This is a genomic window from Niabella sp. ZPM-14 (assembly GCF_055693045.2).
Window position 1 is genome coordinate 1,494,234 of the sequence record NZ_CM181148.1, and the last position, 57,671, is coordinate 1,551,904.

Genomic DNA, 57,671 nt, shown 5'->3' on the forward strand with positions numbered 1-57,671 from the left:
TTTGCCCGTGGGCCGTATAAAATGAAAAAGAACCAAAGACGCTAACAGCTGTTAGGGCCAGTTTAAAGTTTAATTTCTTAAAAAGAAAATTCATAAAACAAAATTTACCCGATCCAATCGGCTACACCAACCTGTTAATCAGTTTGATCCAGTCAAAACAACCGATTGGCAAGGTTTGTTCAAACACAAATCAAATCTGTTAAAAATTTTTTCTCAGGGCAAGCGATGTTTTAAAAAGTAAAAACACTTTGACGTCATTTTTGCTTGTATATTGCGGATGCTTTAATTTATTTTTACAGAACCGGACTGTGCAGTTATTTTATATATGGCTTTGTATGAAAGCTAACTGCTTCTTTAAATGGACATAAAAGCCACTATATTCAAACTACCCCATCGTTATTGCTACTTTATTTTTTTACCTCCTCTAAAATTGATCTGTTACGTTAAAGCATGCAGAAAAAACGCTATTTAAAAAAATACGCGGCGCTCATGCGCTGGGTGAATCGCTTTATCAATATGGGCGTCACGATCGAAACCAGCTTCGAAGACACGCGTCGCATCCGGATCGCTAACATCATAGGCTTTACCGGCTTTTTTTCCTCTTGTATATTTTTTGTCACCAACCTGGCAAACGACCGCAATATACTGGCTTCCCTGAATGGCATCACGATGGTATCAATGGCTTCCCTGGTTTGGGTCAATTACAGGCGCTGGTATGTCACGGGACACGTCGTGATCGCTGCCATCATGAGTGGTGTTTTTGCTGTTACCGGGTTCCTGTATCACAATGGGATGGAGTTTTACCTGCTGATCGTTGCCGCGATTGTGATGACCATTACGAAGAAGCATTCGAAGGTCCAGATCCTGTACGTTATTAATTGCCTGGTGTTTATCGGGCTGCTCTGGACAAGCAGTCTCCTGCCCCCGGGTCAGAAAGTGCCTCCGTCGATCTATGCGATAAATCTCACCGTTTGGGTACTTTTCTATGTTCTTTTCTTCTGGTATTTCAGAAAACTGGGCAGGAACAATCAGGCAGAGATCGAGCACCGCAACCGGCAGCTGCAACACCAGCAATTGAAACTGATCGAACAGACAGAGCAGCTGGAACTCAGCAACCGGCAACTAAAGGTGCTAAACAGCACTAAGGAAAAGCTTTTTTCTATCGTGGCGCATGATGTGCGCAGCCCGATATCGGGGTTGAAAGCGACACTGAACCTGTTTAACCAGAATATAGTGACGAAGGAGGAATTCATGGAACTGTCGCGTGAACTGTCCGTTCAGCTCGATCAATTGTACCAAAGCCTGGAAAACCTGCTCAAATGGAGCAACCGGCAAATGCAGGGCATCGATACGAAAAAGCAACGGGTCTACCTTGAGCCCCTGCTGACAGACACTTTAGCGCTGCTTCAATATAACCTGGTCAATAAGAATATCCAGGCGAATGTGATCAGTGAAGGCAATCACCTGATTGAAGCGGATCCGGATCATATCAAACTCGTGATCCGCAACCTGCTTTCGAACGCGATCAAGTATAGCTATGCCGGGGACAAGATCGACCTGGTTGTAGAACGCGTGGGTGCTTTTATCCATCTCTCTGTGATCGATAGCGGCCTGGGCATGAAAGAAGAAGCGGTTGAGGCGCTTTTCCTGGAGACATCCATCCGCTCGTCGCGCGGCACTTCTAATGAAAAAGGCACCGGCATGGGGCTGAAGCTGAGCAAAGAATTTGCGGAACGAAACGGCGGCAGCATTACCGTTGAATGTGAGCCCGGCCTCGGCTGCGCCTTTACACTGAGCATCCCCGCTGCTGCGGAGCCTGACGCCGTCTGATTCCTACGGCGCTAACTGATCTACCCCAGCTGTGTTCTTTGGGGGGATCCGTAAAAAAATGATACGACCTAAAGCGCTGCCTTTTGCAAATCTGTATTTTCACGGACAAGAACTAATTCGAGAAATAAAATCGCCTTTGAATGCATAGTGTATTACCCTTTTTGCTCGCAATGGTGGCGGCTGTTGTGTTGTTGGAAATGTTGGCTACCAAACTGAAGATCGCTTATCCTGTTTTGCTGGTGGTCGCCGGGTTGCTAATCAGCTTTATACCCAAATTGCCGCTGGTAAAAATCAATCCTGACCTGATCTTTTTTATTTTCCTGCCGCCTTTGTTATTTGACGCAGCCTGGTCTATCTCTTTTAAAGAGATGAAAAAGTGGTGGCGGATCATTGGCAGTTTCGCTTTCCTGGTCGTTTTCTTCACTGCCTTTTCGGTGGCGGTTGTCACTAATTATTTTATCCCTGGCTTTACCATCGCGTTGGGTTTCCTGCTGGGCGGCATCGTTTCGCCTCCGGATGCCGTGAGCACAGGCGCCATTATGAAATTTGTAAAGATCCCGAGGTCTACCACCGCGATCCTGGAGGGAGAAAGCTTACTGAATGACGCTTCGTCGCTGATCATCTTTCGCTTTGCCCTGGTAGCGGTCGGAACCGGACAATTTATCTGGCAGGAAGCGGCCCTGAGCTTTTTGTGGATGGTGATCGGCGGCGCGGGAATCGGGCTATTACTGGGCTGGCTCTTTGTACAGGCCCATAAACGTTTGCCCACTGATGCGCCATCAGACACCGCATTGACATTGATCGAACCCTATTTTATGTATTGGATCGCGGAGCAATTTCACAGCTCCGGCGTCCTGGCCGTGGTGAGCGGCGGACTGTACATGGCGAACAAGCGACTGCTTTTCCTGAACAGCACCAGCCGTGTCAGGGGGTACAGCGTCTGGGAAAGCTTTGTATACATTTTAAATGGTATCGTCTTCCTGCTGATCGGACTGGAACTTCCGGAAATCGTGCAGGGCCTGCGATCGAAAGGACTTCCTTTAAGCACCGCCATTGGATATGGCTTGCTGGTTACCGGCATCCTGATTGCCGCAAGGATCATCAGCTCTTATGCAGCGCTCCTGGCTACCATGATCTTCAGGCCCAGCGTGGCTCGTCGTATGAACAACGGAAGAAGCCGTAAACGCCGGTGGCTGATGCCGCTGATCCTGGGCTGGACGGGCATGCGCGGTGTGGTGTCGCTGGCGGCCGCATTGGCGATACCGGTCACACTGGACGACGGCACCGCATTTCCTTACAGGAATCTCATTCTGTTTATCACGTTTGTGGTCATCCTGCTTACGCTATTGGTACAGGGATTGACGCTCCCCTACCTTATCAAACGCACCCGATTGCTGGATATATTTGATGAGGACAAAGAGGATAAGGCGATGCTGCAGGAGCTCAGGACCCGTCTCCGGGAAAACAGTTATCATTTCCTGAAAAACAAATATGAGCACGAACTGCAGGATTATGCCGGCATGGAAAAGTTCATGCATCACCTGGAAGAAAAAAGAAAAGCCGCTAATGATGACTGGATGAATGAAAAGACAAAACTGATTTTCTTTGAAATGCTGGAACATCAAAGGCAGTTTCTTGCTGAGATCAACAAAAGCACAGATATCCATGAGGAATATATCCGCCGGCAACTTTACCAAATCGACCTGGAAGAAGAACGACTGAAAACGGTGTAACACTTGCCGCAGGCGATCTTAGCGACTTTAATGATGCCAGACAGCACCTCTTTCGAGGCTTTGCGTGAAAAGACACGCCTATTGAGGTTTCTCGCAAAGGCACTAAGACACAAAGATCGATTAAAAAATGACGCTTCCTTTGTGGCCTTGCGCGAAAAGATACGACCCTTGAGGGTTCTCGCAAAGGCGCTGAGGCACAAAGATCGATTAAAAAAGGCTCTTCGTATTCATGGTGGCCACAGACTATTTTGAAGAGTTGCTCGCAAAGGCGCTAAGACATGAAGATCGATTAAAAAATGACGCTTCCTTTATGGCCTTGCGCGAAAAGATACGACCCTTGAGGGTTCTCGCAAAGGCGCTGAGGCACAAAGATCGATTAAAAAAGGCTCTTCGTATTCATGGTGGCCACAGACTATTTTGAATAGTTGCTCGCAAAGGCGCCAAGACACGAAGATCGATTAAAAACGACACTCCCTTTGCGGCTTTGCGTGAAAAGACACGCCTCTTGAGGGTTCTCGAAGAGACGCTGAAACACGAAGATCGATTTAAGGCTCTTCATATTTGCTGCACCCTTCGTGCGAAAGTCCTCGGCTTTAGGCCTGATCAATATTGAAGGGTATTAATTATCTGCCTTCTCTTCTATTTCCTTCAGGATGTCGTCTAAGAATTCATCGACACTTTTAACGCCGGCATCTCCTTTGCCCTGTCTGCGGATGGCAACTTTATTATCGGCCATTTCTTTTTCACCGACCACCAGCATGTAAGGAATTTTGTGCAGTTCTGTATCCCTGATCTTTTTACCGATCTTTTCGTTGCGGTCGTCCACTTCTGCGCGAACGCCTGCCCGTTTCAGTTTCTTCTCTACTTCTTTGGCGTAAGGAAGATATTTATCACTGATGGGCAACACCTTCACCTGCACAGGCGACAACCAAACCGGGAATTTGCCGGCATAATGTTCCAGCAGGAACCCAATGAAGCGCTCATGAGTACCCAAAGGCGCCCGGTGAATGATCAGCGGCACTTCCGGCTCATTGTTCTGATTGGTGAAGCTGAGGTTGAAACGACGGCCCTGCGCAAAGTCTACCTGGTTGGTCGCCAGCGTAAACTCCCGCCCAATGGCGCTCCAGATCTGAACATCGATCTTCGGTCCATAGAAAGCACCTTCGCCTTTTACTTCTACGTAAGGAATGTTACTTTCTATCAGCACATTTCTCACCAGCTCTTCTGTTTCAAGCCACAGTTCAGGCTCGTTGATATATTTCTGGCCCAGCTTTTCAGGGTCATGTAAACTTAAACGCATGATGTATTTATCGATCCCGAATATCTTGAAATACTTCAGGTACATGTCATTCACCGCACGGAACTCAGCAGCAAATTGCTCTTTGGTACAATAGATATGCGCATCGTTCATATGCAGGCAGCGCACACGCATCAGTCCAAACAGTTCACCACTCTGCTCATATCGGTAACAGGTACCATATTCTGCAATCCGGTAAGGAAGATCGCGGTAGCTTTTTGGCTCTGCATCAAATATTTTATGGTGATGCGGGCAGTTCATCGATTTCAGGTAATACTTTTCTCCATCGAGCTCCATCGGCGGGTACATGCTGTCTGCATAGTAAGGCAGGTGACCGCTGGTGAGGTACATGCTTTCTTTTGCAATATGCGGTGTTACCACTCTTTTATACCCGGCATCCTGTTCCGTTTCTTTGGCCAGTTGTTCCAACTCCTCGATGATCACGGTTCCATTGGGCAACCAGAGGGGTAATCCTTGTCCTACCATGTCGTCCATAGTAAAGATGCCGAGTTCTTTACCCAGCTTGCGGTGGTCGCGCTTTTTGGCTTCTTCCAGCATAGCCAGGTGCTCGTCCAGCTCTTTTTGATTGGGGAAACTGATACCATATACGCGCGTCAGCATTTTGTTTTTTTCATCCCCTTTCCAGTAAGCGCCGGCAACACTGGTGAGCTTCACCGCTTTGATGATCCCTGTGCTGGGAATATGCGGCCCGCGACAGAGGTCCGTAAAGTTACCTTGTGAGTAAAAAGTGATCTCTCCGTCGGTAAGATTGTTGAGCAGATCGAGCTTGTACTCGTCACCTTTATCTGAAAAATATTGAATCGCTTCTGCCTTTGGCATTTCCTTCCTGATGTAAGGGCTATTGGTTTTAGCCAGCTCGTTCATTTTCTTTTCCAGCGCGGCCAGGTCATCTTCCGAGAGCTTCCTGTCGCCCAGGTCCATATCATAATAGAATCCGCCGGAATCCAATGCCGGGCCTACCCAGAACTTTACCCCGGGATATGCCGCCTCCACTGCTTCTGCCATCAGGTGGGCAGAGGAATGCCAGAAAGCCTTCTTTCCGTCGAGGTCATTCCACGTCAGCAATACCAGATCCGTATCCTGGTTGATCGCACGGGTAGCATCCCATACTTCTCCGTTTACTCTAGCCGCAATGACCTTGCGGGCCAGTCCTTCAGATATAGACTTGGCTATATCCATTGCAGTCACGCCTGCCTCATATTCTCTTTTAGCCCCATCAGGGAAAGTAATTGTAATCATATTTCTGGTCTCTGTAGAAATTTTATAAGTGCGCTAAATTAACAAACTATTGCGAGAGCGCGAGATAAGAGTATCGAATTCTCCTTTCACCAACGACTGCTCCATATCCACAACGATCTCGTTTTGGAAAGGCAAGCATTATTTATGAACAGCCGACAGAACTTTAAAAAAAAATTTTTGTTTATCTGTTACGTTGGCGATCAACGCGTCGTCTACGAACAAAGGCCGCCTGGACAGGCAGCCTTTTCTTGGATTCTGCGGACCGTCACTATCCTACCTCTTCTCAGGTTAGGTAGTAAACAGAACACAATCTTCAGACCCCCCAAACAAGGGGGGCTCTTTTTTTATAGCATTGACTACCGTTGATAACCGGTCGCCGTTATTATATAGAGTGTATGACTATCAGCCCTTCGGAAAAAAGATCCCATCCACGGCTGTTATGCCTAAATAGTTAGCAGCTTTCTATAAGATGGTGCAATATACTACATATACACTTTTTTTAGCATCTTTTTTACTTGTTTCGTATTATAAATACTCTTTCATGACAAACGTGACCGTTGATGTATTCCTCAACATCATCAATAACGTCAGGTAGGCGACTAACTCAACCGGGGAAAAGGATCTTTGAATGGTATCTTTTCGTCGAACAGGTATTGCTCCTCTTCTCTCAGGAGACACTGTTCTAATTCGCCCTTCACTTTTTGCGGATCGATATGCTGACCGATAAACACAAGCTCGTTCATCCGGTCTCCCCATCGTGCGCTCCAACGGGCTTCAATGATATCCCTGTTCTGCACATAAGCCGGATGCTTTAACCGTTCCGCGGCCGGCAAGCCACACCACCAAATGCCCGCCGGTTCTAACCGCGAGGAGCCACCCGCCTGCGAGAAGCCAATGGCCTGATCGGGACGGGAGGCCAGCCAAAACAATCCCTTGGCCCGGATAATGTTTTCGGGGTATTGATGATTGAGATACTCCCAAAAGCGCCAGGGATGAAAGGGTTTCTGGTTGCGGAAGACAAAGGAGCTGATACCGTAGGCTTCGGTTTCTGGCGTATGTGATGCTGCCTCCAGCTCCCGCTCCCAGCCTGCGGTCTGCTCAGCTTCATGGATATCGAATAATTCAGTATTAATAATCAATGCCGGATCAATTTTGCCAAATGACATCCGCTCAATACGCGCCCTCGGGTTCATCTTGTGGATAGCGGCTTGTAGTAAACCAACGGTAGCTTCACTTACCAGGTCAGTTTTATTGAGCAAGATGACATCGGCAAATTCTACCTGGTCCGTCAATAAGTTGACCACCGTGCGGTCGTCGCCTTCAAGATCGCTTAGCGCCCGGTCTTTTAACAACTCGTGGGTGCCAAAGTCGCGGAAAAAGTTGAAGCAGTCCACCACCGTTACCATGGTGTTGATGTAGCTGAACTGTGAAAGATCGATGCCTTGTTGCTCATCGATATAAGAAAAAGTTTGTGCGACCGGAACCGGCTCACTGATGCCGGAGCTTTCGATCAGCAGGTAATCGAACCGGCCTTCCCTGGCAAGCTGCTCAACCGCCCTAACCAGATCTTCCCTTAGCGTGCAGCAGATGCAGCCGTTGCTCATCTCCACCAGCTTCTCTTCGGTTCTTGAAAGAACATTTTCATTTTCGATCAGCCGGGCATCGATATTGACTTCGCTCATATCATTCACAATGACTGCGACCTTCAGACCGTGCTTGTGATGAAGGATATGATTAAGCAATGTAGTTTTTCCTGCACCTAAAAAACCACTGAGCACAGTGACCGGAAGTTTACGGTCACAACGGCCCTTTGGATCATTAGTATGATTCATCTTGATAGTTTTCGTTGTGATTAATGATTATAGAGTACCAGCCGCCCGCTTGTACCAACCGATCACCTGTTGAAGGTGCTCCGCGCCGTAGCATTCAGCAAACCTTTTGGTTTCGGGATGGGCCATGTCATTATAAACCGCGAGACGACCGGCAATAAAGTCCTGGGTTAACGCCACACCGCATTCGTAGACGATGCAGTGAAGCCACTGTTCAAATGTCTGTGGTATCATGTATACTGATTTTAATCCCGGATGCCGGCGGCATCCAACAGGAGCTGATGTAGTTCATAATTTTTTACAAAGGGCCTGAGCCGTTCGCTTCCGGGCCCCATCATAGCCAGCTCGACATAGTCGGCCGAATGATCCATAGAGCCCCAACCTACGGAAGTATGTTTTTGCTGTATCTCTGCCAGGTACCGGAAAGGAAGTTTTCGCGGGTTGTACAAACCAACCTCATCGGATTGCTGGTAATGCCGCAGCAACGACCGGGCCTCTTCGGCTGTAGCCACCCATCCCTGTGCATATTCGATCCGCCCGATCACTTGCTGGTAAGTGGAACCGGGGTGAAAGTTGTTTAACAGCCAGTCATTGGTATGCCGGAAGCCGCTGATCTTATCGAATTGATCGTTACTTTCTTTACCATAAAACAATCCGGGATTGGCATTGCCATGATCGGTAGTGATGACGACCAGGGTGTTGCCGTCCTTCTCTGCAAACGCAACGGCCGCAGCCACTGCTTCATCAAACGCCACCTGCTCATGAATAAGCGCAGCTATATCGTTGGCATGGGCCGCCCAATCTACCTTACCGGCCTCTACCTGCAACACAAAGCCATTGGCATTCCTGTTTAATCTGGAGATAGCCGCTTCCGTCATCTCTTTTAAAGTAGGAACCTGGTTGATCAGCGCTTGATCATTTTCGCGGTCAAGCGCGTAAGGCAGTCCTCCGTTATAAAATACGCCCAGGACAGGCCGGTCACTTTTATTCATCTGCAATAAAGCAGGCCGGTTGGTAATCACATCAAATTGCTGACGGCGAAAATCTGTCAACAGGTCATGCCGGTCTTTGCGGTCGCCGGCTGTAAAATTGTCTTTACCACCACCCATCATGACGTCGAAGCGCAGGCCGAGATACTGAGAGGCGATGCTATCCATGTCACCCCGGCTTCTACTGGCAACGCAAAATCCGGCGGGGGTTGCATGAGCAACCGGCACGGTGGTAACACAGCCAACGGACTTGCCGGCGGCTTTACATTTCTGAAGGATCGGCTTATTGACACTGCCATCCGCATTCGTATTGAGCGAGCCATTGGGCACCCGAACGCCCCCGCCCCACGCTGAGCTGGCAGCGGCCGAATCTGTCACCAGCGAATCGGCCGAAGCGGTATCCATCAGCGCCCGCTTAACCTTGTCTTCGCGATACAGTTGCAGCCAGGTACCTGGCGTTCCGTTTTTACGTTGCAGGTAGATATCGGTCATATTTAGTGTGCCGATACTCATACCATCACTTACCATGAATATGATATTGCGGGCAGTCTTGTCTTGCTGCTTGCCGCTATTGACTGAAGCGCCGGCATCCTTGCCCAATAACGTTGTACCGAGAAAGGCCAGCGAGCCATTGCGAAAAAAGGTTCTCCGTTTCATATTTATATATTTAGTTTGTCCCCTCCTATTCGTATACTGATCTTAGTAGCTACTGCTATTGTTTTTTATAACTGCCGAAGTAGTACAGGCCCTGGAGCCGGAACACCGTTAATGAGTCTCCGTTGACAAACCCCATCTCCACCGTACTCCCGTTCTTGTATTTAAAGGCGCTGTTATTGATGATAACAGGTTTCTTATCAAATGCGATCGTGGTGGCATTATCGCCCGAACCATAGGCCGCGCCTGTTTCATCAAATTGATATATCCAGTTCGTTTGATAGCTGGAAGGGCCCATTTTAAATTCTTCGCCTTTAAACGTTTGTCCGGCGAACTGGTTGGAAGAGGCAATCTTTATCAAAGACCCGGTGGCCTGGTATTCCAATGTCAGAGCCTTGTATTTTGCAGAAGTGAGCTCGTGCTTCCCGTTGATAGCATACCGGGCTTCGCGGTAATTATTCGGATCGCGGACAATAACAATAAGCGAGTCTTTAGTTAGCATGTAATCCGCTTGCAATTCACTGTTGCTGCTTATAAACACCGCTTTATTGTCTTTTAACAACTGTATGAGGTAGACACTTTTATAGGATTGACTGGAAGGCGCTATCGTACCGGCTATATAGTGATCGGTGATCTCAAAAGGTTCATCACGGTTAGCCGGCTGGTCGTTCTTTTTACTACAACTGATAATGATAAGGCTACCTATCCATCCGAAGACAAATAATTTTATTTTGTTCATGATTTTTATTGATTTGAAAATATGGGATCAGGCCGCCGGCTTTTAAAAGAGCCGGCTTCCGCGAACCGAATGAAAGCGATGCCCGCATAAGCATCGCGGTGATCCATTGGAACAGGGTGAATAGCGCATGACGACTTTAGCCAGCGCCAATAATAAATTGATTGATGAAGTGTATTAACAATGGTTTGCGGGAGGGCCACGATTGATCGGGAAGCGTAAGCCGGTTTCAGGAGTTCCGGCATCGTACAAATGCTGACCCACCGGGCAAAACAACGGCGCTTTTAACTCCGGGAAAGGTAAGGGCAAAGTGCTGCCGTTCAGCTGATGAACGATCTGGTCACAGGCATAACAATGGCTTGCAAGCCCCGACACTATTTGCCCGTGTATGCTGTCAGGGCAAGGCTTCAAATGATGATGATGAAAAACAGGCACAGCAGCGACTACCATGATTGATAGCAAGAACAAAGCAAAAAGCTTGTTTTTAAAACGTCCGCTGTGGATATCCTTTTTCAAAATCGCAACAAAGTTGCATTTTTTATTTTACACGGCCAAACGGTTTCCTGGAAATGGTCGCATGTAAGAACGCCATCACTTTAGAAGCTGCATCACACTTTTATTATCAACCTCCTTATTAAGCATCGCAACATTTTGGGGGCATCTGAAGGCTGCGCATAAAAAAGCGCGGGAGCTATTACTATCCCCCGCGCCCTTATGGATGCACTCTTTTATTATTTATTGATGGCCTTTACTGTTTCGGAGTAGATAAACTCATTGTTAGTATCCACCTGTTTGATGCGCACGTACAGCTTCTCATAGCCTGCAACGTCAATAGCATCTTTTTTGGAACAGCCATACAACAGGCTGCTTAATCCGAGAACCACTAAGGTTACCCCCATCCATCTGTTGCGGCGCGAGACCCCACCGAGGCCTAACAGGGCGAGCGACAGACCCATTACTGCCATGCCTTTCAAGGGAATCGATTGCTGGTAAGTAAAGCCCTGCCCCGCGCCTTCAGCCGATTTCGCTTTGACTGCACTACCGGCCTTGTTCCAGGTTTTCCCATCCCGGGAGATTTCGATTTCAAAATGACTATTACTTGCCTCACTTGCCGTCTTCCAGTCAACCTGCAACATACCATCGCGGATGAGCGCACTAACATCTACGAAGATCACCGGTAAAGAAGTTCCGCAGGAAGCGGCAGAAGTAGTCCAGCTATTATCAGACGGCCTTGCACAAGGCGCATCGGTCAGTCCGTCTTCAGTTTTATTATCGACCTGATAAGAGCTTGTGTTCACGTCATACGAGCTTGTTTTGGCTTCGGCAGCGTCCGAACAGCCGTCACCATCGCTGTCCAGATCCAGATAGTTGGGAACCCCGTCATCGTCTGAGCTCTGAACTGTGGTCACCTGGTAATCGGTGCTTCCATCTTCACATCCGTTCACCATGTTGTTACCATCCGGATAGCGGCAGTTAGCTCCGAGATTGGCGGTATTAGACGAGTTGGCTTCGACCGCATCAGGAATGCCATCGTTATCGCTATCCAGATCGTGATGATTAGGTATCCCGTCTTTATCCGTATCATCGCTTGCCCCGATACCTCTCATAGCTACTCTGTCTATCAAAAAATCATCTTCTGCATTTCCAGACCCCAATGTTCTAAATACCAAATAGTAATTGGCGGGGCCGTCGACAGTGAATGTACTGTTTACTGTTTGGTAAGCCATGGGATTGGCATTACCGCTTCCTCCAAAATAGTTGAGCGAGCTGAGTGAGCGTTGTACTAATGTATCAACCGGTTTATCGGTATCGCCGTTATATAAAAAAACGAGCCAGTCCTGGTTAGGTGTTACAGATGATCCCCTTAGAACGATGTCAAAAGCGAGCTGATAGGTTACATTAGGCTGTAATGCAGTTCCGAACTTATACACGATCGGCGTGTAAGGATCTTCTGAAAGTGCGTTTAATATGCCGGAAGCGCTGTTATTACCGCCCACTTCATGAAACAGCCCACCTGTTAGGCCGGAGTTTAGCTGACCGTGAACAGGACCATAGGTATATAGGTCGCTCCCGTATACGTCATACTTCTTATTGGTGAAGATCTCATTCCTGTTGGGGATAAACCAATAGGCATTATTCGGAGGATTGTCAGTGAAGCCCCCGCTATTGATCAGATTGGTGGTATATCCGGGACTCTCGATCCTATCGGGAATCCCGTCATTATCGTCGTCTACATCCGCGCTGTTGGCCACGCCATCGCCATCAGTATCGGGATCCGAGCTGGTAATAGCCGGACATTGGCCGTAGGTGTTTAAACACATAAATAATAATATAAATAGAGGCGCTCTATTCAAGCGGTACTTAAAGAGAACAGCGTAGTAGTTTTTTAATTTTGCCATGTTAGTGAAATGAACTTTTAAGTGATTAAGTTTTATTAATAGCGGGATTGTGGCGTTTTAATAACTCTACAGACTCATAGAGTGAGCCCGTATTTATCCCATGTACAATGCTTTATTTATTCACCGCTTTTACTGTTTCGGAGTAGATAAACTCATTGTTAGTATCCACCTGTTTGATGCGCACGTACAGCTTATCATAGCCTGCAACGTCAATAGCATCTTTTTTGGAACAGCCATACAACAGGCTGCTTAATCCGAGAACCACTAAGGTTACCCCCATCCATCTGTTGCGGCGGGAGACCCCACCGAGGCCTAACAGGGCGAGCGACAGACCCATTACCGCCATGCTTTTCAAGGGAATCGATTGCTGGTAAGTAAAACCCTGCCCGGCGCCTTCAGCCGATTTCGCTTTGACTGCACTACCGGCCTTGTTCCAGGTTTTCCCATCCCGGGAGATTTCGATTTCAAAATGACTATTACTTGCCTCACTTGCCGTCTTCCAGTCGACCTGCAACATCCCATCACGGATGAGCGCACTAACATCTACGAAGACCACCGGTAAAGAAGTGCCGCAGGAAGCGGCAGAAGTAGTCCAGCTATCATCAGACGGCCTTGCACAAGGCGCATCAGTCAGTCCGTCTTCAGTTTTATTATCGACCTGATAAGAGCTTGTGTTCACGTCATACGAGTTTGTTTTGGCTTCGGCAGCGTCCGAACAGCCGTCACCATCGCTGTCCAGATCCAGATAGTTGGGAACCCCGTCATCGTCTGAGCTCTGAACTGTGGTCACCTGGTAATCGGTGCTTCCATCTTCACATCCGTTGACCATGTTGTTACCATCCGGATAGCGGCAGTTAGCTCCGAGATTGGCGGTATTGGACGAGTTGGCTTCGACCGCATCGGGGATACCATCGTTATCGCTATCCAGATCGTGATGATTAGGTACGCCATCGCCATCCGTGTCCACATCGTTACATTCTACTATTGTTTCTCCGTTCACCTGAAATTCGCGGAATTGCGCATCACTGCCCATTGAGCTGTTTACAGCCGTTGTCCATGAAATTTTTACGGTTGCGGTATTACCCGAAGGCGTAAACGATACGGTTTTATACCCATGGTCCGTTGATGTAGGGCTTGGTCGGTTATAAACAGTGGTAAAGCTATGCAGCACTGTATTGTTCACAGACAGTTGAACGCTATTGGACTTGGGGTTTTGCGTATTGAGCGAATAATACCGGTACTTCAACGTGTTTACTATCCCTGGTTTCAAGTTAGTGAGTGTAAAGCTGAAGGTTTCAACGCCGCTGTCTTTATAACCCTGCACGTAGGTTCCAATTGAAGCGAGGTAATTGACTCCACTTAGTGCGTCCTTGCCGGTCCACACACCAGGACGATAGTCTTTATACAAGGGCTTGCCGGTATCGGTGCAGCTTCGTTCAATGCTGTCCGGTACTCCATCATTATCATCGTCCACGTCCACGCTGTTGGCCACGCCATCGCCATCAGTATCGGGATCCGAGCTGGTAATAGCCGGACATTGGCCGTAGCTGTTTAAACTAAAAAATATCGATACAATAGTAGTTAAGAGGCCCGATTGCCACTTGTAGAGATCAGTGCAGCAGTTCAGCTTTTTCATTGTGGGTTAAATAATTTTTTGTCATTTAAGTTGCAATATCCAGGGTAAGGACATTTGATTTCGTGCAAAAATGAATCAGGAGGGACTTATTTTATCAGTAAATTCGATAAAACGGCCCGTTTTTTCGATAAAATCGTATTTTTTGTCGATTAACTAACCCTGACCATCCGGTAGGAATAGGACAAAGGATCGAACGCCACTATGTTGTGTATCTGACATTACAGCAGTAACCTGAAGGACGCATTTTACAGGAAATGAAGCCTCCCCGCATCATGGTATTGCAGCGTTATAAGAGCCAGCAGGGCTTTGTTGTATGCAAGAGAAAATACAACCGGGACTGTTTTGGTGTTGGTTTTCAAAAATGAATGTAGCTGGACAAAGAGCGCTAAAAAAAACAGGGCATCTGAATGATGCCCTGCACTTATTGCTTTTAAGCAAATCTATTTATTTCACAACAGCTTTAATCACCGAAGAATAGCTCGACGCACCGTCTTTATCCACCTGCTTGATGCGTACATACATGTCTTCCTCTTGTAAGGACATGCGCTCATCACTTTTGGAGCAGCTATATAACAAAGCACTTACGCTCACCAGGATCAACAGGCTTCCCAGCCATTTGTTTTTGCGGAACATCATGCCCATGCTTAATAAGAACAAAGAGGCGCCCATCATCGCCATACCGCTCAAGGGCATGGTTTCCTGGTACTGGATCATTACATCCGAGTTACCGCCTGGCGCTTTACTGCTGATAGAAGCTCCGGCCTTGCTCCATTGCTTTCCATCTTTGGATACCTCTATTTCGAAATGATCACAAGCTTCCTCTTTCGCGGTAGGCCAGTTAACGATCAAACTACCTCCCTGCACTCTCGCTGCTACATGATCAAATACCGCCGACAATGAGGTGTTACAGGAAGAAGCGTTTTCCTCGTCGCCGTTGATAGTCCAGCCGTTATCATTATCAAGCGCTGCACGCGCGGCGACCACCTGTGGTTCGGGCGAGTACTTACGACCTACGGCACCCAATGTAACGTTTTGAGGAACAGCTGCACCACTGTTGCCATTTTCCCAGCCCATCAGCGTTCTGCTGTAATTGGTACAGCTCAGTCCGCTGTTGTCCAGCATATTTGCCATGCTTGCGGTTGCCGTACTGTTAACCGATGAAATATTCCAGTTGCCCAGGTTCTGATCAAATGCAGAGGCACTGCTGAACATAAGGCTCATATCTGTCACCGCCCCTGTATTCCAACTACCAATATCCTGGTTAAAGGAGGTCGCCTGGCCAAACATAGCCCGCATGTTGGTAACCGCTCCTGTATTCCATCCACCGATATTCTGATTGAAGGATGAAGCCTGGTAAAAGGTGGCTCGCATTGTGGTTACTTTCGCTGTGTTCCACCCGCCGATATTCTGGTTAAAAGACGTGGCACCGTTAAAAGTACCTAGCATATTGGTTACGTTACCGGTATTCCAACCACTGATATCCTGGTTAAAAGCAGCAGCGTGATAAAACATATTCTCCATCCTGGTAACATTAGCTGTGTTCCAGTTGCTGATATTCTGGTTAAAGACGGTCGCGCCAGAGAAGGCGCCATACATGTCATATACAGTACTTACATCCCAGGAGTTGATATTAGCCGGGCCATTCAGCTTTGAACAACCGTTGAACATCAGGACCATCTGTCCCACGCCACTCAAATTGGGGACATCAGTCGCCGTTATATTGGTCAGATTAACCGCGTTATAACACAAGGCACTCATGCTTGACCAGGGAACAGCGCCCCACTGGCTGATATCTATCAGCTTGTTGTTGTCACTGGAGTTAGTCGAAAAACGCCTCAGGTTGGCAGGACTCATCTCCACGGTCAATACATCACCAGGATTTAGGGTAACAGGAATTGATTGAACCGTCAGGCCAGTGGGACTGGAAAGTGTACCTGAACCGCTTCCGGGGGTGCCGGTTCTCGACCAGGTATAACTGACTGTGCCGGAAGTCTGAATCTCGAAACTAAGTGCGTTATCGGCCGTGGTAGTTCCCGCAGGAAGTGCCCATTTGGTGATAAAATTTTGCCCCTGAGCAGTTAGCCCAAAAAGTAAAAGAATAAAAGGTACGATTAGTGTGTTTTTACTGAACATATTTTTGGATTTTAGACGGTATTACGCAGACAGAATTTTCGCTGTTTTTGTTTCAATTCACCAAAAAATGGTTTGCTTCTCATATTATGATTTAAAGGGAAATTGAAATGAAACTTGCGTAATTTATCTGATTATGAAAGAAAGATAAAAAATTATAAAACACATTTTTATTTGTTTCGATGAGTTCTTCCAACGATTCGGTGAAGCTTGTTTTTTATACGATGGAAATGCCTGCTACCGAAACGAAGAGATCCTTGAGAATTTAGTTGAACAAACATCAATGCTGCATTTATGAAGATATAATAAAAATGATCCGGGCGCTAGACCTCTCAGGAGGCGGTAAGAAACTGCTCGATAGTCCGCGTTGTTTAATCGAATAGCGCCCATAGCTTTTAATTGACAACGACCGTTACTACTTTGGAATAATTGACTGCGCCGTCTTTGTCCACCTGCTTCACTCTCACATACACTTTTCCGGATGCCGAAGAAAGTTCACTGTCTTCTTTGCTACAAGCTACGAAGACCACACTCATTCCAATGACCAGCAACAACGTGCCTAACCATTTGTTTCTGCGGAACATCATGCCGAAGCTGAGGAAAAATAAAGACGCGCCCATGATCGCCATACCGCTCAAAGAGATCGAATGAGTATATTGAAGGGCCGTGTCTGAGTCACCACCTTTAGCTTTTGTTCCAACCTGGTCAATAGTTCTGAACTGTTTGCCGTCGGCAGAAGCTTCTATTTCAAATCGGTCACTGGCCCTCTCGGTGGCAGTAGTCCAGCTTACCTTCAGCATCCCGTTTTGGGTCAAAGCATTAACATCTTTAAAGACCACGGGCAGGGCGGTACTCTGTGCACACCCGCCTCTGAACAAAAGAAAGCCGGAAGCGTCTTCACCTGAAACGGTATTGCGGGCAGTGATGGTGATCCTGGAAATATAAGATTCGAAGTAGAAGGTCACCCTGGCGGTTCCTGAATTGCCCGTACCGTTGCCCGTTCCATCGATCTTGGTAGTGGCGTTATTGGTACCCGAGTTCGTCACCCGTGTAGCGGTGGCGTAGGTGCCCGCATCGGGCGTAAAGCTTGTGTATCTTACCGGAACGTTGTTGGAGTCGTACGCTGTAATTACGACTTCTTCGCTTTCAGCGGCGCTGCCTCCGGGAGAATAAAGAAGATTTCCGAGATATAAATAGAATTTCCCCAGAGGTTTGTTAAAAGTGATCGTACCTCCGGTAGCATTACTGCCACTGCTGTAAATGGTCAGGCTACCGGAAGTAGGCCAATAAATGCCCCCGGTGCTGTTGCCTACTTTTGCGGTGGTGAAATTAAGTCCTTGAATGGGGGTGCTGATAGGATCTGCTACGGTGTGCAGGTAAGTACTGCTTGAAAAGCTCATCGTGCTTTGGCTGATAATCTCGGTGTTGTCACTGGCCGCACACTGCAGGTTGCCGTCATACCCCTTTAATTGATCAACAGATATAAAATCACCGACTTCCAGATCCCAATCACCGTCTTTCCCGGTAATGTCATCAGAAGCAGCGATGGTAAGCCCCGTGGCCATTTGAAAGATAGCTCACGGCTTTCCTTCCTTCCGGGCCTTTGGCAAACTCACATCCATAAATATTAAGACGGCTGAAGGGATAAGCGGGATTCTTAAGATCAGTATTGATAAAGCTGGCAATCTGGCCGGCATTCTTCCATTCCCCGTCAATCAGTAATTCACCCGGCCGGCCGTGCGTGATCAAATGGAAGCCGGGCACACCGGAAAGGACATCAAACGAGCCCTTAACGGACGCATCGACGTGTCGGTATGAGCCCGGGCTTGCCGCGAGAGCGCTGTAAGACAGCAGTGAAAATATTGCCGAAAATATCGTGGTAGTGAGAGATCGCTTCATAGTTTTCGTATTATAACAGATGGTCCGAACCCATCTAAACGGTATTCCTAGCGACGTTGACGCTCGGGAGGGTTCCGCAAGGCACTGGGTCTGCCAGTTTTACGCAAAAAAACAAAAATATCCTGCTCATTATCAGAAAAATCGATAAATACCTATATTTTTTAGATAAAATGCCACTTCTGTTAGATAAACGACAGCCGTATGTTTAAAAAAAGCGCGGGTTACCTGTTCGATAACCCGCGCTAACTAAATGATACAACTCTTGTTTTATCTGATCACGGCCGTAACAATTTTGGAATAACTGACTGAGCCATCTTTATCGACCTGCTTCACTCTTACATACACTTTTTCCGATCCGGAGGAAAAGGCGCTGTCCTTTTTATTACAAGCCACCATCGCCACACTAATGCCCACGAGCAGCAACACTGTGCCCATCCATCTGTTCCGGCGGAACATCATACCAAAGCTTAAGAAGAACAAAGAGACGCCCATCACGGCCATACCGCTTAAAGAGATCGACTGACTGTATTGAACGGGCGTGTCGGAATTACCTTCACTCGCTTTTGTAAGTACCTGCCCGACTGTTTTGAAATGCTTACCGTCTGCAGAAACTTCTATCTCAAAATGGGACACGTTGGTTTCCTTTAAAGTCTCCCAGTTTACGGTCAAAATGCCGTTGGAAATACCGGCGGAGATATTGCCAAAATTGACGGGCAGCGCTGTGCTGAAGGATTCATAAGCACCCAGGTTTACAACACCATTCTGAACACGCTGGTTACGGTCCAGGTCCAGTGCGCCGTAATTGTTGGCATAGGTACCCGATCCGGCGTCATTAGCCGGGCTGGCAGCATTCTGCAACCTGTAGTTGCCTCCTGTAGTTGGGCTGCCTGCGCCTGCAGGCTGGGAATTGGCGAACATCGGATCTGCGTCCAGGTTGTTGCCGCCGTTGGTACCATATGCCGTGTTCCAGTTAGCACTGCCTCCGCTACCGCGTACGATAGAATAGGTGATCGCGGGTGTACTGCCGGAATTAGTGATGGAAGAAGGGCCTGAAGCCGTAGCATTTCCATAAATAATACTGTTCCGGATCTGCGTCGGCCGCAGATTACTGAGGTTATAGATGCCACCGCCGGATGTTGCCGCGTAATTTCCGGCGACGGTGATATTCGTAAACGTTGGACTGTTTGTGTTAGCGGTAGTAGTAAAGATACCGCCCCCGTTCGTAGCACTGTAATTTCCGCTGATCAGCACATTGTTTAAAGTAGGACTGGCATTATCTCTGTTGGAAATTCCACCGCCGACTGATCCGGTGGCACTGTTCCCGCTGATCAGCACCCGGTTGAACACAGGGTTCGAAGAGTGGATCATTGCTCCTCCTCCTCCATATCCGAAAGTGGTACCATTGGCTGTATTGCCCACAAACTTCACGTCGTTCAAAGTAGCCGCCGGAGTCTGATAGCTGTATAAGCCACCACCCCGCCGGGCCGTGTTTCCTTCGAAGGTTACCGTGTTAAAAATGGCATCAGCTCTGCTATTGTAAACACCACCTCCCTCATTAGCAGTATTGTTCCTAAAAATAACATTGGTCAACACCGGCGTAGAGGATTGATTATACATACCTCCACCCAGTTGTGTAGAGGAATTATTTTCAAAAATAACATTAGTTAAAACAGCATTGGAACTGTTCAGATTATACATCCCGCCGCCATCGCCGGTAGCGGCATTTTTTCTGAAGATAACGTTACTTAAAACGGGACTACTTCCGCCATTATTATACATACCGGAGCCATGCCCTCCCCCGCCATTTGCTATAATAAGGTTAGCAAAGACCGCATCAACGTTATCGAAGTTATCAATATTATTATCCGTGCCATTATTGGTCACATAAAAGCCGTCTAATACGGATGCAGCGCTTAAAACGGGGTTATCGACCGTTACGCGGCCATTACCATTGATCACGCTGCTGTCTGCAGCCGTAGTACCGATCACCCGCTGACTCAGGGAACTTTCAGTACCCTGGAAGCTACCGTATATCTTAACTCCATCTTTCATGGCGATAAAGGAATTGGTGGTCGTATTCGTATAGGTTCCTTTCATTACAAATACGGAATCGCCGGAAGCAGAAGCGTTGATCATGGCCTGTATGCTGCCGGAAGCATTAGCCCAGGAGGAGCCATTGCCGGATCCGGAAGCCGTGGGCTTCACATAACGCTTCGTCTGTGCACTGGCTAATAAGCTATTGATTACAAGTGCGACTAATAGTAAATACTGGAATTTTGATCTCATGTAAAGTACGTTTCGAATGGATTAAAGGATTATTTCTATGGTGGGCGCGAAAGTATAATAGAAATTTTGTAATTATTATATATATTCGATGAATATGGTATATATATCGATGAACAGTCATATTTTTTAGATGAGCGGAAAAATCGAAGGGTAGGAAACTTTTCCGGCTATTTTGGAGAAGCGATATTTTGGTTCCCGATGCAGGTAATGCGCCGTTGAATCATCATGAAAGGAAGTTCAGCATACATAAAAAGGCGCAAAGCAGCAGTGGCTTTGCACCTTAATCATTTGAAAAATGAATCCAGATGAGTGTGTTCGACTTAGACAGGATGGGCCTCTGCCGCAAGTCTGCTTTGTTGTATCATTGTGTCAGTGTCTGACCTACGGTCTAATAGAGTCATTCAGATTATTTTGCCCCCTGCCTGGCGTTGTTAGAACCGTTTTACCACTGTGATTACTTTAGAATAGCTGGCCTTGTTATCCGTATCCACCTGTTTGATCCGTATGTATAATTTCCAGTCTTCTGCCTGTAAAGATGCCCGATCCGGTGAACAGCTGCTATACAGCACAAAGACAGACCCGCATAGTAACAGCATTGCTGCAAGGCATTTCCGGCGGCTACGCATGAACCCGATGCTTATCAACAACAACGACACACCCATGAAATGCCAATCGCTTAAAGCAATCATTTCTGTATAATGTATGGGTATCTCCGAATCTCCGTCTTTCGCTTTCGTTTTCGTGGTAGCCACACGATGAAAGTTTCGCCCGTCGCGGGATGCCTGAATTTCAAAATAAGCAACGTTTTTTTCTTTCAGGCTTTGCCAGTGCATGTGCAACTTATTGTGCTTGATGTGCCCATGCAACTCACCAAATGCAATTGGCAGAGAGGCTCCACATTTATCTGAGCTGCTTCTCCAGAGATCGTCCGGGGGAACATGACAGCCCGTCGCCGTTAGGCCGGTTCCGGTACCATCGTCGTCAACCGTGAACTCAGTGGTATTGACCCCTGAGTTGACCCCCGCTTCCTGCCCATCGGGACAAGGATCGTTATCACTGTTCAGGTCCCGGTAATCCGGCGCGTCGGTGCCATCTGTGTTGATTGGGGCCAACGCACAGCTTTGAACTACTCGTCCATCCAGGCATCCATCTCCATCCTCATCCCTATCACTACCTGCGGTGTAGGTAACACGGCAATTCGTTAAGGATATCGAAGTGTTGCCGCAAGCCTCGATCGCGTCCGGAATACCATCGTTGTCGCTGTCGAGATCTAAGTAATCTGCAACGCCGTCGCCATCTGTGTCGGTGGGGGTACATACCGATCCCGATGCATCACCTCTTACCCACAATGCCAGGTAATCCTCATTGGGTATCTCCCCGCTTCGCCACTGTATTCTTTGATGATCACGAGCAGGAGCCCAGGTGAAAGAACCGGTATTACCTGAAATATGTATAACGACCGCATCCAGCGTTGTCCCGAAAGTGGAAGTAAAGCGGGAATTCGCCTGCAAAAAAATGGCCCCTTGCCCGACCCAGTCATCATTGAACGCATCGTCGGCAGTTGCCCTGCGTAATGGTATATTGTCTTTTAATTTTGAAATAAGCGTCGCGTTGACGGAAGTGGCGTCAACGCCACCGGCGCTGGCAGAGTTGGAAGATATTCTTATCTGCTCAATGTTGCCCAGGCTGGCCAGCGTTTCAGCATTCAATTTACCCCTTTGGCCACCCAGACTTAATAAGGCGGAGGCGGGCAGATTACCGGAGCCGTTTCCGAAATCGAAAAGCACCAGCACATATCCGTTTTCATCTACATAGCTTCTGAATTCGTTTCCAGACAAGTTAAAGTAATACACGCCCGGCTGCTTAACGGTCGCACGTGCCTGTTCGAGGCTGGTAAAGGCTGTGCCCGGCGCAGCACCACAGCCTCCTTCCTGCGCATCTGAAATGCCATCATTATCATCGTCTACATCCCTGCTGTCCGGTACATTGTCTCCATCTGTATCGGGGTCGGAAGCAGAAGGCACCGGGCACTGCAAATTATAGGCGTAGGCTTCCATGCCTTCTACGGTGACCGGCGTTCCGACTTCCAGATCCCAATCTCCGTCTTTACCCGTGATGTCGTCTGACGCAGCAATCGTTATCCTTAATACTTTCTTTAAATAGGCAACCGCATTTTTTCCCACTTCACCTTTCGCGAACGCGCATCCATAAATATTCAGGTGGCGGAGTGCAGAGATCTGCTGTTGAGCGCTACGGTTCAAAAAAGCGGCAATCTTTGCCGCATCTTTCCATTCGCCTTCGATCCATAACTCCCCGGGACGACCGTGGGTAATCAGCTGAAACCCCTGATGACGGCAGGCGTTTTTGAATTCACCCTTCACAGATGGATCTATGTAAGCGTTACTACCATGCTGCTGCGCAGCCAGTGACTGCATAGTAATAAGACAAAGGACAAGAAAGATTATTTTACTAATGCTGGAAGGCTTCATATTTTCATTTTTGGTTAGAAGATCGGATCCTGGATGTACTCTTGCAGCATATCATTCCGCCTATCCCTGCGACAGGAGGCGGCAGCGTGACACAAATACGCTGCAAAAACAGAAGGATGTTGTCGGATGCAAAAAATGCAGGTTATTACAACGGTCCATATTGTAACTGATACCGTAGTACCCTCATTTTTGATTCAGCATTAAATCGGTGTTTGTTTTCATTGGGTTCATAGTGCTACGTATCGGTTAGAGAGCCACAAATATAAGATTTTTTTTAATATGACAGATACGTTTCCCTTACTTTTCTGATAAGATCCGCGCCGGAATGGGAGCCGCAGCAGATCCCCTTTGACAGGTTTCCGCTTGCTTCTTTTGTCACCCCTTCCTCAAAGTATTGTCTAGACAACGCCTCATTGTGCTCCGCTATTGCCCTATTTAGAAGACAGACGCTTTCACTACTGACGAATACGACTCATGTCCATGTTGGTCGACTTCCTTGATGCGCAGGTACATCTTTGTATGCTTATCTAACGAGGTTCGTTCGTAGCGGACGCAGCCATATAAAACGCCTGCAATGCTTAACACGCCCAACGTCACTGCCACCCATTTTCTTCTGCGGCACATTCCACCGATGCCGAACAACAGCGCGGAGATCCCCATGATAGAAAGCCCGCTTAACGGAGTTATAAATTCGTAGGCAATGCCGTCATGTGAGTGCCCTTTAAACGCTTTGGACTTAAGGCTGCCGATCTGCTGAAAGGCCCTTCCATCGCGGGACACTTCCACATCAAAATGCGACACCATTTCCTCTTTTAAGGTGATCCAGCGGACATGAAGCTGATTATTTTTTATCCGGGCTGAAAGACTGGTAAAACTTGCAGAGAGGACGGTACGTTTAGGGTATACCATCACGTACAACGTAGCTTCATCGCAGGCTTGCGGCGTTGCATCGTCGCAAACGTTGTAAGGAAAACTGGCAGGGCCCGACACGTCTTTTTCCGGCATAAAATTATAGTTGCCGGTCTCAGTCTCATAAGTAAGAGTTCCGGCGGAGGCCGTCACCGTATGGCCCGCCGTACTGTTGAGAAAACTAACCGTTTGGCTGTGACCCTCCGCATCAACGTCGTTCATCAACACGTGTCCCCGTAATTCTGTGTTCAGATTTGTATGTCCATAATCATCGGTCGCGGAAGTGGTATTGTCAGCTGTGGAGGGGATGACCGTGATGATCTGGTAGGCTTCTGCACATGCTGCCGGAGATGCTGTATTACATACGCTATATCTTAAGGTATCTATCCCGGAAAATCCGGCTTCAGGCGTATAGCGGATATCACCGTTTTCTTCTGTCACGGTGCTGCCATGGGCGGGCGGGTTGACAATAGTGACAGAAGATGCATCCAACATCGGCGCGCCCGCGCCCTGGGTGTCATTGCTCAGGGAGGCCAATGTTACGGTGTTGCCGGCTTTTATCGTGGCTATATCTGTATTGGCAACCGGGTCATTGACTGATGCCGAGGGATCGTTAGAGTTGACAGCTTCAACTGTTATGATCAGTAAAGAAGCCGGGCAGTCGGTCGTTACGCCATCAGGACAAACGGGTACTAAAAAGTGATATACCCCTGCGGCGGAAGGCGTAAAGGAGTAAGTGCCGTCAGCATTCATTTCGGGCAGGTCCGAAGAAGGATTTGTGAATCCGGGCGCAGCCTCGGGTGTGCCATAAGAAGCGGCTGCGGCGAGGTCATCATTGAACGCAACATTTCCGCTTACGGCCGTATTTACGCGGGTGACATTCATATCCGGATCCAGCGACATTTTGCACTCGAGGTAATCTGAAAGACCGTCCCCATCTCGATCTGAAGATCTGTCAGGACAAGGGTTGACAGCTGCCAGGAACATTCCTAAATCATCGCTGACATGATTTACGTGCATCCGCACGCGGCTGATCAATACGTCGGAGGTGCCCATAATCGCGACGTACTTATCGGCGGCGCCATTTCCGGAAACAGGCACGTGTCCCCAGTTCACCGCGCCATTGGAGTTGTTATAAGATCTGGCCTGTTTCTGCTGGATGCTAGTGATGGCAACCATTTCAAGCTCTGTGGTGGCCAGATCGCCGTTCTCATCCCAGGCCCTGACAGATCCGGTAACGCGTTTGGTATTGTCGGGGCGGTTGTCGAGGTCGGTGATCGCCATGAATATTTCATTGGCGGGAACAGCTGGACTGAAAGTGACATTCACCAGGCCGCTGGTACTTCCTCTTTTTAACCACCTCCGGTCTCTCTGAATGATGACCTCCCCTGCATAGCTTCCCGAAACGGTAAAGGTGCCCGCGGTAATTGCTTCTGCGCTGGTATTGCTCAAATTGTCGACGGTGAAGGTTGCAGAAGTGGGGCCCGGCCACGACGCTGAAACCCCTTCATTTCTGGCTTCAGATCCTGTGCCTTCCGGCTGCCCGCAGCATTTTTCGATGCGTTGTAAATTGTAAGCATAAGTTTCCAATCCTTTAATGGACAGAGGCGTTCCGATCTCCAGCTCCCAGTCACCGTCTTTACCGGTGATATCGTCTGATGCAGCTATGGAAACGTCCAATACATGACCGAGATAAGCAACTGCTTTTTGTCCGGCTTCGCCTTTGGCAAACTCACAACCGTAGATATTAAGCTGCCCGTATTCAGCAAGACATAGTTGAAGATCCTGTTTGAGAAACGCAGCGATCTGTGCCGCATTTTTCCATTCGCCCTGAATCCATAATTCGCCGGGGCGACCATGAGAAATGAATTGAAAACCCTGGTTGTCTGATGCGGTTTGGGGCACCGCTTTTACCGAAGGATCTATGTAGACAGCACTGTCATAGTCCTGAGCAGATAGTACCTGTGTCCACATTAAAAAAAAAGAAAACAGAAATAAGTTGACAGTAGTTAGGGGCTTCATAACTTGATTTTTGGGGGTTAGAAGATGGATAAAGAGAGGCGGCCGTGCAGGCACCTTTGGCTATCCGTATGACCGATTGGATCCGCATGAAAAGCGTGCGCTGATTGAAACGGGAGATATCGTCTGATGAAAAGTGATCAATAACAATTTGCCTGTAAACCTGATGCGGAATAATTTTGATTTTATAAGGTAAGCATCAGATTGGTGGCTGTTTCGTTCGGTTTATTGCGCCGTAAATCGGTTAGAAATGCAAATATACAAGTTTTTTATTATTCGATCGCGCGAACCGAATTTCAACTTTTAAAAGGTAGAGGTTTCATCGGGATCTTGCAGAGCAATGGGATGCCTTTTGCCAACCGATTTAGAGGGCTTCATTGACTGCAACTAAATGATAAAGCCAGGTCTTAATGAAAAGCAGCAAACGTGATATCCGTTATTCATGTACTTTTTTATAGCCCGCCACAATAAAAAATGAAGAAGAAAACCGTGGGCTTTGGCACGGTTTTGCTTGTTTGTTCACAAACCCCTTAAACCTTATTGTATGAAAAAAGTTTTCAATTTAACAGCACTGTTACTAGGCATCACGCTGGCCGGCCAGGCGCAGGGATGGGCGATCAGCGACAAAGTAATGATCGGGCATAGCTGGACGGTGGGCAACCGCAATGATGAAATGAAATATGCTTTCCACCCGACTGTGGCCGTTGGCCGTACTGCGATGTATAATTTTAGTGATAATGTTGGTATCGGATTGGGAACATTTTTCAGTTCCGAAGGTGTGAGATTTAAAGCGGCCAACGAAGAGGAATCCGGAGATGCAAAACTGGAACAACGCATGAACTACATCCGTGTTCCGCTGGGAGCGATGTTCACTTTCGGAGACCCGTCGAATAAAGTGCGGCCGCGTCTGGGCATCGGAGGCTCTGTTGGTTTCCTCGTAGGTGGTAAAACTTATATCATCGACGAAGAAAATTATTTTTCAGGCGCAAAAACTACCCGCGCCATGAGCACTAAAGTAGACGCCGGGGCAAACGCTTCCATTGGCTTCAGCGTGCGCGTAGCGGATGGGTTCACGATCAATCACGATATCAACTATTATCACGGTTTGGTGGAAAATGAATACTCGGGTATAGAAATGTCAAGCTTCACTAACAGGAATATCGGCTTGAGCATGGGCTTTACGATCACCGGCGATGCGATGAAAAGATGGAAAGGAAAAATGAAAGGTATGCACAACGATTAATCAAACATATTTATCCCTTGAAAACCCGAAAGGCTGTCTTCTGTTCACACGGAAGACAGCCTTTCCTTTTATAAACAAGTCAGTAAATATTATTTTTTATCCTGTTGCGTTTCTTTCCGACAGCCCGTCTCATATTACAAACACCGGATATGAACACCCCATTCCTGCAATGTGATACACTGATAGCTACAAAAATCCGGAGGCCGTGAAGAGGCAACCGGACGCTATGAATTTGATGGATCTACTTACTCAAACGGAGCGGCATATTCAGCTCCTTCTTAAAAGAGGACATGTTGCAAGCGCAATAATGATCCTCCACGCAACCAAACAAAAGCCGCAACGTATTTACGTGCGGCTCTTTCACTTTCTTATTGTTTACTACTTTATCCGGCAGCGGCCAGGCTACGGAAGTCTACGCTTACCAGTTTACTCACTCCCGGTTCCTGCATGGTCACACCGTAGATCACGTCCACCGTGCTCATCGTGGTTTTATTGTGCGTAACGATAATGAACTGCGAGTTATTACTGAATTCGCGGATCATGTTGGTAAATTTACCCACATTGGCATCATCCAGTGGCGCATCTACCTCATCGAGGATACAGAACGGCGCCGGTTTGATCAGGTAGATGGCGAACAGCAACGCGGTTGCGGTTAAGGTTCTTTCTCCACCGCTTAGCTGCGTCAAAGAAGTAGGCCTTTTCCCTTTAGGCCTTGCCATAACATCGATGCCTGTTTCTGCCAGGTTTTCGGGATTTTCCAGTACCAGGTCGCACTGGTCATCTTCTGTGAACAAGGACTTAAATACTTTCTGGAAGTTCTCACGCACCTGGTTGAAGGTATCTAAGAACTTCTGGTTCGCGGTAGATTCCACCTCTTCGATCGTTTTCAACAGGCTTTCTTTCGCGTTCACGAGGTCGTTCTTTTGCTCCACGATAAATTCATATCGCTTCTTCATTTCGGTAAATGCTTCAATAGCGGTGGGGTTCACCTCGCCCAGGTTTTCCAGGCGCTTCTTAAGGCGGTCTGCCTTTTCCTGTAGCTCTTCCACTGCCGTTTCTGAAGTGCGTTCTTCGTCGAGGATATCTTCCAGCTGAATTTTAAACTCTACGTTCAGGCGTTCTTTGGTACCTGCCAGTTGCAATTTTAATTCATTGAGCTTGTCTTTTATGGCAGCCAGCAAATGATCGGCCTGTTCTTTCTCTTTCACTTTGTGGCGTATCACGCTTTCTTTCTCGCTCAACTGATTGCGGAGATTATAATAGGCCTGATCCGCTTCGTCCAGCACCTTCTTATCTTCCTCCTGCGCATGCATTAAGTTGTGCAATTCTTCTTCTACAGTCACCAACGCCTTCTGGTTCTGATCGATATCCTCGCTGGTGCTGGATAACTGCTCAGTGCTTTGCTCGACCTGCTTCTGCAAAGTTTCCAGTTGGTTGTGCTTGAAGGTAAGCTCTTGCTTCAAGGCATTCACCTTGCTTTGCTGGCGGGTCACATTCAGATTGAATTCATTGAAGAAGCCCAAGGACTCTTCATGCGCGCTTTGTGCGGCGCGGAACATTTCATCTGCTTCGTTCAGCCTGTTCGCATTCTGTTGCAACACCTCGTTGAACTGTTGCAGCTCCTGGCGAACGCCTGCTACGGAAGATTGTGTTTGTTGCAACTGCTCGTTCAGGTCTTCCATCCGGTTACGGGCGGTACTTTGTTGCCCCTGGATGTTTTCTAATTTATTCTGTAAAGAAAATACCTGGTTGGATAATTCCTGTATTTCCTTTTCCGTCTGCTTGATCGCATTTTCCCTCAGGTCTTCATTGAAGGCGATCACCTCGTTGTGCCTTGCCTGGATCTGCGCGCGAAGTCCCTGTACCACTGCATCCTGGGCGGCAATATCTTTCTGTAATTTCTCCAGGTTCTTGGCCCGGCCTATTTTTTTCCCTTCGATCAGCCCCACACTTCCCCCGGTCAGCGTATGTTTGCCTTTTACATAGCGCCCGGTCTTTTCAATCACCGTAAAGCCATTGGCATTGTTTAACGCTTCTTCACCTTCAGCGATGAAAACGTTGCCCAGCAAGTGTTTGGCAAGGTTGCTGTATTTTTCATCTACTTCCACCACGCTTAAGGCCGGTGTCGCGTTTTCCAACGTATGATCAGACACCGCCGCCACTGCATCGCCTACTTTATCTAATAAAAAGAAATTAGCCTTTCCTTTTTTATGTTCGCTCAGCAGGTGAACCGCCTCCAGCCCTTGTTGCAGGCTATTGATGACGTAGTAATTCAGATACGGTTCCAGCACATTTTCCAAAGCGGTGCGATACTCTTCTTTTACATAGATGATGTCCGAAAGGATGGGCGCACTGTAGTCCCAGTTTTTATTATTGTGCAGGAATTTAACGCTGTCCGGGTATCCTTCCATCGAATCAATCATGCTCTTCAAAAGATCATGCTCATTCTTTTTAGCATCCAGCTTGCGGCTTTCTTCCGCCATTTTGTTTCGCAGACCATCCAGGATCTCTTGTGTCTGGAAGATCTGTTCCTTCGTGTGTTCGTTGTGCGCCAGCAATTGCTCCAGTGACTGCTTGTGCTCTGCCAGCACCTGTTCCTTTTCTTGTCTTTCCTTATCCAGATTTTCAAAGGTGGCTGCGCGCTGCTCCGATTCCTGCTCGATCTGTTGAATGGTTCGCTGAAGGTTCTGGATCGATGTATCGGCTACCGCTACTTTCTTCTCTGCCTCAAACTGGCTGCGCTGCACCTGCTGTGCTTCAGCGCGCATCTCTTCCAGCGCGTTGCGCCTGGAATCCAGGATACCGCGCTTTTCATCCGCTTCTACCTTCAGGTTTTCCAGCTGCTCGGTAAGACCTTCAAAAGCCTTTTCCTCCTCTTCCACCTGCAGTTGCGTAAAGGCGATGCTTTCTTCAATGCCTTTGAGTTGCGCACCGGATTTGTCCAGGAACTCCTGCAAACCTGTTCCTTTTTCCTTCAAATATTGTAATCGCTGCACCGCCAGGTTTTTATCCCCTTCTTTGGTGCGCACTTTCTGCTGTAATTCGTTGAAGGCGTGCTGCATACTTTGCAACGCCCGCTCCTTCTCAACAAACACTACTTTTTCTTCTTCCAATGCTGCTTCGCCGGTGGCTACTTCGGCCTCCAGTTGAGCAACCTTGTCCGTTTCCGCTTCCTGCTTTTCCGTCAGATCCTTGTAGGTCAGGTTGAATCCTTCCAATGCGGCCTTGGCCAGTTCGATACTGATCTCGCGGTAGTCTCGCTTGATCTCATGATATTTCTCTGCTTTTTTTGCCTGATTTTCCAGGGCTTTGAGCTGGTTGTTGATCTCGAACAACAGATCCTCGATCCGGTTCAGATCCAGCTCCGTCGCATCCAGCTTTTGCTTGGCTTCTTTTTTTCTCGTTTTATAAATAGAGATACCGGCCGCCTGTTCCAGCATTTTGCGACGGCTGTTGTCCTTGTCGCGGATCAGGTCGTCCACCATATCCAGCGCGATAATCGCGTAGGAATCTGTGCTGATACCTGTGTCCATGAACAGGTTTTGAATGTCCCGTAAGCGGCACTGCACATCGTTCAGGCGATACTCGCTCTCCCCGCTCTTATAGAATTTCCGCGTAATGCGGACGGTATTAAATTCTGTAGGTAAGAGGTTCTTCGTGTTTTCAAACGTAAGGCTCACTTCCGCAAGGCCGCTGGCAGAGCGGGTCTTGGACCCGTTGAATACCAGGCTATCGAGATTTTCGCTTCGTAACGCACTGATCTTCTGCTCCCCGATTACCCAACGGATACTGTCCACAATATTGGACTTTCCACAGCCGTTAGGCCCGACAATACCCGTTACATTGTCGTCAAAATTCACCACGGTTTTATCAGCGAAGCTTTTAAAACCTTTTATTTCTAAACTTTTTAATCTCACACTAAAAAACTTTTATTGCAACGGCGAATATAGACCATGAAACGGTTGCGGACACCGCCTTTTATGCACAGATTTTGACAAAATGGTGTGGAAAAATTCGTCGGGATGGATGCGAAAAATCAAATGATGCGCTATTTTTCAGAGCGCCTGATCCGTTTTACCGCCGACCCAATGGCCAGAAAGAATAGAAATATTATTTATAAGATGCGGAGTGTCAGGCATCAAAGCAAGAAAGTGCCTTATTTCACCTCATCGAGCGGCTTTCGTTTATCCTCCCTGATTTGTTTGAAATGACTGGGCGTTAAGCCTGTCACTTTCTTAAACTGATTGCTCAAGTAAGCGACGCTGGAATAATTCAGGCGAAAGGCGATTTCACTTAACGATAATTCATCATATACCAGCAATTCCTTCACCTTTTCGATCTTCTGGGCGATAAAATATTTTTCGATCGTAATGCCCTCTACTTCGGAAAAGAGACTGGATAAGTAATTGTAGTCATGATGTAACTGATGGCTCAGCACTTCAGAAAGATTGGCCTGTGTATCGGCATCCTGGTAATGCACAAGATCGATAATGACGTTCTTTATCTTTTCGATCATCCGGCTTTTCTTGTCATCGATCAGTTCAAACCCGAGCTGCTTCAGGGCGCTATCTAAAGCTTTTCTTTCCTCAGGAATCAGCTCATGATCGACGATGGCTTCGCCCAGCTTGATCTGCTGCACGTGGTAGCCCAGCTTCTCCAGCTCATTCCGAACTACCATGATACAGCGGTTACACACCATATTCTTAATAAACAAGGTATTCATACTTTATCACCTTTAAACGCTTGTGCGATCGTTGGATCTTATCTTCAACCATCGTTATAACACGAAGATCGTTCGTAAAGTTATTCAATCTGTGATGAAATATGCGTCGGACTGGGACGGCCAGACGCGGCAACGGAGCCAAACGGCTTTCAAATGTTTTAACGACATTTGATCAATGATCACCACTAACATATCAATGATGAAGAAAACGATGCTTTTATTGACAACAGTATGTTGTTTGAGTCTTTTCACCGGAAATGCGCATTCTCAGAATGACACCGTCCAAAAGCCGCAACCGGTGCACTACAGCCCCGGGGGCACCTACTCCGATTGGTATTTTCCTGCGGATAAAGAATACACCAGCCTGGAATGGACATTTGTGCCTGTCGCAGATCCCCCCGCTTCACTGGCGAAAGAAGGATTGCTTCATTACTATGCTTACAATTTTTCACTCCTGAACGCTTCGCCTCAAGTCGGCGGAGGGTATGCGGGCTTTCAATCTAATGGCATATTTAAAAATAATTTTGTAGGCAAAGTGATCAATTTTTCCATTTGGGGCTCCAACGCAGGAAAAACAGATGGCCTGTTAAACTCAGGCAATGAAGAGAGCGGGGGTTTCCAGATCATGTATCGTTATGACTGGGCTACCGGCCACCCTTATCACTTTGAATTGAAGCAAGGGCCCAGTGGCAGCGACTCTTCGGGCAAATGGTGGGGGTTGTGGGTAACCGATCAAAAGACAGGAGTTAAAAAATTTGTCGGAGAGCAGCGAGTACCGTCCGTTATTAATAGCAAACCGGCGGTAACATGGGGGCCACACACTTCCATGTTTGGCGAAGACCTGCACTGGTGGCGCTCTTTAAATGGTCATAAAAAATATACCGACCCCGCCGAATTTCAGCACTCGGCCATGGCTGCAACGAATATCACTGCAAATGGTGGAAAGGTGCATCCCACCAGATTTACCAGCTGGCATAACTCAGGGAAGCCTGTAACCGGCAGCAATGGATTTAAATCCGTCAACAGTGACGTGTCTGTTTACAGCGAAGCGTCCAGCTTCAGCGTACAGCATAATCTGGGGCACTGGGCGTCACCGGCGCCTAACCATCTCAGCAATAAAAGTAAATAGCTATTCTTCTGTAGCCCTAAAAGATCAGGCTTGTACTTTCTTTTTCCGCATGGCAATATAATAGATGGGAATGCCGATCAATACAATGGCCAGCCCCGCCAGCGAAGTGGTAGGTTTGGCATACAACAGACCTACAGCCATCGTACCGGCCATCAGAATATATAGAACCGGAACCAGCGGATAGCCGAAGGCTTTATAAGGCCTTTCAGCGTCGGGGCGGCTTTTGCGCAACCTGAATACGCCGACGATGGTCAGGATATAAAACACCAACGTAATAAAGACGACGTAATCGAGCAGCACGCCATATTTGCCGCTCAGGCACAAACCGCTGGCCCAGATACATTGCGCCCACAAAGCCCATTGCGGTACCGAGTTTTTGTTAAGCGAAGCCGCCTGGGGAAGGAATAATTTGTCCTGCGCCATGGTGTAGAAAACACGCGCACCCGTAAGCACCAATCCGTTGTTACAACCAAAGGTGGACACCATGATCATTACCGCAATGATGGCGGTGCCATAGCCGCCGAAAATATTAGACGCTGCAGCAGTAGCCACGCGGTCTTCCAGCGGAAACGCAATATTGGGAGACCCCTGTGCGGCGAAAGCTACCGAGCCTGCCGACTCGGGCGGAAACAGCGGCAACACGGCCACATACATGACATTGGTCAGTACATACACAGTAGTAACGATCAACGTTCCCAGAAACAAACTAAGCCCAACATTCCTTTTGGGATTCTTGATCTCACCCGCAATAAAGGTTACGTTTTCCCAGGCCACGCTGCTGAATACCGAACCTACCATGGCCGAACTGATCAGTCCGATGGCCACCATCATCGTACCCGCGCCCGTGAAGGCAGACCACCCGGAATTACCCGCTTCATCAGTGACAGGCGTGGTGAACTTAAGATCAAAACCTGTGGCCCAGTTGCCGTCCCAGATATCTGCCTTGGCAGCCAGCAATAATCCAAATACGATCAGCGCAAACAAAGAAAACAATTTCGCTACCGTGAAGATGGACTGTATCAATTTTCCTTCTTTAACGCCACGGGTATTCACATAGGTAAGAAAGATGATCAATGCAATAGAAAGAAGCTGTGCGGGATAGAGCTTGAACCAATCGCCCAGCTGAAAAATAATGTTCTCTTCGGCCATCGTCAGCGCCGGTATAAAGTAACCGGCAAACTTACTGAAAGCCACGCCCACAGCGGCTATCGTTCCTGTTTGAATAACAGAGAAAAAACTCCAGCCATATAAAAAGCCGGTAAACGGATTATAAGCTTCTTTCAGGTAAACGTACTGCCCACCGGCCTTGGGAAACATAGCCGACAATTCGCCATAAGTAACGGCTGCAAAGACCGTCATCAGACCCGTAATGATCCACAAAGCAATCAGCCAGCCGGCGCTCCCGACATTCCGGGTCATATCTGCACTAACAATAAAAATACCCGACCCGATCATGGAGCCGGCAACGATCATGGTACCATCGAAAAGACTGAGGGATTGTTTAAATTTTTCGGCAGACATAGTATTGTTTTAATGAAGACGACAAGATAGGTATTAATTGCGAAATGTCCATCGCGTCAGGGCGAACGCATAAATTATGGCATCAAGCTGCCAATCCACCACGGCACAATAAATGCACGCAGCATCTTTCTTTGATTCATTTAAGAATGCACCGTATTTGTTCAAACAGTGACGGTCAGACCCCATACAGGATGCAATCAATCCAGTGACTGCGCAAATGATGCTTAGTAGCAATTAGTGTATCTGTGGCATTAAAAATTTCATCACTGGCCATTGATCCAACGGTCGGCGGCGCCCTATTTTTCTGCGTTCCCAAGCATCGTCGTGACAACGTGTTTAAAAACAAATTTCGTCACATCGCCTAAAATAGCGATGGGGTAAAAGTTCGCGCAGTTATACAGGATTGTACTTTTACTTTCTAGAGCTACATCGAAAGACATATTTCCACTTCTTTAAACTCAACACTATGCCATACAAACACAACTCGCCTTTCGCAACAACATCTCCCGGATCTGTGTGCAAATCAACAACGCCCTATTACAATCCTGCGATCTGCAATCATTCTTAAAGTTCTACAAACCTGACTTTCTTATGGCACTCCAAAAAATCATCTGCGGTCCAATCGTCCGGAGGCTGGAAACCAATAAGGTTTCCATCTGGCTGGCGTTTACCGAGAATCATCATGTCATCTTAAAGGTCTGGGAAGGCAGTGGCATCAAGCATTCCGGCTCCGGGCGATTGTTCAATACCAGCCTCACTCCGGTGGCAACAGGCGAGACGCATTGTCTGCAGTTTGGAAACAATTTGTGGATCACGGTCGTCACAGCCGAAATACCAAGTCCGGGATTTGATCCGACCAAGGTGTACAGCTACAATATCATCTTCAATAACGCCGATCATCCGCAGGACGAAGACCTGTTGTCTGATCAATTCCTGAAAGATGGCGATACTGCTGAAGGCAGGAAACAACTGGCCCTTGGCTACGCCACAGACACTTTGCCCTCGTTTGCATTGCCGGGAAACACACCCGATCAACTGAACATTGTACATGGATCCTGTCGCAAAATGCATGGCTATGGACCCGACGCTCTGGCTTTGCTGGACGAACAGTTGAAGAAAGACGACAATTGGAAAACCGCCGCAAAACGGCCACAGGCGCTGTTTCTGACGGGCGACCAGATCTATGCAGATGAAGTGCCCGCTATGTTGCTCCGCTATATGTGTAGCCTGGACGGCGTCGGTATCTGGTCTGCAACGGCCAATGAAAAAATGAAGATCAGGGGAACGGGAAACGAGGAAGATCTGGAAGCAGATATCACCGCCTATCCCCCTACTTTCCGGCAGCGGCTGGTCAACCAGTATGCAGGCTTCACCAGCTCGGCCGCGGCCAATCACCTTTTGACATTCGAAGAATTTTCTGCGACCTACCTAACGTACTGGAACATCAGGTCCTGGAACCGCGAATTGCACAGCCTCATTAAATCTATACCGGAGGCTTCCAAACCAGAGTTCAACACGAAGATCCAGGAAGCCATTACCCGGTTTGTTGACAGCGCCGCTGTGGATGCCGATGTCAACCTCGTGAACCTGATCAGGGACCTGCAAAATATCAGGACAACGGATGCTTATATTTTTAGTGACAAAACGATCACTAAAGCACAGTTTCGCGACAACAACGATGACAAATTCAAATCATGGCTCAGCGACACCAAAGCCGGCCTGGTGGATGAGATCATTAATATGTCGGCCTTCATGAACAAGCTGCCCAACGTGAGCCGGATACTGGCCAATGTGGCAACCTACATGATCATGGACGATCACGAAGTAACAGACGACTGGCTGATCACGAAACGCTGGAACAACCAGGTATTCTCCAAACCTTTTGGAAGAGATATCATTCGAAACGCCATGATGGCCTATAGCGTATTCCAGGATTGGGGCAACACGCCCGACGACTACAAACAGGCCACCAGCCTGAGTTTCAGCCAGATCTCCAGTGCTGGTAAAAAGGCTCAATTATTAATGTACACCAATGAATTCGCTTATCGCCATGCGGAAAACCGGAACCTGGCAACGGTCCGGGCCGACGTGACCGACAAGGTCGAAACGATGCTGGGCATGAGCGGCGCACCCACTACCGTCAACTGGCATTATAAAGTAAAGCTCGGTGCCGTAGAAGCGTTGGTGCTGGACACGCGCACCCAGCGGGCTTATGACAGCTTGAATAGTGTACCGGAACTCATCTCAGAAGAAAGCCTGCCAGTACAAACGCCGCAAACGCTTACCGATAATCCTGACTTCATTTTCGTTGTTTCGCCCTGTCCCGTGCTGGGCTTCCCCAATTTTGAAGAACTGATACAGCCATCCGCCACGGCAGTGATAGCGCTAACGGAACATGATGAAAACAATCCGGGCATCATCGGCGGCCGCCTCGGCTTTGATTATGAAGCCTGGGGCTTCAACACAGAAAGCTTTGAAAGATTGATCGCTAAATTAAATACGTATAAAAAAGTGATCCTCCTGTCGGGCGATGTGCACTATGGTGCCACGCTTGTTATGGATTACTGGAAGGAAGACGCCAGCGTGCCCACCAGCCGCCTGATACAGCTAACGGCCAGTTCCCTGAAGAATGAGTGGATGTCTAACGTCACGATCCTGAAGAGCGCGATGATCCAACGCATTTTTACGAACATCGGCGAGAGCATTTCCAAGTTCGGATGGGAGCTGAAAACGGTAACCCACAACGGCAGCGTTACATCGAGGAACAGGCATCGCCTGTATGGCGCTTTCGGCGGCATTGGCACTATTCCGCTCGAAGGCTGGACGCCCGGCGCCACCGTCAGCCCCGATCCGGAATGGCGCTGGCGGCTGAAAGTGCTGAAAGATGAACGCCCCATCGAGAACGACCCGGTGACCGCAGAGATCAACATTGCAGATGCCAACGCCACCAAGGAAGGGTACTTCCAGGTAGTCCAGCGGCATCAGAAAATGTTCAAAGAAGGCAAAACACGACGCATTGGCTGGGGCGCCAATATCGGCATGATCACTTTTACCGCAGATGGCAGCAGCTGGAAACTAAAGCACGAACTGAAAGGCCCCAACATGGTGTACGAAGTGCCACTCACAACACCTCCCGCCGAATCGGGAAGACCCGTGCTGCCTTAGCCGGAAACCAACTATTCATCTAAAAAATTAACAGCATGGCTGATCAAAACAGTGAAGATTTTTTTCAGAAGATACTGAAGGTCTTTTACGATATCCTTAAGCCTGCACTCAATATGTTCAGCGACGACCAGGCGCGTACCGAACTGTTGGGAACACTGGGGATCAGTGGTAGCAGCCCCGGTGCAGCGGCTCCTGCGACAGGAGGACTGCAGGCTTATATTGACAAGGAAAATGACGAAGTGGATCCGTTCCGGCTTGCCGGAGCCATTGCCGATCTTACTTCGCTCGTAATGGGGATTGAAGGCATCATCAGCGCTGCTGTGAGTGCCGGTGATGAAGAGGAAGAAAGAACCGTTGGCGAGATCGTAACGGCGTTGCTCAACTTGCTGACGCTCGACTATATCCGCCGCAGAGAACCCGCCTTTCATGCCGTCCTGGAATTGCTCAATACATTAGACAGTAATGCTGTAGCCGCGGGCGGATCCGTCAGTTTTCTGAAGGACTATGTAGGCGGCTTCTTCGATAAGCTGGGTAACGGACTGGACACAACAGAAGGCGCAACCGCGGTGTCAGATTCGTTATTTCTTCTTATTGCCGGTGGTCTTTTTTACCTCGATCATTTTTTAAGAACAAAAGGGGTGCGCGGTTTAGTGATCAGCTCCAATTACGGTTTTGAAGGCGTCAGTTCTTCTGATAAACCTATTGCAGATGCTATTACTAACCGGGCCCTCACCTTTGGCGTTACGGTAAAACCAATCAGCGGCGCGACCGGATCGGACGACATGGCGACCGCGGGAGGAACCGCCTACGGCACCATGGTATTTGCACCCAAAGACCAGGGCGGCGTTGCATTTGTATCCGAGTTGGCAGCCAATGTAAACGGCAGCTTTAATTTTGACGATAACAAGCATACCATTGCTTACCAGCTATCCGGCGATGGATTGTTCAGGATCGGAACTTTAGCGGAGGCCCGGGGCGGCGCCAACAATAAATTCCTGATCAGCTATGCCTACAATGCAGAGAAACCTAAAATGATCGCCTTGCTGGACAAGCCGGCTATCAAATTTGCCTTCGGCACGGTCAAACTTGGACTGGAAGTGACACCCGAGGATGTGCAGGTAAAAAGCGTGCTGAATATTCACTACGAATTCAGTAAAGGAGATCTGAGCGGTTTTCCGTTTGACCTGTTGCCCGCGGATATCAAAGACAAATTCCCGCTCGGTATCGGCTTCTCGCAGAAGAAAGGATTCTTTGTCGACGGCGATGGCAATATAGGCACTGGTGAAAAACCGGCTGCGAAAAGCAACGCACCTGAGTCCCGCGGACTTGTGCAGGAAGTCGTCGCCAAACTGTTGAATGCCTTTAATAAACAGATGCCTGTCCATCTCAACCTTGGCAATGTGGTAGGCATCGAAATGCTGACCATCGCCGCCAAGTCAGATCCGGCATTGAATAACTTCCAGCTGGAAGTGTCTATCGATTTTTGGCTGAAGCTCGGTTCGGTAATTACGATTACGATCAGCCGGTTGGGCATGACGCTCAATGCGGTCAAGCTCGATAACAACGGGGGCATCTTAGGTTATGATCTCAAGCCCGGCATTAAATGGCCCACTGGCGCCGGCGTCCGCGTCAATGCAGGCGTCGTTACCGGGGGCGGCTTTTTATACCTCGATCCGGACAAGGGTGAATACTTTGGTGCGCTCGAACTATCTTTCAAAAACCTGTTTGACCTGAAGGCGGTGGGTATTCTCAATACCATTATGCCCGATGGCTCCAAAGGCTTCTCCTTACTGATCATTATCACTGCCGAGTTCTCTGCGGTCCAGCTCGGTTTTGGTTTTACCCTGTTGGGTGTGGGCGGCCTGCTGGGTGTGAACCGGCGCGCCGAAGTAGAAGCGTTACGCGTGGGTCTTAAGACCAATGCCATCAAAAGTATTTTGTTTCCCGAAGATGTAGTGGGCAATATCAACCGCATCATCAGTGATATCAAACAGATCTTCCCGATCCAGCAGGATTCTTTCCTGATCGGTCTTATGGGCAAGATCGGTTGGGGTACGCCAACGCTGATCTCCATTGAACTAGGGATTATCCTCCAACTCCCTGATCCGAAAATACTGATCTTAGGTGTCGTGAAGCTGGCATTACCTACTGAGGAAACCGCATTAGTGAAAATACAGGTTAACTTCCTGGGAGTGATTGATTTTCAAAACCAGTTCTTATACTTCGAGGCGGTTCTCTTCGACTCGCAGCTGGTAGGCTTCCCGCTAACCGGCAGCATGGCGCTGGTAGTGGCCTGGGGCGATGCCAGTACCTTTGGCCTGAGCATCGGCGGCTTCCATCCTGATTTCAAAGACTATCCCACTGTACCTACTCTACCCGGCGCCTTCCGCGAAATGGACCGGATCAGCCTGCAATTGCTGAGCGGCGACAATCCAAGGCTGGGCATTGAATGTTACTTTGCTGTCACGTCCAATTCAGTACAGTTTGGAGCCAAGGCAGAACTACTGGCGGAAGGCCCGATGAGCTTCAATCTATATGGGATGCTGAGCCTGGACGTGCTGTTCATTTTCGATCCGTTTAGTTTCAGCGTCCGGCTGGAAGCCACGCTGGCTATCAGGCGCAAGAAAAGTGTGCTGTTTGGAATTCATTTCCTCGGCCTGCTCTCCGGCCCCACTCCCTGGCATATTGAAGGTGAAGTATCCTTCGGAATCTTGTTCGCCACCATCACCATTGGCTTCGAAACCACCTGGGGTGAACGTCAACCGCAGATCACCACCGAGACAGAGGACCTGCTATCGCTGATCACTGCAGAGCTGGGTAAGGCGGCCAACTGGAAACCCGTTATACCGGATTTCAATAATGTCCATGTCACACTCCGGACCCTACTGGAAGATGAGCAGGTAGATCTGCTGATACATCCATTCGGAGCCATTAGCTTTAGCCAAAGGGCGCTGCCACTGAATTTCAGCATCAAAAAATATGGCAACAAAAAGCCGTTGCGTGAAAATGAATCCAACTTCAGGATCACACAGGTCAGGATCGGCGGCACCGCGCTCCCGGCGGCTAAAAACCAGGAACTGTTTGCCGTAGGCAATTACCAGCCGCTGTCAGAAGCAGAAAAGCTTTCCAGGAAATCATTTGAAAGACTTGAAAGCGGCGTCATCGTCAATGACACGGGCAATCTCGCGCTGGCGACGACCACGCTCGATCCTTCAGAGCTCAGCTATGAACTTGATTACACCTACGACGACAATCCGCTGCGCCCCAAATGGATCTTCAAACTTCCGGCGGGCAACTTCAGCAGGATGAAAAGAAGTGCCGGTGTAGCAAACTCCGTTTTATCATGGAAGCATTCTAAAAAGAATCAGTTAAATAGCCCGGTGCCGACCAAAGTCACCGACGGCACTTATACACTGGCTTCTAATGACAATCTCAGGGAATGGGATCAGAACCTGAGAGCGGGCAGCTATGCAGAAGTGCTGCAATCCTTCGAGTCCATCAAAAAACAACGACCCGAAATGGCTGAACAACTACAGGTAGTAAGCCTCCACGAATTAGTTTAAACACAAAATCATTTCTTATGAGCTTTGCAGAATACCGTTTTTTTTCCTGGGCGCGAAAGGGCATTGCCGCAAGCATCTCAGAGCCGGACACCCTGGGCGCTGCAGAGGGCGCCCAACCCGAACGGGCGCGGGTCGCCGTTGACATTACACTCAATGATACGATCCCGGTGCCCACTCAACACTTCACGCTCGTGGGTCCCGGCGATGTGATCGGTATTCACGCGGACATGATCATCCGCAATGAGCCCAGGACCGGCGTATCAAATTTTGAGCCCAACTATCTGCCCTACGTCGAATTTTATGATGAAGATTTCCCGTGGAGGTATACACCCGCCGGAGCTACAGGCCCCGACAACATTCATCTACGGCCCTGGCTGAGCCTGATCGTGTTAAAAGAATCAGAGTTCGAAGACACGACGCTGCAAACACCGCTTAAATCGATAGTGGTGAAAAATGCAGCGGCCCTGCAACCCGCGACCGAGCTACATCTCTGGGCACATATGCATACCAATCTGCAGAACGAAGAATCAGCTATCGAAGCATATATAGAAAGCTTGCAAAAGCAGGTAAAAACGGATCCGGATGGCGTGTACAGCCGCGTCCTCTGTCCGCGCAAGCTGGAGCCTAACATTATGTATCATGCTTTTCTTGTCCCCACCTTTGAAACTGGCCGATTAGCAGGTCTCGGCCAACCGATTGCAGGTGTCCCCGCACAAAAAGCCGCATGGGGCGCTGGCGCCGAAATCGAGTTGCCGGTGTACCATCGATGGCATTTCAGAACCGGCGCTAATTTCGACTTCGAAAGCCTCGTTAAATTGATCGAGCCCAGGGTGATGGACAAACGGGTAGGCGTTCGTCCCATGGATTGCTCGAGGCCCGGCTACTTTAAGCTTAACAGTACGGAGGAGATCCCCGCAACCAATCCTGTTTCTGTATTGCTGGAAGGAGCCGTGAAAGCCCCTACCGCCGAATCCACCGAGATCGCCCTGAATGCATTTCATACAGAAATATCGAAACTGGTTAATCTCAACAAGATCCAGCTGGAAGATCCGGACCAGGACCCTTATGTCACCATTCCTTTTTATGGAATGTATCATGCCATGCGCAAAAACCTGGCGAAGCCTGGTGAGAAAACAGTACCTGATTTTAATGAACAATCAGACACCTGGTACAACGACCTGAACCGGGATCCACGTCATCGCGTGCCGGCGGGCTTCGGCGTTAAAGCCGTACAGGATGACCAGGAAAAATTTATGGACCAGGCCTGGGAACAATTGGCTGATGTATTGGAAGCCAATCGCAAAGCGCGGCTGGCACAACTGATGGGTCAGATCATGGACCGTTCGCTGGATAAGCATGTGGTGCCATTAGACCGGGAGAAAGTACTGGCGTTCACGCGACTCATCTCTTCCAAAATACTAACGGCGGGGCTCACGATCAAAAAACAGATTGCGCAAAGCAAAGTGCCCGACGCATTGTTCATGCCCGCGATCCAGAAAGTAATGCGGGCCAACACTTCTGTTACCCGCGGATTAAAGAAGTCCGGCGACAGCAACCTGAACATCAGTATGCTGGTAAACGATACAAACAAGGTCAAAGGTATCACGGCGGCATCGATCGACACCTTTCAAAGCATCAATATTGTAAGAGACTGGGGTACGATTGCAGCGCCTTCCAAAATAGCGGATCTGAAAATATGGAGCCTGCAATCGAACCTGGAAGCAGCCTCGCTCTTCAACCAGGAACAGTATAGCGGCGGCTTTCCCAAGATCTCTTCCTGGAACACCGTGTTCAATAAAGACATTTTGGTGAAACGACAAGTGAGTCCGGGCATACTCCATCCCGGTATCCTGCGCGGAGAAACGGAATTATCACCGCTGAAGCCTGCGCCCGTAAAGCCCATCAAACCTAATATCCTGACCGGCAACAATAAGATCCGCACCGACATTGTGATCAAACGGGACATCGTGATACAACCCGGCGCCAGGCGCGTTTCAGACTTTATCAACGTAGCCAACCAGGACTACAAAAAAGCTTATACAGATTACAATGTCCGATTCAATTACCGCGACACTCCAGAAGTGAAACCAGTAGCGGACATCCCCGCGCTCGCCGGCAAGACACTGGAAACGATACGCCCTTCAGCGGCTTATAAAAAGATGCTGGGAAGCATCATCACCTGGGGCCCCGGTGTATTCAAGCCGCCGGTAGATGACCTGCTCCCCGCTATGGCCTATCCCGACTTTCCGGCGCCGGCTTATAAATTACTGATCGACCGGGATAAAGAGTTGCTGTTGCCCAACCTGCATCTCATTCAACCTAATACTTTTTCGTTATTGCGCACCAATCAGAAATTCATCGAGTCTTATATGACCGGGCTCAACTTTGAAATGGGACGCGAATTGCTGTGGCGCGAATACCCGACCGATATGCGTGGCAGCTATTTCCGACAGTTCTGGGATGTGAAGGGTTTTATTTCGCCGGAAACGACATCGCAGGATGCTGAAGCATTGAAAGATATTGCTCCCATTCATAAGTGGCCGGCCAGCAATCAACTCGGGAAAAACAATGCGCGTGATAAAGAGGGTGACTCAGAACAGCTCGTGTTTGTCATCCGCGGGGAACTGCTGAAAAAATTTCCCAACACAGTTATCTATGCGCAAAAGGCATTTAAGAAAGACGGCAAGTGGCAGATCCATACGGAGCTGGACGACGCCGGATTGGCAAAGGAGGTGCGGTTCCCGTTGTACCAGGCAGAACTGCCGCCGGATATTAAACTCCTGGGATTTGATTTGACCATTGACGAAGCCGCAGGTGTGAAAGAAGTTACAGACTTCCCCGGCAACAAAGAAGGTTGGTTCTTTATTGTAGCGGAAGTGCCCGGCGAGCCCCGGTTTGGTATGGATATCGACTTTGACCCCAACAAGCCTGGAACACGCACCTGGAATGATCTGTCCTGGAAAAACTTCAATGGGGAAAGCATTCCGTTTGTCTCGGCGGCAAAAGCACCCGAAGGATTCAACTTCTCAGAAGACGAGAAAAAGAAAAAAGGCGCCTGGGGGAAAAGTTCGGCCGATATGGCCACCATCCTGCTGCAAAGGCCCGTCATGGTTGCGATACACGCCACGGAGATGCTGGACCGTCAGATCACTGAAAAGAACAACGGCGTGCCCTTCCACACCAACCTGATGAAAGAATACATCCATTATAAAACAAACATACTGCACCGTTGACATTCACTTTTTGAAAAAATAAACACTGAACTTATGGCCAGTTTCCAGGAGCAGATTGCTCTGATCAATCGATTAAGATCCGATTACCACACATCTGACAAAAGCACTTACGCTAAAAAATTGGAGATCCAGAAGGCGGTGGCGAAAGCAGATGAACAAACCATCATTGGCCGCCTGAAAGAATCCGAATCTGTTTTAAAGCAAAGCAGCCGGCAACTAAACGAAGCCATCAAAGGATTGCATGCAGTCAATGTGCGGATGCTCACCAAAGAACTAGACGGAAAGATTCCGGTTGTGTTATTGCCGGTGCGACTAGAAACCCGCTTTGTCAATCCGCCGGTCAGCGCTGCACCAGAATTATGGGTGCGCATTTTTCCCGACGACATTCACGCTAATACCCACGAGCCTGCCATGACTAAAGGAGAGATCGACGCGGGAGAGCTTTACTGGACGGGTATTGCGACTATCGCAGCAAACACAACCGCAGACCAAGAGGAGGCACGAAGAAACGTGTGGCTGAAATTTAAGGAAACAGTGACGGGGGCACAAAGAGCCATCTGGGTAGCGAAGAGCACCAAGCCCGTCAACTGGACGGACATCTACACCCCTGCGCCCGCGGCATTGGAATTCCCCTCCTATCCGGAAATCAAGGAGCATGCCTGGACACGCGCACCGCGTACACAGGCTTTACCCGACCGGTTTGTAGTAACGCTTTTTAAAAACAAGGCGCCGGTGTATGAACAAGTGGGCAACATCATTCCCGATACGGTATTTCTAGGCCCTGACCCCATGGCGGCAGAAGAAGCCATCAGGAAGCTGGGCACTGAACTGCAATTCAATGAAGACATTGATTGGTTGCAGGATTTTAACAAAGCCATTGCTTACGGGCTGGGCATGAAGATCCCATTACAGCCCGGCATGTTGGGAGCAGGCAATGCCATTGAACGGATCACCGTCTTGGGAGTGTCTCACTCGACAGATGCAGACAATGGCAAAAGGATCCTCGAACAGGTATTCGAAAATCATCACTACTCTTCTAAAGGATTTTCATTTTTGAAGCAGGGAACTCCTACCAACAACACGGAGAAAGATGGTTCCGGCTATACTAAAAACGAGAATTCTTTAGAAAGAGGTTATTATGCAGGAGCGATGCCGGTTAAGGCTTCTGGCTCTGACCTCGACCTGTTTTCAAAAATAACAGGCATTGATCTTTACCAGCTTCCGGAGCTTACGAACAGTGACCTGAATGAACACGCCAACGCGCTGAAGATGAATACCGCTCTATATGCGGCTACATTGTCTTATTATTTTAATGAGCTGATGGATCCGGTAATCAAAGAAGGAGATGCCAACCAGATCCGCGACTACTTCACCCGTTATGTAACGGCGCGTGGTCCGCTCGCCCCCATCAGGATCGGCGACCAGCCTTACGGCGTGTTAATCAGCAGCGATTTATCGAGATGGACTGAAGCAGGATCTAAATTTTATATCGGGCTGGCTGATGTGCTTAAAAGACTACAGTTGATCTGGGACGGAATGGTGAGCACTAAAGTACCGGCAATCGGCAAGGGTGGCAATTCCGAAACCCTGCTTAAAATATTGGGCCTTCATCCAGGCTCGGTGGCCTTCAGGCAACGCCTGGGCAACCTTCCCGACTTCAGCTATTCTGTAGGGCACATCGATATAGAAGGTCTTAAAAACGAGGTACAATCTCTCAACCACCGCATCGTTGAGTTTTTAAAATCACTGGGATTCAATTATGGCGCCGACAGCTTTTATCCTTTGATCAGCAATTTGATCTTCTATAACTGGACCACGCATATCTCTGATAAAAAGCTGGTATTACCGAATGTCACTTCTTCTGAATCAGCGTTCCTGCCAGAACTTCCCCAATCGGGTTTGAATTATATCGCCTGGATGGCGGAAAGAGCCACTATTGCTGCGCTTGAATCGGTAAACTTCGATGGTGATAAACCGCCAAGAACCTTGCTGGCCCTGCTTTTGAGGCACTCCATGCTCACCGAGCTTAGACAAGCGGGCACCAGGTTTTATACCAAAAACAAATTTCCAATCAGTCTGCATAGTTTTGAGAAAAGCCTGTACAACTTTGATAAGGCCGCGCCTGATCTCACATCTTACGAACTGTTGAGAGGCACACCGCAAAAAGTGGATCCCGCGAAATTCGGGAACATCTCTGTCAATATCGGCGATTACCTGCTCAATCAATATGTAGGTGTTGAAAACAGGAAACTTGCAGAGATGAAAAAAGCCATGAACGATTTGTCGCAGCTATCCACCCAAACACTTGAAAAGAACCTGAGCGACTTTATCGATCTGTGCTCATACCGTCTCGATGCCTGGCAAACAGGCCTGTTTACGAGAAGAGCTTTAGGCAACCGGTCCGCAGCCCCTACGGGCGCTTATATCGGCGCTTATGGATGGGTGGAGCACCTGCGACCTGAAATCCAGATCCCGCTGTCAGCCGATGCGGTACCCGAGCCACTCCGGCCGGCCAATGGCATGGCGCCTTTCAAGCTGAAAGAAAATGCGGGCTTCACCCATGTACCGTCTTTGAACCACGCTACCGCTATGGGCCTGCTCCTGGCGGGCTATAAGAATCATGCATCGCGTACCAACAGCAAGGCCTTTGCCGTGAACCTGTCGAGCGAACGAACCAGGAATGCCATGAGCATCCTCGAAGGTGTTGGCAACGGACAAGCCATAGAAGCCTTGCTGGGCTACCAGTTTGAGCGGGCGGTCCACGACGCTACCACTAAAGGCGTGGCCAATCTCAACCGCTACATCTACGAATTCCGTAACCGGTATGAAATACAAAATATTTCGATCCCCCAACAAGGTGCGGCGGAAGCGCAGGAAACCATTGACGCGTATCCCGTAGTCAACGGGCTGAAGATCATCAAAGCGACGGCACAGGAAATCAGCACGCTGGTGACCGACAGTTCCGACCGGGCTCATATCCTTAAGATCAAAGATCAGCTGGCCGACAGCCTGGACGCCTGTAATGACCTGCTATTAGCGGAAAGCGCCTACCAGCTTACTCAGGGCAACCAGGACCGTACTGCCGGTGTATTGAACGCAACCTTACTGGCTGATACGCCGCCGGAAATACAGGTAACAGAAACACCCCGGTCGAGCTTACTAACCTACACGCACCGTATCGCTATTCACTTTAAAACCGGCGCCGGCCTGAAACTCGCCGTGGGTTGGCCTGAAAAGCCCTCACCCAGATCCCTGTTTGAACCGGGGATTAATCTATGGCTGTCCGAGCTTATCGGCGATCCGCAGCATATCCTTTGCACCGCCGCCGCTATGGACGAGGCGGGCAACGAGAACGGGGCCATAACGATCAGCCTGGCCGACCTCAACCTGCACCCGATCGACCTCGTCTACCTTATACCTGAAGACCTGGCGGGCGGTGCTACAGAATTAGAAAGCCGGATCGCCTTCTACTACCGGAGTGCCGCCGGCATTGCGGACCTCATCCCGGTGAAGATCCGCTTCAACCCGGACCATATCACCGCTCCGGGCATAGCCTTGTCGCGCGTGTATCCGCTGTTAAGAAAACTGAAAGCATTGATCGGTAACGTACGCGCCGCGTCGGCCAAAGACTTTGCTTCCAAACAAAAAAGCGTTTCCACCGCTGCAGATGATACGGGGATCGACTTTAAAGAATGGCACGAAAGGATCAGCCGGCAGCTGAAAAATCTCATCACACTGTATCAGCAATTCAGCAACCTGGAGCCGGGAACCGTGACACCTAAAGATGAGTGGAATCCCGCAACGATAGCGGAGTTCTTTAACACGATCACTTCTCATTCCAATGAGCAGGAGCGATATGAACGGCTTGACCTGTCTGAAGCGGCCGTGAAAGAAATGATCCGGTTCCAGATTGAAGCGGTTCTCTACGGCATCCAGTTAGCCTACCCCGGAAACCTGACGTTGATCACCCGTCAAAATAAAAGAGGGCTGCTTGAGAAAACAGGCAACATCTGGAAAGTACTGGCCGAAAAGATCAGGAAAACGGAAGCGAAGCTGGTTCTTGCAGAACCCGAAACCAACATCCCCAATAAGATCAAATTATATACGGAAGCCTCGAAACTCTTGCTGGGCGAAGACTTCATGCCACTACCCCAATTTAAATATAGCAATGCTGATCACCTGGAAAAGACCTTCGCTGATGAGCAGCAGCTCCTGGCCTATCATCAAAAGCTGAATGACATGGATGCCGGAACGGTGAAAGAATCCTGGTTGCAATCGATCGCACGCGTTCGCGTGGGTGTAGCCCGACTGGAAACGGTTCGCATCATGTCCGAAGCCATCAGTCGCTCCGATCTTTCCCTGCAATGCGCACAAATCCCGTTCAGACCGGATGACAGCTGGCTGGGTGTAGAATTTCCATCGGAATACCAGGGAGCCCCTTTTACCATCATGGAAGACACGGTATCGCTCGCGCTTATCGGGGACAGCGCTTTACAGGCCCGGCAAAGCCAATCCGCCATCATCATCGACGAATGGACGGAGAAGATACCCGTGGCTGATGAAGTAACCGGCATCGCTTTTCATTATAACCAGCCGAATGCTACCGCCCCGCAAAGTATTATCGTTGCAATAGAGCCTACGGGCGGCGGGAAATGGGATTGGGATGTATTGCAGGGCGTGCTCGCCGATACGTTGAGAAGAGCCAAATCCAGGGCCGTTGAGCCGGATCATATCATGGAACACGACACCCTTCGCGTGTTGTTGCCTATGACCATTGCTTCTTTCGATGTCAATGAGGCTAACGTTTCGCTGGATTACCTGTTGCTGAGCGACCGGTTTCAGCAAATAGCGTCCGCCGCTAACCTGCAGCTGTATAAAAAATGGAATTAAATTATTATTATGCCTATAGAATTAACGAAGTTCAGTAACCTGAAAATATCGGTTAGCGCGCAGCTTCCGGATTATAAATTTATCAAGCCGCTGATATCTAATCGCAACCGCCTGGAAGGGTTACCGCGCACGGAAGAATTTGATCGCACCCTGCGGGCAGAAATTGCAGATCCTTTGTGGATGCTGACCCGCCAGTGGCAGCTCGGCGAATTCCAGGGTGAGGATGCCGGCACTGCTTACCAGGCCAAAATCCTGGCAGAACATCAGCAACCAGGTGTCATCAGGATCAACGATCAGGTGTCTATGCCCTACGATGCCCAACAGGCCCCGCTCGAGCCATTGGTCGAAGGTGAAGCGCCGGATGCAGACTTTTACCTCCGTCTGCAAATGGGCAGGCAGTTTTTCAAGTATCTTAAAACCGCCGGACTGGAAACGCTCCAACCCGAATGGGCGGCCCGGTTTCCGATCGCACCAGACATACATCCCGACGACAGGGAAGGCATCTTTCTGACTGAATCCGTCGCCGGTCTCTTTCCTGATGGTTATCTTTTGATGCAGGCGATCCATGACGGGAGTTTCGCCACCACCGCAGGTTCGATGCCCGGCGCATCAGACGCAATAATATCGACACTTGTAAAACAGGTTATTCCTTCATTCGAAAAGTGGTACCGGCACTTATATCCGGCCATCCATAATAATAGCAATGCCTGGCTACCCCACCGCATGGAATACAATTTTGCGATGGAGCTTCCGCATCCGGAGAACAGGCAGATGGTCTACCTCGAAGCAGATCAATATGCCTCAGGAAAAATAGACTGGCTCAGCTTTGATGAGAATAAACGTGCACTGAATACGACCAACCCTGCTAACGACAACCTGAGAGAAATAGTGCAGACGTTTATGCCGACACCGCTGCAATACAGCGGCATGCCCCATCCCCGATTCTGGCAGATGGAAGACAGCCGCGTGGACTTTGGAAAAATACAAACCGGCACCAGCGGCTTGCTATCGCTGCTTGTGGCGGAGTATGGACTCACTTACTCCAATGATTGGTTTGTATTACCCTACGAAATGCAAGCGAATACCCTCTGTGAAGTAAAAGGAATTATGGTCACAGATGTCTTTGGCCAAAACATCCTGGTAGAGCCCACCTTCAAAGACCCGGAGACGAACTGGCACGAGTTTGCCTGCTTCCGGCACACGGAGCGTCATGATCTCTCATCGCCCCGGAACCGCTTTTATCTTGCGCCTGCCTCGTTGAAGATCCAGCAGAGTGAACCAATTGAAAAGATCAATTTTATGCGAGATGAGATGACGAATATGGTGTGGGCCATTGAAAGTGTGGTACCTTCTGCAGCTGGAGGGAACAGGTCCATAAAGGCCAACGCTAAACGATTTGATCAGGAGTTTACCCCCGCAGACCCTGAAGCTAAAATCCGTTACCTGCTGGGCACCAGTGTTCCTGAAAACTGGGTGCCATTTGTGCCGGTTCATCAAGACGCCTCGAAGCAGGAAGTGCGCCTGCAAAGAGCAAGGATCCCTAACGCACCGACACCCATCAGCAAGTTCCTGACTGAACAGCCGCCGGGCAAGCACCTCATCGAAGAAGAGGAAGTGCCACGTGCAGGCGTGATCGTAAAAAGATTGTACAAAAGAACGCGCTGGCTCAATGGCAAAACCTATTTATGGGTAGGCCGGTCAAAAACAACCGGCAAGGGAGAAGGATGGAGCGGACTGATGTTTGACCAGATCCTGTCGATCTAAACAGGCCCATCTATTTTCTCATCCACATCGGCTTGAGCTTCGCGATCTTCTTGTAGGTCGGGCAGGTCTCGCTGTGACAACCCGGAAGATACCCGGTACTCATTAAAAACTCGTTGACAATTTCACCGCCGGTAAACCTGAATGTCTTTTTAAACAGCTTCATCCATTCTTCCTTTGTTTTAGGATGGTGATGGTCGAGCCAGTTTTGAAAGGAACCAAATTCCTTTTGAAGGCCTTTCACGACTTTGGCATTTTCTATCGCGGCATTTATCTTCAACCGGTTACGGATGATGCCCGCATCCTGCATGAGTGCGTCAAATTTCTTTTGAGTATAGCGACTCACTTTTTCGATGTCAAAATGATCGAAGGCTTTATAAAAATTATCCTTCTTTTTAAGAATGGTTTCCCAGCTCAGTCCTGCCTGGTTGATCTCCAATACCAGCCTGGCAAACAGCTCGTTATCCGAGCTCAGCGGGAAGCCGTATTCCAGGTCATGATAGGTCTCATGCACAGTGCCTTTTCCCTTCCCTTTTACAAAATCACAGTAGTAATTTGACATACCACAATATTCGAAAAAATTTTTTATTTTTTTTTGGAATATTAAAAGTACTTCCCTTATTTTTGCACTCCCTTTTACAAGAGAGGGACACAAAAGAAGGGAGTTTAGCTCAGTTGGTTCAGAGCATCTGCCTTACAAGCAGAGGGTCGGCGGTTCGAGGCCGTCAACTCCCACAGAAGAAGCACTTACAGCGATGTAGGTGCTTTTTTCGTTTGCGGCAGGTGGCGCTAAAATTGTAACGAATCAAGGGATCAGGGATCAAGTCAAATATGCTGCCCCCTGTCTCACCGGTTTTGGAAACCTGTTAGGTCGGGGTTAAAATAACAGACATGACGACATAATCAACATCAGGAAAGGCCGGCATAAAACCCCACTAAATATTTCAGCTGAAGATTAATACGGAAACGCGAACGATTAAGAATGGAAATCACCAGAGACATCCGGAGGACAGTCGACTAAAGATATTGCCCGGCTTCCATGTCGGCGAAACCAATATATTCAGTCGCGTTAGGCGCAAAAGACAATTGACATGATGCCGCGCACTGCATTCAAAAAACTTCCGGAACAATCCAAGCACAAGCAGTTTTTACAACAAGCAAAAAAACCTCCTCCCGATTGCGTTAAAAAAAAATAAAAAAAATATCCTCCATCATGGGTTACCCTTTTTGCTTTTGCGTATTAACACCCATTAGAGACATAAAAACATAAGACATGCTCCGCTGCACAATACATATCAATACAAAAGACTTTAGCCCGTTAGGCTATCGTCGGGTTGGGGCAGGTATGCTTGCTGAGTTCAGCTAAAATAGAAGCAAACTGAATATATGCCCCGCCCGGACAAAGCGGGGCTTTTTTATGCCATGCCAGCAACAAAAACGAGAACCAAAAATGATTTCATGTAAACAAGCAAACCACATAACCCATCGACACTGGTCGCCGCTATCGATCACCAGAGCAGGATCCAACCTGTTACTGAATGGCCGTTGCTTACCCTTTAGCGTCGCAGTGTTGAACTGCACTTTCCACCGGAAGCTATTTTCCAGATAAGGAGAAGATCCTGTCTGATCAATAATAAAACCCGGTCTGTGCGACCGGGTTTTCTGCTTTCAAAAGACGTTACTATGCTATTCTTACTTACTACCATCGCTATCTGGCATCTGTTAAGATGGTTCTTCAATAAAAATAAAAAAGATCCAGCCGATAGCGAGCTGATGCAAAGGAAAGACGATAACAGGCACCCTGCGGAAGTACCGTTCCGCTGGTAAAGCCTGATAACAAATTGATGTGCAGCGGAAAAAGTAACATTCGCCGCCGATGCAGCGGCGATGTTACTTACATGTTAGCTCTAGCTTAACCGGCAAAGCGCCGCACTGTGGATGCGGAGATCAGGGTTCGAAACCCGGGGCTAACCAATGGCTTTTAGTTCAATGGATCAGAACACTTCACTACGAATGAAGAAATGCGGGTTCAACTCCTGCAAAGCCAACAATAATATCAAGTTGCGTAAGTGACAGCCACGTAATGGCGGACTGATGTAACGAGGTGCTTTGGCAGAGATGGTTCTATTGCGATAGTTTGAAGAACTATAAATCCTGGTTCGATTCCGGGAGGCACCATCGATAATATAAACTTTTAAAAAAATGAAACAGCGATGGCGCACATTAAACGGAATGCAGTTGCAGCTTTCTATTAGGGAAGCAGTACAGGACCGGCTTGCACAGGAAAAAGCAGCAGGCCACAAGATAAAAGTCTGCGTTGGAACAGACAGCCAGGTAAAGAACAGGACAACCGCGTTTGCCACAGTAATCGTTTTCCTTCGCCAGGGCAAAGGAGGTTTTATGTTTATCCGTTCTGAGCAAATAGTACAGAAGATGAGCATCAAAGAGCGGATGTTGAAGGAGGTAATAAAAAGCATTGAAACGGCTTATGAGCTTTCCGACGTGCTGACAGCGTTCAACACCGAACTTGAAGTTCATGCAGACATCAACACCGACCCTGCCTTTAAAAGCAATGATGCTTTAAAAGAGGCCATGGGCTATATAACAGGCATGGGCTTTGCCTTCAGGGCCAAGCCACAAGCATTCGCAAGCACTAATTGCGCTAACAAAATAGTACAATAAAATGGACAACCTTTTCAATAATAAAAAACTGAGTGCTGGGGTAGTATTTAACTCCTATTACGTTGAGCCAGCGGCTTTATACACACAACTGTACAACATTATTCCCAATCAATACTGTTTCGAAAATGTGAATGGCAGCAAACTATTCGAATCGCTCAAAAGGGATTGGGCAAATGACATCTTACAGATTTTCGAACGCAGCGAATTCAATCTACGGAAGAAAAAATTCATGCACGATCGCAAGATTATTATTTGCAGCGAGGATTTAATGATTGAACTCGATGAAGATTATGCCTATCTGTATCAAAGTGGGCCACAGACCGAAATCATTCATCGTTTCGCTTTGCTGGCATTAGCTAACAAGGAAAAACGGCGAAAAGAACCGCTTGAGATCAACCTGGTAGTTTCGACGTCAAAGGGCCTGGAACTCAAAGGCATGGAAATAAAGCGGAGCAAATTAGATTTACAACTATTTTACGAAGATGAGTTTGTGAAGACAGACGCCATCATTCAAAAGCGACTACGAAATAAAAATGATAAAGGAATTGTATTGCTTCATGGCTTGCCCGGCACTGGTAAAACAACTTACCTGCGATACCTGGTCGGCAAGCTAAAGAAGCGGGTCTTGTTTTTATCACCGGGCATTGCAGGCAACCTGATGAACCCGGACTTTATTGAGCTGCTGATCGATAATCCGAATTCTATTTTAGTGATAGAAGATGCAGAAAATATTATCATGGACAGAAAGTATAGCAGCAGCTCTTCCGTTTCGAACTTGTTGAACATCTCTGACGGACTTTTAGCTGACTTCCTGAACGTACAGATTATTTGCACCTTCAACAGTTCGCTGGGCAATGATCGACAACGCACTGTTACGTAAAGGTCGGTTGATTGCTCAACATGAATTCGGAAAACTCGGAGTTGCTAAAGCACAGGCACTAAGTCATCATCTCGGATTTGACACAATAGTAACCGAGCCGATGAGTATTGCAGAAATAGCTCATCAGCATGAATCAAAAAGTTCATCCGGCGAAAAAGAAAGAGTAATAGGATTCAGAATGAATGGCGTTCCGGCAATGTAATTGTTTTGCTCACCGAAAAAGGGAAACTGGGTGCATAACATTTTTATCCTGGGCGCTGTTTCAACTTTTTTCATGCTGCGAAAGGGATGGAGGCGGATCATGTGTGCCAACAAGAGCGATATTTCATGCCGGTCTTTGTGGCTTCAGCGGCCCCGCACTAATTCCTGGCGCTGGTAGCGCTTTCTGATCCGATGATTTGATGGGTGCTTGCGTACAGAAACGGTCAGACGGAGGCCGTCAGACCGGGTTAGCTGGGATTTCTTCCCGTCCGTCCAGGCAGGGGCGGGCGCTTCGGTTCGCTTTGAATGAGGATATTGTTTTGAAATGTTCTGCTGAAAAATATTCAAAAGGTTAAACAACTTCCTACTCTGCGTGCTCTGCGAACAAATCTTTGCGCGCTTCGCGGTAAAAAAATCACATAAAAAGAAAAAATGTTATGCACCCTGCAAACTCATTCAGCATCGTTTTCAAAATAATTCTCGTATAGCAACCTCACTTTTCGCCTGATGCGACGGAGGAAAGAAGGGGGCGACAGGACGGTAAGTCCCTCGCCAAATCCTATCATCTCGCGCTCTAGTTCAAAGTTGGGAATGACGGTGATGGAAAACACAACACCTTCTTTCTTCTGTTCGATAATCTTCTGAGAATGATGAAGCGGCTTCGTCTTAATATAAGGCGCCTGGATATGGTTCGCACAAAACAGGATCTCGACAGGACTATCGCCGATATTACGGGTGACACCAATAATATCACGGAAATAATCCTGCGCGTGAAAGCTTCGATGAGTTTTAAAAGGCTCATCGGGTAAAATAGTAACCTGTTGAATTCTGTCCAGCGCGAACGTGGCCACTTCCTTTCCCTTTTTGTTCATCGCCAGTAAAAACCAGCGATTACGATATTCTTTGAGCAAATAAGGGTACATGATAATGCCGGCGGCCTGCCGGGCCCGGAAGGATTGATAAGTGAGCTGAATCGTTTGCCGTTGCAGAATTGCTTTATGCAACACATCGAGCCATTCGATACCGGTCAGCAGTTCGTTCTTTTCAAAATCAATGACTGTGTCCTGGTGGTATTGCTCACTGTAGATCTTATCCTCGAGCTTGTGCAGCATTTCATTCATTTCATTGAAATGACTGAATCCTTTGAATTGCCGGAGCAGATGAGACACTTCCTGCAGCACGTTCAGATCCTGGGATGTAAGTGGAATATCAGTGATCGTGTAGTTGGGATTTTCGTAGGTGTAATACTTTTTATCGGTCACAATGATCGGGGCATTATAGCCGAGCTTATCACTGCGCATGGCGTTCAGGTCTGACCGGATGGTGCGCAAGCTGATCGGGCGATCGATGCCTTCGTACTCGTACAGCGCGTCGGAGCAGGCATCCATCAGGTCTTCAATGGTCCACTTGCGGCGGCGGTTTTGTAAACATTTGTCTATGGTCCGGTACCGGATCAGTGCATTTCGATTAACAGGCATCTGATTTTTTTCAGAAAAATAAAAAATATTTTTTACTGTGCAAAATGACTGCACAGTAGTGCATACATCTTTGTATCAGCAAAGCAAAACAGTTCTATTCTTTAAAATATTGCCGGAAGGCAAAACGAGGTATTACCGGTTCCTTTAAGACCAGGCGCGTGTATAAAAGCACCGCAGTGCAGGCGCTATGCGTGACTGTATGCTGCTTCAATGAATACGGGATTCCACCACGCTGTGAGTCAGGGGTTCGACTCCCCTTCACCTGAAAGGTGATAGCTCAGAGGGTTAGAGCAACAGCTCCAGTTGCAGGTTCGAATCCTGCTCCGAAATGCTCGGATAGTTCAATGGTAGAACACCAGACTGTTAATCTGGAGGTACAATCAACAGGGCGCCCTGTATAACAGCGCAAGTAGTCGATCGAAACGGCAGCGAATAATGATACAACAGGATCATTAGCCGCATCCCGGGCCATCGCCTGCAGCAGGCGAACCTGTAGCTATAATGAATGTGCTTTTTTATAGAGAATGAGATACAAGCGTATCGCAGGAGACTGTTCAAAACCGCATTGCAACGTAACTAAAGGTCGCCCGCTCCGCGAAAGCCAGGGAGCCGTTTCGAAACATTACTGCTTTTTTTAAACAAACAACAAAAACCATAAACATGAAAAGAGTAAAAATTAACGCTTATCAGGCCGGACTGGTATTTAAAAACGGGGTATATCAGCAAATGCTGCACGAAGGAAAGTACTGGATCTGGAATAAAAGCATATCCGTGTTTGAAAAGGAAGGCATCTTTAATGCACCGGTCGCACTGAACATTCTTTTGCAGGATGCAGCGCTGGCCAACGCTTTGGAGGTCGTATCTGTAAAAGACAGTGAACTCGTATTGCAATTTGAAAATGGTATACTGAAGGCTATTTTAAAAGCCGGCGAATATGCATTCTGGAAAAGCGTAGCGGTTCAATACCACTTTATAAAAGTAAACACAGCGATGCTCGACATCCCGGATACTATTGATACTGCATTGCTGCAACACCCTTTGCTGGCGCCTTACGTAAGAACCATTACCGTAGAGAACCATGAGCGCGCAGTATTGTTTATTGATGGA

At 48.3% G+C, this 57,671-nt stretch carries 34 protein-coding genes and 5 tRNA genes (2 of these 39 cut by a window edge); 19 read left to right on the plus strand and 20 right to left on the minus strand.

Annotated features, from left to right (window positions below):
• Nucleotides 1-94: the 5' portion of a TolC family protein gene (locus ACU37H_RS06405; protein WP_472705488.1), read on the minus strand. 1,262 nt of this gene lie to the left of the window's left edge; 94 of the gene's 1,356 nt are visible here — the first part of the coding sequence; it begins with the start codon at nt 92-94; its stop codon lies beyond the left edge, outside the window.
• A 356-nt stretch (nt 95-450) separates the two neighbouring features.
• Between ACU37H_RS06405 and ACU37H_RS06410 the strand changes: the two genes are divergently transcribed.
• Nucleotides 451-1,830: an ATP-binding protein gene (locus ACU37H_RS06410; protein WP_472705486.1), complete on the plus strand. Its 1,380-nt coding sequence runs from the start codon at nt 451-453 to the stop codon at nt 1,828-1,830.
• Between the two features lie 140 nt (nt 1,831-1,970).
• Nucleotides 1,971-3,563, plus strand: coding sequence for a Na+/H+ antiporter (locus ACU37H_RS06415; protein ID WP_472705484.1), 1,593 nt, complete (start codon nt 1,971-1,973; stop codon nt 3,561-3,563).
• Nucleotides 3,564-4,182: 619 nt separating this feature from the next.
• Here ACU37H_RS06415 and thrS read toward each other — a convergent pair.
• The 14 genes from thrS to ACU37H_RS06485 form a co-directional block, all read right to left on the minus strand.
• Entirely contained in the window at nt 4,183-6,120 is a 1,938-nt protein-coding gene (gene thrS, locus ACU37H_RS06420; RefSeq protein WP_472702358.1) for a threonine--tRNA ligase, read from the minus strand.
• Nucleotides 6,121-6,719: 599 nt separating this feature from the next.
• On the minus strand, nt 6,720-7,952 hold the full coding sequence (locus ACU37H_RS06425) for a GTP-binding protein (protein ID WP_472702357.1): 1,233 nt from the start codon (nt 7,950-7,952) through the stop codon (nt 6,720-6,722).
• A gap of 27 nt (nt 7,953-7,979) precedes the next feature.
• Nucleotides 7,980-8,183 carry a hypothetical protein gene (locus tag ACU37H_RS06430; protein WP_472702356.1) on the minus strand — a complete coding sequence of 68 codons (204 nt, stop codon included), beginning with the start codon at nt 8,181-8,183 and terminating at the stop codon, nt 7,980-7,982.
• Between the two features lie 11 nt (nt 8,184-8,194).
• A complete protein-coding gene (locus tag ACU37H_RS06435; protein WP_472702355.1) occupies nt 8,195-9,595 on the minus strand; it encodes an alkaline phosphatase in 1,401 nt (466 codons plus the stop codon).
• Nucleotides 9,596-9,650: 55 nt separating this feature from the next.
• Nucleotides 9,651-10,331 (minus strand): hypothetical protein, encoded by a 681-nt coding sequence (locus tag ACU37H_RS06440; protein WP_472702354.1) that lies wholly within the window; start codon nt 10,329-10,331, stop codon nt 9,651-9,653.
• A 174-nt stretch (nt 10,332-10,505) separates the two neighbouring features.
• On the minus strand, nt 10,506-10,796 hold the full coding sequence (locus ACU37H_RS06445; protein WP_472702353.1) for a hypothetical protein: 291 nt from the start codon (nt 10,794-10,796) through the stop codon (nt 10,506-10,508).
• A 263-nt stretch (nt 10,797-11,059) separates the two neighbouring features.
• Nucleotides 11,060-12,649: a hypothetical protein gene (locus tag ACU37H_RS06450; protein WP_472702352.1), complete on the minus strand. Its 1,590-nt coding sequence runs from the start codon at nt 12,647-12,649 to the stop codon at nt 11,060-11,062.
• Nucleotides 12,650-12,839: 190 nt separating this feature from the next.
• Complete coding sequence (locus tag ACU37H_RS06455) at nt 12,840-14,363, minus strand: hypothetical protein (RefSeq protein WP_472702351.1); 1,524 nt, start codon at nt 14,361-14,363, stop codon at nt 12,840-12,842.
• A 444-nt stretch (nt 14,364-14,807) separates the two neighbouring features.
• Nucleotides 14,808-16,496, minus strand: a complete 1,689-nt coding sequence (locus ACU37H_RS06460) for a BspA family leucine-rich repeat surface protein (protein ID WP_472702350.1) — start codon at nt 16,494-16,496, stop codon at nt 14,808-14,810.
• A gap of 392 nt (nt 16,497-16,888) precedes the next feature.
• Nucleotides 16,889-18,058 (minus strand): hypothetical protein, encoded by a 1,170-nt coding sequence (locus tag ACU37H_RS06465; protein WP_472702349.1) that lies wholly within the window; start codon nt 18,056-18,058, stop codon nt 16,889-16,891.
• The gene (locus ACU37H_RS06470; RefSeq protein WP_472702348.1) at nt 18,027-18,392 is read right to left on the minus strand and encodes a DUF4347 domain-containing protein; all 366 of its coding nucleotides are present in this window, start codon (nt 18,390-18,392) and stop codon (nt 18,027-18,029) included. Before ACU37H_RS06470 ends, ACU37H_RS06465 begins: the two co-directional genes overlap by 32 nt.
• 267 nt (nt 18,393-18,659) lie before the next feature.
• Nucleotides 18,660-20,678 carry a hypothetical protein gene (locus tag ACU37H_RS06475; RefSeq protein WP_472702347.1) on the minus strand — a complete coding sequence of 673 codons (2,019 nt, stop codon included), beginning with the start codon at nt 20,676-20,678 and terminating at the stop codon, nt 18,660-18,662.
• A gap of 431 nt (nt 20,679-21,109) precedes the next feature.
• Nucleotides 21,110-23,167, minus strand: coding sequence for a DUF4347 domain-containing protein (locus ACU37H_RS06480; RefSeq protein ID WP_472702346.1), 2,058 nt, complete (start codon nt 23,165-23,167; stop codon nt 21,110-21,112).
• Nucleotides 23,168-23,602: 435 nt separating this feature from the next.
• Nucleotides 23,603-26,098, minus strand: a complete 2,496-nt coding sequence (locus ACU37H_RS06485) for an Ig-like domain-containing protein (RefSeq protein WP_472702345.1) — start codon at nt 26,096-26,098, stop codon at nt 23,603-23,605.
• Between the two features lie 541 nt (nt 26,099-26,639).
• Here ACU37H_RS06485 and ACU37H_RS06490 point away from each other — a divergent pair.
• Nucleotides 26,640-27,338: a porin family protein gene (locus ACU37H_RS06490; protein ID WP_472702344.1), complete on the plus strand. Its 699-nt coding sequence runs from the start codon at nt 26,640-26,642 to the stop codon at nt 27,336-27,338.
• Nucleotides 27,339-27,721: 383 nt separating this feature from the next.
• On the opposite strand, the gene smc is transcribed toward ACU37H_RS06490, so the two are convergent.
• Nucleotides 27,722-31,255 carry a chromosome segregation protein SMC gene (smc, locus tag ACU37H_RS06495; RefSeq protein ID WP_472702343.1) on the minus strand — a complete coding sequence of 1,178 codons (3,534 nt, stop codon included), beginning with the start codon at nt 31,253-31,255 and terminating at the stop codon, nt 27,722-27,724.
• A gap of 239 nt (nt 31,256-31,494) precedes the next feature.
• Complete coding sequence (locus ACU37H_RS06500) at nt 31,495-32,016, minus strand: helix-turn-helix domain-containing protein (RefSeq protein WP_472702342.1); 522 nt, start codon at nt 32,014-32,016, stop codon at nt 31,495-31,497.
• A 283-nt stretch (nt 32,017-32,299) separates the two neighbouring features.
• On the opposite strand from ACU37H_RS06500, the gene ACU37H_RS06505 reads away from it, so the two are divergent.
• Nucleotides 32,300-33,190, plus strand: a complete 891-nt coding sequence (locus tag ACU37H_RS06505) for a DUF3472 domain-containing protein (RefSeq protein WP_472702341.1) — start codon at nt 32,300-32,302, stop codon at nt 33,188-33,190.
• Nucleotides 33,191-33,214: 24 nt separating this feature from the next.
• Here the strand turns inward: ACU37H_RS06505 and ACU37H_RS06510 are convergent, their stop codons facing one another.
• Nucleotides 33,215-34,711, minus strand: a complete 1,497-nt coding sequence (locus ACU37H_RS06510) for an APC family permease (RefSeq protein WP_472702340.1) — start codon at nt 34,709-34,711, stop codon at nt 33,215-33,217.
• A gap of 591 nt (nt 34,712-35,302) precedes the next feature.
• Here ACU37H_RS06510 and ACU37H_RS06515 point away from each other — a divergent pair.
• The 5 genes from ACU37H_RS06515 to ACU37H_RS06535 are packed head-to-tail and all read left to right on the plus strand — an operon-like array spanning nt 35,303 to nt 51,326.
• Nucleotides 35,303-37,876 carry a metallophosphoesterase family protein gene (locus ACU37H_RS06515; protein WP_472702339.1) on the plus strand — a complete coding sequence of 858 codons (2,574 nt, stop codon included), beginning with the start codon at nt 35,303-35,305 and terminating at the stop codon, nt 37,874-37,876.
• A 35-nt stretch (nt 37,877-37,911) separates the two neighbouring features.
• Entirely contained in the window at nt 37,912-41,439 is a 3,528-nt protein-coding gene (locus ACU37H_RS06520) for a DUF6603 domain-containing protein (RefSeq protein WP_472702338.1), read from the plus strand.
• Between the two features lie 17 nt (nt 41,440-41,456).
• Nucleotides 41,457-44,672 (plus strand): hypothetical protein, encoded by a 3,216-nt coding sequence (locus ACU37H_RS06525; RefSeq protein WP_472702337.1) that lies wholly within the window; start codon nt 41,457-41,459, stop codon nt 44,670-44,672.
• Nucleotides 44,673-44,705: 33 nt separating this feature from the next.
• A complete protein-coding gene (locus ACU37H_RS06530; protein WP_472702336.1) occupies nt 44,706-49,562 on the plus strand; it encodes a hypothetical protein in 4,857 nt (1,618 codons plus the stop codon).
• Between the two features lie 9 nt (nt 49,563-49,571).
• Nucleotides 49,572-51,326: a hypothetical protein gene (locus ACU37H_RS06535; RefSeq protein WP_472702335.1), complete on the plus strand. Its 1,755-nt coding sequence runs from the start codon at nt 49,572-49,574 to the stop codon at nt 51,324-51,326.
• A gap of 10 nt (nt 51,327-51,336) precedes the next feature.
• On the opposite strand, the gene ACU37H_RS06540 is transcribed toward ACU37H_RS06535, so the two are convergent.
• The gene (locus ACU37H_RS06540) at nt 51,337-51,885 is read right to left on the minus strand and encodes a DNA-3-methyladenine glycosylase I (RefSeq protein ID WP_472702334.1); all 549 of its coding nucleotides are present in this window, start codon (nt 51,883-51,885) and stop codon (nt 51,337-51,339) included.
• A 98-nt stretch (nt 51,886-51,983) separates the two neighbouring features.
• On the opposite strand from ACU37H_RS06540, the gene ACU37H_RS06545 reads away from it, so the two are divergent.
• From ACU37H_RS06545 to ACU37H_RS06580, 8 genes are all read left to right on the plus strand, one after another.
• Nucleotides 51,984-52,058 (plus strand) — tRNA-Val (locus tag ACU37H_RS06545).
• 948 nt (nt 52,059-53,006) lie between these two features.
• On the plus strand, nt 53,007-53,150 hold the full coding sequence (locus ACU37H_RS06550; RefSeq protein WP_472702333.1) for a hypothetical protein: 144 nt from the start codon (nt 53,007-53,009) through the stop codon (nt 53,148-53,150).
• 73 nt (nt 53,151-53,223) lie between these two features.
• Nucleotides 53,224-53,296, plus strand: a tRNA-His gene (locus ACU37H_RS06555).
• Nucleotides 53,297-53,298: 2 nt separating this feature from the next.
• Nucleotides 53,299-53,371, plus strand: a tRNA-Arg gene (locus ACU37H_RS06560).
• A gap of 55 nt (nt 53,372-53,426) precedes the next feature.
• Nucleotides 53,427-53,501: transfer RNA gene (locus tag ACU37H_RS06565), tRNA-Phe, on the plus strand.
• 24 nt (nt 53,502-53,525) lie between these two features.
• A complete protein-coding gene (locus tag ACU37H_RS06570) occupies nt 53,526-54,005 on the plus strand; it encodes a ribonuclease H-like YkuK family protein (protein WP_472702332.1) in 480 nt (159 codons plus the stop codon).
• A gap of 1 nt (nt 54,006) precedes the next feature.
• Nucleotides 54,007-54,885 (plus strand): AAA family ATPase, encoded by an 879-nt coding sequence (locus ACU37H_RS06575; protein WP_472702331.1) that lies wholly within the window; start codon nt 54,007-54,009, stop codon nt 54,883-54,885.
• A complete protein-coding gene (locus tag ACU37H_RS06580; protein ID WP_472702330.1) occupies nt 54,860-55,087 on the plus strand; it encodes a hypothetical protein in 228 nt (75 codons plus the stop codon). The genes ACU37H_RS06575 and ACU37H_RS06580 overlap by 26 nt, the downstream gene beginning before the upstream one ends.
• Nucleotides 55,088-55,538: 451 nt before the next feature.
• On the opposite strand, the gene ACU37H_RS06585 is transcribed toward ACU37H_RS06580, so the two are convergent.
• A complete protein-coding gene (locus ACU37H_RS06585; protein WP_472702329.1) occupies nt 55,539-56,564 on the minus strand; it encodes a helix-turn-helix transcriptional regulator in 1,026 nt (341 codons plus the stop codon).
• 330 nt (nt 56,565-56,894) lie between these two features.
• Between ACU37H_RS06585 and ACU37H_RS06590 the strand changes: the two genes are divergently transcribed.
• Both ACU37H_RS06590 and ACU37H_RS06595 read left to right on the plus strand, forming a co-directional pair.
• Nucleotides 56,895-57,034: transfer RNA gene (locus ACU37H_RS06590), tRNA-Asn, on the plus strand.
• Nucleotides 57,035-57,224: 190 nt separating this feature from the next.
• Nucleotides 57,225-57,671: the start of a slipin family protein gene (locus ACU37H_RS06595; protein ID WP_472702328.1), read on the plus strand. Its footprint extends 654 nt past the window's final position; 447 of the gene's 1,101 nt are visible here — the first part of the coding sequence; its start codon is at nt 57,225-57,227; the stop codon falls past the right edge of the window.

Excerpts from the sequence above, each read along its gene's own strand:
- ACU37H_RS06575 (WP_472702331.1), top strand. The coding sequence starts at position 54,007 with ATGGACAACCTTTTCAATAATAAAAAACTGAGTGCTGGGGTAGTATTT.
- ACU37H_RS06415 (WP_472705484.1), top strand. The coding sequence starts at position 1,971 with ATGCATAGTGTATTACCCTTTTTGCTCGCAATGGTGGCGGCTGTTGTG.
- ACU37H_RS06550 (WP_472702333.1), top strand. The coding sequence starts at position 53,007 with ATGCTATTCTTACTTACTACCATCGCTATCTGGCATCTGTTAAGATGG.
- ACU37H_RS06535 (WP_472702335.1), top strand. The coding sequence starts at position 49,572 with ATGCCTATAGAATTAACGAAGTTCAGTAACCTGAAAATATCGGTTAGC.
- ACU37H_RS06570 (WP_472702332.1), top strand. The coding sequence starts at position 53,526 with ATGAAACAGCGATGGCGCACATTAAACGGAATGCAGTTGCAGCTTTCT.
- ACU37H_RS06440 (WP_472702354.1), bottom strand. The coding sequence starts at position 10,331 with ATGAACAAAATAAAATTATTTGTCTTCGGATGGATAGGTAGCCTTATC.
- ACU37H_RS06500 (WP_472702342.1), bottom strand. The coding sequence starts at position 32,016 with ATGGTAGTTCGGAATGAGCTGGAGAAGCTGGGCTACCACGTGCAGCAG.
- ACU37H_RS06410 (WP_472705486.1), top strand. The coding sequence starts at position 451 with ATGCAGAAAAAACGCTATTTAAAAAAATACGCGGCGCTCATGCGCTGG.
- ACU37H_RS06490 (WP_472702344.1), top strand. The coding sequence starts at position 26,640 with ATGAAAAAAGTTTTCAATTTAACAGCACTGTTACTAGGCATCACGCTG.
- ACU37H_RS06515 (WP_472702339.1), top strand. The coding sequence starts at position 35,303 with ATGGCACTCCAAAAAATCATCTGCGGTCCAATCGTCCGGAGGCTGGAA.
- ACU37H_RS06455 (WP_472702351.1), bottom strand. The coding sequence starts at position 14,363 with ATGAAAAAGCTGAACTGCTGCACTGATCTCTACAAGTGGCAATCGGGC.
- ACU37H_RS06540 (WP_472702334.1), bottom strand. The coding sequence starts at position 51,885 with ATGTCAAATTACTACTGTGATTTTGTAAAAGGGAAGGGAAAAGGCACT.
- thrS (WP_472702358.1), bottom strand. The coding sequence starts at position 6,120 with ATGATTACAATTACTTTCCCTGATGGGGCTAAAAGAGAATATGAGGCA.
- ACU37H_RS06430 (WP_472702356.1), bottom strand. The coding sequence starts at position 8,183 with ATGATACCACAGACATTTGAACAGTGGCTTCACTGCATCGTCTACGAA.
- ACU37H_RS06530 (WP_472702336.1), top strand. The coding sequence starts at position 44,706 with ATGGCCAGTTTCCAGGAGCAGATTGCTCTGATCAATCGATTAAGATCC.
- ACU37H_RS06585 (WP_472702329.1), bottom strand. The coding sequence starts at position 56,564 with ATGCCTGTTAATCGAAATGCACTGATCCGGTACCGGACCATAGACAAA.
- ACU37H_RS06450 (WP_472702352.1), bottom strand. The coding sequence starts at position 12,649 with ATGTGTTTAAACACCTACGGCCAATGTCCGGCTATTACCAGCTCGGAT.
- ACU37H_RS06485 (WP_472702345.1), bottom strand. The coding sequence starts at position 26,098 with ATGAAGCCCCTAACTACTGTCAACTTATTTCTGTTTTCTTTTTTTTTA.
- ACU37H_RS06510 (WP_472702340.1), bottom strand. The coding sequence starts at position 34,711 with ATGTCTGCCGAAAAATTTAAACAATCCCTCAGTCTTTTCGATGGTACC.
- ACU37H_RS06475 (WP_472702347.1), bottom strand. The coding sequence starts at position 20,678 with ATGAGATCAAAATTCCAGTATTTACTATTAGTCGCACTTGTAATCAAT.
- ACU37H_RS06435 (WP_472702355.1), bottom strand. The coding sequence starts at position 9,595 with ATGAAACGGAGAACCTTTTTTCGCAATGGCTCGCTGGCCTTTCTCGGT.
- ACU37H_RS06480 (WP_472702346.1), bottom strand. The coding sequence starts at position 23,167 with ATGAAGCCTTCCAGCATTAGTAAAATAATCTTTCTTGTCCTTTGTCTT.
- ACU37H_RS06520 (WP_472702338.1), top strand. The coding sequence starts at position 37,912 with ATGGCTGATCAAAACAGTGAAGATTTTTTTCAGAAGATACTGAAGGTC.
- ACU37H_RS06525 (WP_472702337.1), top strand. The coding sequence starts at position 41,457 with ATGAGCTTTGCAGAATACCGTTTTTTTTCCTGGGCGCGAAAGGGCATT.
- ACU37H_RS06580 (WP_472702330.1), top strand. The coding sequence starts at position 54,860 with ATGATCGACAACGCACTGTTACGTAAAGGTCGGTTGATTGCTCAACAT.
- ACU37H_RS06465 (WP_472702349.1), bottom strand. The coding sequence starts at position 18,058 with ATGGCCACGGGGCTTACCATCGCTGCTTCTGATGACATTACCGGGAAA.
- ACU37H_RS06460 (WP_472702350.1), bottom strand. The coding sequence starts at position 16,496 with ATGTTCAGTAAAAACACACTAATCGTACCTTTTATTCTTTTACTTTTT.
- ACU37H_RS06470 (WP_472702348.1), bottom strand. The coding sequence starts at position 18,392 with ATGAAGCGATCTCTCACTACCACGATATTTTCGGCAATATTTTCACTG.
- ACU37H_RS06425 (WP_472702357.1), bottom strand. The coding sequence starts at position 7,952 with ATGAATCATACTAATGATCCAAAGGGCCGTTGTGACCGTAAACTTCCG.